The 56528-nt window shown below is 63.3% G+C and carries 50 protein-coding genes, 1 tRNA gene, 1 pseudogene and 1 riboswitch (1 of these 53 running past the window's edge); of the genes and pseudogenes, 26 read left to right on the top strand and 26 right to left on the bottom strand.

Translation table 11 applies throughout. The annotated features are described in order from the left end of the window. On the top strand, positions 1-495 hold the 3' portion of the coding sequence (gene phoU / locus NKH22_RS03860) for a phosphate signaling complex protein PhoU (RefSeq protein WP_352909000.1). It extends 228 nt beyond the left edge of the window; 495 of the gene's 723 nt are visible here — the last part of the coding sequence; its start codon lies beyond the left edge, outside the window; the stop codon is at positions 493-495. A gap of 95 nt (positions 496-590) precedes the next feature. Next, positions 591-1598 (top strand): magnesium and cobalt transport protein CorA, encoded by a 1008-nt coding sequence (locus NKH22_RS03855; RefSeq protein WP_023669626.1) that lies wholly within the window; start codon positions 591-593, stop codon positions 1596-1598. A gap of 104 nt (positions 1599-1702) precedes the next feature. Here NKH22_RS03855 and NKH22_RS03850 read toward each other — a convergent pair whose 3' ends face one another. After that, positions 1703-2221: a GcrA family cell cycle regulator gene (locus tag NKH22_RS03850; protein WP_023669627.1), complete on the bottom strand. Its 519-nt coding sequence runs from the start codon at positions 2219-2221 to the stop codon at positions 1703-1705. Between the two features lie 358 nt (positions 2222-2579). On the opposite strand from NKH22_RS03850, the gene NKH22_RS03845 reads away from it, so the two are divergent. The 3 genes from NKH22_RS03845 to NKH22_RS03835 all read left to right on the top strand — a co-directional run bounded on the left by NKH22_RS03845 (position 2580) and on the right by NKH22_RS03835 (position 5849). Next, positions 2580-3779, top strand: coding sequence for an aspartate aminotransferase family protein (locus NKH22_RS03845; protein WP_352908998.1), 1200 nt, complete (start codon positions 2580-2582; stop codon positions 3777-3779). An 18-nt stretch (positions 3780-3797) separates the two neighbouring features. Continuing rightward, positions 3798-4709, top strand: a complete 912-nt coding sequence (argF, locus tag NKH22_RS03840) for an ornithine carbamoyltransferase (RefSeq protein ID WP_023669629.1) — start codon at positions 3798-3800, stop codon at positions 4707-4709. Positions 4710-4817: 108 nt separating this feature from the next. Then, complete coding sequence (locus NKH22_RS03835) at positions 4818-5849, top strand: Hsp33 family molecular chaperone (protein WP_031195623.1); 1032 nt, start codon at positions 4818-4820, stop codon at positions 5847-5849. A 185-nt stretch (positions 5850-6034) separates the two neighbouring features. On the opposite strand, the gene apaG is transcribed toward NKH22_RS03835, so the two are convergent. Then, positions 6035-6427, bottom strand: coding sequence for a Co2+/Mg2+ efflux facilitator ApaG/CorD (apaG, locus tag NKH22_RS03830; protein WP_023669631.1), 393 nt, complete (start codon positions 6425-6427; stop codon positions 6035-6037). Between the two features lie 221 nt (positions 6428-6648). Between apaG and NKH22_RS03825 the strand changes: the two genes are divergently transcribed. Continuing rightward, positions 6649-7800, top strand: a complete 1152-nt coding sequence (locus NKH22_RS03825; protein ID WP_023669632.1) for a ceramide glucosyltransferase — start codon at positions 6649-6651, stop codon at positions 7798-7800. Between the two features lie 11 nt (positions 7801-7811). Here the strand turns inward: NKH22_RS03825 and NKH22_RS03820 are convergent, their stop codons facing one another. Next, the gene (locus tag NKH22_RS03820; protein ID WP_023669633.1) at positions 7812-9002 is read right to left on the bottom strand and encodes an O-succinylhomoserine sulfhydrylase; all 1191 of its coding nucleotides are present in this window, start codon (positions 9000-9002) and stop codon (positions 7812-7814) included. A gap of 57 nt (positions 9003-9059) precedes the next feature. Continuing rightward, positions 9060-9137, bottom strand: a riboswitch (SAM riboswitch). Between the two features lie 140 nt (positions 9138-9277). On the opposite strand from NKH22_RS03820, the gene NKH22_RS03815 reads away from it, so the two are divergent. Both NKH22_RS03815 and NKH22_RS03810 read left to right on the top strand, forming a co-directional pair. After that, a complete protein-coding gene (locus NKH22_RS03815) occupies positions 9278-10372 on the top strand; it encodes a 2'-deoxycytidine 5'-triphosphate deaminase (RefSeq protein WP_352908997.1) in 1095 nt (364 codons plus the stop codon). A 101-nt stretch (positions 10373-10473) separates the two neighbouring features. Then, a complete protein-coding gene (locus NKH22_RS03810) occupies positions 10474-11244 on the top strand; it encodes an ABC transporter substrate-binding protein (protein WP_023669635.1) in 771 nt (256 codons plus the stop codon). A 43-nt stretch (positions 11245-11287) separates the two neighbouring features. Here NKH22_RS03810 and araD1 read toward each other — a convergent pair whose 3' ends face one another. From araD1 to chvE, 4 genes are all read right to left on the bottom strand, one after another. Beyond that, complete coding sequence (araD1, locus tag NKH22_RS03805) at positions 11288-12283, bottom strand: AraD1 family protein (protein WP_023669636.1); 996 nt, start codon at positions 12281-12283, stop codon at positions 11288-11290. A gap of 201 nt (positions 12284-12484) precedes the next feature. Then, complete coding sequence (mmsB, locus tag NKH22_RS03800; RefSeq protein WP_023669637.1) at positions 12485-13771, bottom strand: multiple monosaccharide ABC transporter permease; 1287 nt, start codon at positions 13769-13771, stop codon at positions 12485-12487. Beyond that, the gene (gene mmsA / locus NKH22_RS03795; protein ID WP_027049369.1) at positions 13768-15300 is read right to left on the bottom strand and encodes a multiple monosaccharide ABC transporter ATP-binding protein; all 1533 of its coding nucleotides are present in this window, start codon (positions 15298-15300) and stop codon (positions 13768-13770) included. The genes mmsB and mmsA overlap by 4 nt, the downstream gene beginning before the upstream one ends. Positions 15301-15452: 152 nt before the next feature. After that, entirely contained in the window at positions 15453-16523 is a 1071-nt protein-coding gene (chvE, locus tag NKH22_RS03790; RefSeq protein WP_023681943.1) for a multiple monosaccharide ABC transporter substrate-binding protein, read from the bottom strand. Positions 16524-16812: 289 nt separating this feature from the next. Between chvE and NKH22_RS03785 the strand changes: the two genes are divergently transcribed. Further along, complete coding sequence (locus NKH22_RS03785) at positions 16813-17820, top strand: LysR family transcriptional regulator (RefSeq protein ID WP_023681942.1); 1008 nt, start codon at positions 16813-16815, stop codon at positions 17818-17820. A gap of 4 nt (positions 17821-17824) precedes the next feature. On the opposite strand, the gene NKH22_RS03780 is transcribed toward NKH22_RS03785, so the two are convergent. Next, positions 17825-17898: transfer RNA gene (locus NKH22_RS03780), tRNA-Gly, on the bottom strand. Positions 17899-18078: 180 nt separating this feature from the next. Between NKH22_RS03780 and NKH22_RS03775 the strand changes: the two genes are divergently transcribed. Continuing rightward, a complete protein-coding gene (locus tag NKH22_RS03775) occupies positions 18079-18342 on the top strand; it encodes a DUF6460 domain-containing protein (protein ID WP_023696688.1) in 264 nt (87 codons plus the stop codon). Between the two features lie 67 nt (positions 18343-18409). Here NKH22_RS03775 and NKH22_RS03770 read toward each other — a convergent pair whose 3' ends face one another. Further along, positions 18410-19312, bottom strand: a complete 903-nt coding sequence (locus NKH22_RS03770) for a histone deacetylase family protein (protein WP_352908996.1) — start codon at positions 19310-19312, stop codon at positions 18410-18412. A 217-nt stretch (positions 19313-19529) separates the two neighbouring features. Here NKH22_RS03770 and NKH22_RS03765 point away from each other — a divergent pair, with 217 nt between their 5' ends. Then, on the top strand, positions 19530-20867 hold the full coding sequence (locus NKH22_RS03765) for an MATE family efflux transporter (protein WP_023715337.1): 1338 nt from the start codon (positions 19530-19532) through the stop codon (positions 20865-20867). Here NKH22_RS03765 and NKH22_RS03760 read toward each other — a convergent pair. Together NKH22_RS03760 and NKH22_RS03755 are read right to left on the bottom strand one after the other, a co-directional pair. Beyond that, complete coding sequence (locus tag NKH22_RS03760) at positions 20864-21934, bottom strand: quinone-dependent dihydroorotate dehydrogenase (RefSeq protein WP_023738222.1); 1071 nt, start codon at positions 21932-21934, stop codon at positions 20864-20866. The genes NKH22_RS03765 and NKH22_RS03760 overlap by 4 nt on opposite strands. Further along, positions 21931-22281 (bottom strand): DUF952 domain-containing protein, encoded by a 351-nt coding sequence (locus NKH22_RS03755; protein WP_023738223.1) that lies wholly within the window; start codon positions 22279-22281, stop codon positions 21931-21933. The genes NKH22_RS03760 and NKH22_RS03755 overlap by 4 nt, the downstream gene beginning before the upstream one ends. A gap of 201 nt (positions 22282-22482) precedes the next feature. Here NKH22_RS03755 and NKH22_RS03750 point away from each other — a divergent pair, with 201 nt between their 5' ends. Then, positions 22483-22911: a hypothetical protein gene (locus NKH22_RS03750; RefSeq protein WP_023821560.1), complete on the top strand. Its 429-nt coding sequence runs from the start codon at positions 22483-22485 to the stop codon at positions 22909-22911. A 118-nt stretch (positions 22912-23029) separates the two neighbouring features. Next, positions 23030-23689: a response regulator transcription factor gene (locus NKH22_RS03745; RefSeq protein WP_023821561.1), complete on the top strand. Its 660-nt coding sequence runs from the start codon at positions 23030-23032 to the stop codon at positions 23687-23689. A gap of 106 nt (positions 23690-23795) precedes the next feature. On the opposite strand, the gene NKH22_RS03740 is transcribed toward NKH22_RS03745, so the two are convergent. Beyond that, the gene (locus NKH22_RS03740) at positions 23796-27299 is read right to left on the bottom strand and encodes a PAS domain-containing hybrid sensor histidine kinase/response regulator (RefSeq protein ID WP_023821562.1); all 3504 of its coding nucleotides are present in this window, start codon (positions 27297-27299) and stop codon (positions 23796-23798) included. 252 nt (positions 27300-27551) lie between these two features. Between NKH22_RS03740 and mscL the strand changes: the two genes are divergently transcribed. Further along, positions 27552-27971, top strand: coding sequence for a large conductance mechanosensitive channel protein MscL (mscL, locus tag NKH22_RS03735; protein WP_023681933.1), 420 nt, complete (start codon positions 27552-27554; stop codon positions 27969-27971). 157 nt (positions 27972-28128) lie between these two features. Beyond that, the gene (locus NKH22_RS03730; protein ID WP_023669650.1) at positions 28129-29295 is read left to right on the top strand and encodes a pyridoxal phosphate-dependent aminotransferase; all 1167 of its coding nucleotides are present in this window, start codon (positions 28129-28131) and stop codon (positions 29293-29295) included. An 18-nt stretch (positions 29296-29313) separates the two neighbouring features. Here NKH22_RS03730 and hemA read toward each other — a convergent pair whose 3' ends face one another. Beyond that, on the bottom strand, positions 29314-30591 hold the full coding sequence (gene hemA, locus NKH22_RS03725) for a 5-aminolevulinate synthase (protein ID WP_023807732.1): 1278 nt from the start codon (positions 30589-30591) through the stop codon (positions 29314-29316). A 279-nt stretch (positions 30592-30870) separates the two neighbouring features. On the opposite strand from hemA, the gene galE reads away from it, so the two are divergent. Continuing rightward, the gene (galE, locus tag NKH22_RS03720) at positions 30871-31866 is read left to right on the top strand and encodes a UDP-glucose 4-epimerase GalE (RefSeq protein WP_023692519.1); all 996 of its coding nucleotides are present in this window, start codon (positions 30871-30873) and stop codon (positions 31864-31866) included. Positions 31867-31964: 98 nt separating this feature from the next. Further along, the gene (locus NKH22_RS03715) at positions 31965-33215 is read left to right on the top strand and encodes a D-amino acid dehydrogenase (RefSeq protein WP_352670105.1); all 1251 of its coding nucleotides are present in this window, start codon (positions 31965-31967) and stop codon (positions 33213-33215) included. A 7-nt stretch (positions 33216-33222) separates the two neighbouring features. On the opposite strand, the gene NKH22_RS03710 is transcribed toward NKH22_RS03715, so the two are convergent. Further along, positions 33223-33432, bottom strand: a complete 210-nt coding sequence (locus NKH22_RS03710) for a hypothetical protein (protein WP_031203497.1) — start codon at positions 33430-33432, stop codon at positions 33223-33225. A 146-nt stretch (positions 33433-33578) separates the two neighbouring features. Here NKH22_RS03710 and NKH22_RS03705 point away from each other — a divergent pair. Together NKH22_RS03705 and NKH22_RS03700 are read left to right on the top strand one after the other, a co-directional pair. Next, positions 33579-34185: pseudogene (locus NKH22_RS03705) on the top strand (alanine racemase); the annotation flags it as partial. A 396-nt stretch (positions 34186-34581) separates the two neighbouring features. Then, on the top strand, positions 34582-35400 hold the full coding sequence (locus NKH22_RS03700; RefSeq protein WP_352909192.1) for an arginase family protein: 819 nt from the start codon (positions 34582-34584) through the stop codon (positions 35398-35400). Here the strand turns inward: NKH22_RS03700 and NKH22_RS03695 are convergent, their stop codons facing one another. From NKH22_RS03695 to NKH22_RS03665, 7 genes are all read right to left on the bottom strand, one after another. Continuing rightward, the gene (locus NKH22_RS03695; protein ID WP_352908994.1) at positions 35401-36777 is read right to left on the bottom strand and encodes an FGGY-family carbohydrate kinase; all 1377 of its coding nucleotides are present in this window, start codon (positions 36775-36777) and stop codon (positions 35401-35403) included. After that, positions 36774-37091: an L-rhamnose mutarotase gene (rhaM, locus tag NKH22_RS03690; RefSeq protein WP_023681927.1), complete on the bottom strand. Its 318-nt coding sequence runs from the start codon at positions 37089-37091 to the stop codon at positions 36774-36776. The genes NKH22_RS03695 and rhaM overlap by 4 nt, the downstream gene beginning before the upstream one ends. Beyond that, complete coding sequence (locus NKH22_RS03685; protein WP_023699530.1) at positions 37091-38086, bottom strand: ABC transporter permease; 996 nt, start codon at positions 38084-38086, stop codon at positions 37091-37093. Before NKH22_RS03685 ends, rhaM begins: the two co-directional genes overlap by 1 nt. Continuing rightward, positions 38083-39060: an ABC transporter permease gene (locus NKH22_RS03680; protein ID WP_023699531.1), complete on the bottom strand. Its 978-nt coding sequence runs from the start codon at positions 39058-39060 to the stop codon at positions 38083-38085. The genes NKH22_RS03685 and NKH22_RS03680 overlap by 4 nt, the downstream gene beginning before the upstream one ends. Further along, positions 39057-40598 (bottom strand): sugar ABC transporter ATP-binding protein, encoded by a 1542-nt coding sequence (locus NKH22_RS03675; RefSeq protein ID WP_023708171.1) that lies wholly within the window; start codon positions 40596-40598, stop codon positions 39057-39059. Before NKH22_RS03675 ends, NKH22_RS03680 begins: the two co-directional genes overlap by 4 nt. Positions 40599-40682: 84 nt before the next feature. Further along, positions 40683-41678: a rhamnose ABC transporter substrate-binding protein gene (gene rhaS / locus NKH22_RS03670; RefSeq protein WP_023669661.1), complete on the bottom strand. Its 996-nt coding sequence runs from the start codon at positions 41676-41678 to the stop codon at positions 40683-40685. Between the two features lie 48 nt (positions 41679-41726). Beyond that, a complete protein-coding gene (locus NKH22_RS03665; protein ID WP_023669662.1) occupies positions 41727-42530 on the bottom strand; it encodes a DeoR/GlpR family DNA-binding transcription regulator in 804 nt (267 codons plus the stop codon). A gap of 183 nt (positions 42531-42713) precedes the next feature. On the opposite strand from NKH22_RS03665, the gene NKH22_RS03660 reads away from it, so the two are divergent. The 3 genes from NKH22_RS03660 (at position 42714) to ggt (ending at position 48095) form a co-directional block, all read left to right on the top strand. Continuing rightward, positions 42714-44816 carry a bifunctional rhamnulose-1-phosphate aldolase/short-chain dehydrogenase gene (locus NKH22_RS03660; RefSeq protein ID WP_023732397.1) on the top strand — a complete coding sequence of 701 codons (2103 nt, stop codon included), beginning with the start codon at positions 42714-42716 and terminating at the stop codon, positions 44814-44816. Between the two features lie 107 nt (positions 44817-44923). Continuing rightward, the gene (gene rhaI, locus NKH22_RS03655; protein WP_023692509.1) at positions 44924-46216 is read left to right on the top strand and encodes an L-rhamnose catabolism isomerase; all 1293 of its coding nucleotides are present in this window, start codon (positions 44924-44926) and stop codon (positions 46214-46216) included. A 139-nt stretch (positions 46217-46355) separates the two neighbouring features. Continuing rightward, positions 46356-48095 (top strand): gamma-glutamyltransferase, encoded by a 1740-nt coding sequence (gene ggt, locus NKH22_RS03650; protein ID WP_352908993.1) that lies wholly within the window; start codon positions 46356-46358, stop codon positions 48093-48095. Between the two features lie 17 nt (positions 48096-48112). Here the strand turns inward: ggt and NKH22_RS03645 are convergent, their stop codons facing one another. The 3 genes from NKH22_RS03645 to NKH22_RS03635 form a co-directional block, all read right to left on the bottom strand. Next, entirely contained in the window at positions 48113-48460 is a 348-nt protein-coding gene (locus NKH22_RS03645) for a hypothetical protein (RefSeq protein WP_032885862.1), read from the bottom strand. A gap of 184 nt (positions 48461-48644) precedes the next feature. Beyond that, positions 48645-49994, bottom strand: a complete 1350-nt coding sequence (locus NKH22_RS03640) for a sigma-54-dependent transcriptional regulator (protein ID WP_023823713.1) — start codon at positions 49992-49994, stop codon at positions 48645-48647. Then, positions 49991-51850 (bottom strand): sensor histidine kinase, encoded by a 1860-nt coding sequence (locus NKH22_RS03635; RefSeq protein WP_352908992.1) that lies wholly within the window; start codon positions 51848-51850, stop codon positions 49991-49993. The genes NKH22_RS03640 and NKH22_RS03635 overlap by 4 nt, the downstream gene beginning before the upstream one ends. Positions 51851-52080: 230 nt before the next feature. Between NKH22_RS03635 and NKH22_RS03630 the strand changes: the two genes are divergently transcribed. Beyond that, positions 52081-53415 (top strand): dicarboxylate/amino acid:cation symporter, encoded by a 1335-nt coding sequence (locus NKH22_RS03630; RefSeq protein WP_502908563.1) that lies wholly within the window; start codon positions 52081-52083, stop codon positions 53413-53415. Between the two features lie 135 nt (positions 53416-53550). Further along, positions 53551-54132 (top strand): histidine phosphatase family protein, encoded by a 582-nt coding sequence (locus NKH22_RS03625; RefSeq protein WP_023711385.1) that lies wholly within the window; start codon positions 53551-53553, stop codon positions 54130-54132. A gap of 22 nt (positions 54133-54154) precedes the next feature. Here the strand turns inward: NKH22_RS03625 and NKH22_RS03620 are convergent, their stop codons facing one another. Then, positions 54155-54907 (bottom strand): pseudouridine synthase, encoded by a 753-nt coding sequence (locus NKH22_RS03620; protein WP_352909191.1) that lies wholly within the window; start codon positions 54905-54907, stop codon positions 54155-54157. Positions 54908-55056: 149 nt separating this feature from the next. Here NKH22_RS03620 and NKH22_RS03615 point away from each other — a divergent pair, with 149 nt between their 5' ends. Beyond that, positions 55057-55218, top strand: a complete 162-nt coding sequence (locus tag NKH22_RS03615; protein WP_352908989.1) for a hypothetical protein — start codon at positions 55057-55059, stop codon at positions 55216-55218. A 27-nt stretch (positions 55219-55245) separates the two neighbouring features. Then, a complete protein-coding gene (locus NKH22_RS03610; RefSeq protein ID WP_352908987.1) occupies positions 55246-55455 on the top strand; it encodes a DUF768 domain-containing protein in 210 nt (69 codons plus the stop codon). A 91-nt stretch (positions 55456-55546) separates the two neighbouring features. Here the strand turns inward: NKH22_RS03610 and NKH22_RS03605 are convergent, their stop codons facing one another. Further along, positions 55547-56005: a hypothetical protein gene (locus NKH22_RS03605; RefSeq protein WP_352908985.1), complete on the bottom strand. Its 459-nt coding sequence runs from the start codon at positions 56003-56005 to the stop codon at positions 55547-55549. Positions 56006-56528 lie beyond the last annotated feature (523 nt).

Here is a 56528-nt window from a genome sequence, read left to right as displayed (position 1 = left end):
CCCATGGCGACGGATCTGCGCGAGCTCGTCGGCGCCATCCGCATTTCGGCCGACCTCGAACGGGTCGGTGACCTCGCCAAGAACGTCGCCAAGCGTGTGGTCAGCGTCATTGACGGCCGCCAGCCGACCAGCCTGTTTCGCGGCCTCGAGGCGCTGGCCGAACTCGCTTTGACCCAGCTCAAGGAAGTGCTCGACGTCTATGCCTCGCGCTCGGTCGAGAAAATAGGCTTCGTTCGCGACCGCGACGACCAGATCGATGCCATGTACACCTCGCTGTTTCGCGAGCTTTTGACCTACATGATGGAAGATCCGCGCAACATCACGCCGTGCACGCATCTGCTGTTTTGCGCCAAGAACATCGAGCGCATCGGCGACCACGCCACCAACATTGCCGAGACGATCTACTACATCGTCACCGGCGAGCAGTTGCCGGCCGAGCGTCCAAAGGGCGACAAGACCGACAAGATTGCCCTTCCGGCGCTGCCGGTGAAGTGATCGCGCGCCCCTCGAACGCTTAATCATATTGCGCTAAACTACCCGGATGTTAGCGTCTCGGTTCCTGGCCAAGGCCAGGCGCTCAGGAGGCTGCGATGGAATATGTCCGAGAGTTCAAGCCGGCGCCGGCATCGTCCGGCATCATCGCGTCGAGCGTCTACACCGCCGGCAAGCGCATCGCCGACATTCCGATCGAGGAAGCCGGTGAATGGGCCAAGAAGTCGGGCCATGTCGTCTGGATCGGGCTGCTCGAACCCGACCGCGAGCTTCTGCTGCGCGTCAAGGCGCAATTCCATTTGCATGAGCTGGCGATTGAAGACGCCGAACATCCGCACCAGCGGCCGAAGATCGAGCAATATGGCGATGCGCTGTTCATCGTTGCCCGCACTGCACAGCTGATCGACGGACGCGTCACCTTCGGCGAGACGCATCTGTTCGTCGGCTCAGGCTATATCGTCAGCGTCAGGCATGGTCCCTCGACCTCATACGCCGCCGTGCGCCAGCACTGGGAAAGCTGTCCGCACTCACTGGCCAAGGGCGAGGATTTCGTCCTCTACGCCATTCTCGACTTCATCGTCGACAACTACATGCCGGTGCTCGAGCAGATCGAGGACGAGGTCGAGGCGATCGAGGACAGGGTGCTGCTGAAGCCGATGACCGGTCCCGACATCGAGCGGCTCTATATGCTGCGCCGCGATCTGTTGCGCCTGCGCAATGCGGCGCTGCCGCTGGTCGAGGTCTGCCGCCGGCTGACCAGCGCCGACCTGCCGCAGATCCATACCGCCATGCATCCGCTGTTTCGCGATGTCACCGATCATATCCGCACCGTGCAGGAAAAGATCGACAGCCTGCGCGAGGTTCTGGCCTTCGCTTTCGAAGCCAGCCTGCTGGTCGGCCAGAGCCAGGAAACCGCGAACACCAAGAAGCTGGCCTCATGGGCCGCGATCCTGGCGGTGCCGACGGCGCTCGCCGGCATTTACGGCATGAATTTCGACGACATGCCGGAGCTGAAGATGCAATACGGCTATCCCGTCGTATTGGTCTCGATCGCGCTGATCTGCTCGTTTTTGTATTGGCGATTTCGGAAGAGTGGGTGGCTGTGATGGTAGGCAGTAGGCAGTAGGCAGTAGGCAGTAGGCAGAATAAGGTAGCGCCTCACGAGCGCTACCCCATTCCCTACTGCCCAGTCCCCAATCCCTATTCCTAACTACCGGCTTCTGCGCCGCTCTGAAGCCGGCTGGAACGCCACCCTTGCGTGGTACTTGCAGTAAGGTCCGGTTTCGGCCGCCTCGTTGCCGCAGAAGTTGAAGTCTTCCGACAGCGGGTCGCCATTCGGCCATTTGCAGGTGCGCTCGGTGAGATCGGTGAGCTGCAGATGCCGCGAGATCGGCACGACGACGTTTTCGACCGGGCGGATGTAGTGGCGCGCCACTGGCTCGGCGTCGAACTGCGCCTGCAGCGCGTTCGCCCCGATCGACGTCGTGACATGGCGCTGCGTGGTTGCGGCGCGCGGCACCGATTTCTGGATCGAAGATCCCTGCGTTGTCTTCTTCTGACGCGCCGGCGTCGCGGTCGAGCGTCCGCGGCCCGACAGCTTCAGCCGGTGCACCTTGCCGATGACCGCGTTGCGGCTGACCCCGCCGAGTTGTGCGGCGATCTGGCTTGCGCTCAAGCCCTCCGACCACAGTTTCCTGAGAAGTTCGACCCGCTCGTCAGTCCAGTTCATGAGACCGCGCTCCTGCTAAGTGTGCGGCAGCCGGAATCCGTTCCCGACCCGGCAATCTTTGCCGGGGCAGACACCACATATATTAGGTGATTAGGTCCGCCGCACGAAATCTAGTTATTTCCCGACTACAATTACCTCATGTGTTGACTCGGTGACAAGAGTCCCAGGTGCAACACGAATCGGTTTTTTAGGTTTTCCCCAACTTGCCCGGTCGCTTATGAGCCGGCGTCTCGTCGGGAGCTGGCCACGCGCCTCTGCACGACGTTTTCGTTGACTTCATGGCCGAAAAACACGATAAGCCGCAAAGGCCGCCGCTTTGGCGGCTTTTTTGATTTTTCCGGTACCGGAGACGCATATAATGAGCGGTTCGGCGCTTTACGAGACCTTTGCCCGCGCCCCTTTGGCCTTCGATCATGGCGAAGGCACCTGGCTGGTTACCGACAAGGGCGAGCGATATCTCGATTTCGCTGGCGGCATCGCGGTCAATTCGTTGGGCCACAGCCATCCGCATCTGGTCTCGGCGCTGACCGAACAGGCGGCCAAGCTCTGGCACGTCTCCAATCTCTACGAGATCCCGGGGCAGACCCGGCTCGGCGAGCGGCTGGCTGACGCCACCTTCGCCGACAAGGTGTTCTTCACCAATTCCGGCGCCGAGGCGCTCGAATGCGCGATCAAGACGGCGCGGCGCTCCCAGTTCGTCAAGGGCCATCCCGAGCGCTTCCGGGTCGTCACCTTCGAAGGCGCCTTCCACGGCCGCACGCTGGCGACCATCGCCGCCGGCGGCCAGTACAAATATCTCGAAGGTTTTGGGCCCAAGGTCGAAGGCTTCGACCAGGTCGGCTTCGACGACATCGACGCCGCCGAGAAGGCGATCACACCAGAGACCGCCGCGATCCTGATCGAACCGGTGCAAGGCGAGGGCGGCATCCGCCCGGTGCCGACGCAATCCTTGAAACGGCTGCGGCAGCTCTGCGACCAGCACGGCCTGCTGCTGATCTTCGATGAGGTCCAGTGCGGTATCGGTCGCACCGGAAAGCTGTTCGCGCATGAATGGACCGGCGTGACGCCCGACATCATGGCGATTGCCAAGGGCATTGGCGGCGGCTTCCCGATGGGCGCGTGCCTCGCCACCGACGACGCTGTCGTCGGCATGACGGCAGGCGTGCATGGCACCACTTTCGGCGGCAATCCGCTGGCCATGGCGGTCGGCAACGCTGTGCTCGACGTCGTGCTGGAAGACGGCTTCCTCGAAGACGTCCAGCGCAAGGCATTGCTGATGAAGCAGGGCCTGGCGGCGGTCGCCGACGAATTTCCCGATGTCATCGAAGGCATCAGGGGCAGCGGCCTGATGCTTGGCCTGAAATGCGCCATGCCCAACACCAAGGTCAACATGGCGCTGCGCGACCAGCATCTGCTGGCGGTGCCGGCCGGCGACAACGTCATTCGTCTGCTGCCGCCGCTGACCGTCACCGACGCCGAGATCGGCGAAGCGCTCGATCGCATCCGCGCCGGCGCCAAGGGCCTGACCGACGCCATCGCCGCGGCCGCCGCGAAGTAATCCCGAGAACCATTCCCGATGAGCCTTCGCCATTTCACCGATCTTTCCGCCGTTTCCGAAGGCGATCTGCGCCTGATGCTGGACGATGCGGTGGTGCGCAAGGCGCGCCTCAAGGCCGGCGAACGGACCAAACCGCTCGAAGGCAAGGTGCTGGCCATGATCTTCGACAAGCCGTCGACGCGCACGCGCGTGTCCTTCGACGTCGGCATGCGACAGCTCGGCGGCGAGACCATCATGCTGACCGGCACCGAAATGCAGCTCGGCCGTTCCGAGACCATTGCCGACACCGCCAAGGTGCTGTCGCGCTATGTCGACGCCATCATGATCCGCACCACGTCGCATGAGCGGCTGCTCGAGCTGACCGAGAATGCCACGATTCCGGTCATCAACGGGCTGACCGACGACACCCATCCCTGTCAGCTGATGGCCGACATCATGACCTTCGAGGAGCATCGCGGTCCGGTTGCCGGCAAGACCATCGCCTGGACCGGCGACGGCAACAACGTGCTGCATTCGCTGCTCGAAGCTTCGGCGCGGTTCCGCTTCAACCTGAACGTCGCAGTGCCGGAAGGCAGCGAGCCGGCGCAAAAGCATATCGACTGGTCGAAGAGCAATGGCGGCAAGCTGCACTTCACCCGCTCGCCCGAGGAAGCCGTCGACCAAGCCGACTGCATCGTCACCGACTGCTGGGTGTCGATGGGCCAGGAACACCGCGCCCGCGGCCACAATGTCTTCTCGCCCTATCAGGTCAATGCGGCGCTGATGGCCAGGGCCAAGCCCGACGCCCTGTTCATGCACTGCCTGCCGGCGCATCGCGGCGAGGAAGTCACCGACGAGGTCATCGACGGTCCGCATTCGGTTGTCTTCGACGAAGCCGAGAACCGGCTCCACGCCCAGAAGGCGGTTTTGGCCTGGTGTCTGGGCGCTTGATCTCCAGGCGCTTGATCTCCAAGCGCTTGATCCGGGGCGGCGCGATGCCTATTTGCGCCCCATCACGCAAATCAAGCGCGTTTGGACGCATGCACCCCTCCGGGCCGCATGGCCGCGCCCTGGAGCTTTGTCATGTTGGAAACGCATCAAGTGACTGAACATCACCCCAAACTCGGCGAGTTCGGCTATGCCGGCGACGATCATGTCGTACCCTTCGAGGTCGGCCCGCTCGACGTGCGCGGCCGCACCGTGCAACTCGGGCCGATGCTCGACGCCATCCTCAACCGTCACGACTATCCCGAGCCGGTCGCCCGCCTGCTCGCGGAAGCCTGTGTGCTGACGGTGCTGCTCGGCACCTCGCTCAAATTCGAAGGCAAGTTCATCCTGCAGACCCGCACCGACGGCCCGGTCGACATGCTGGTCGCGGATTTCTCCACGCCTTCGGCATTGCGCGCCTATGCGCGTTTCGACGCCGACCGGCTGGAGGCCCTGGTGGCCGCAGGCCAGACCTCGCAGCAGACGCTGCTGGGCAGCGGCGTTTTGGCGCTGACCATCGACCAGGGCGCGCACACGCAGCGCTATCAGGGCATCGTCCAGCTCGACGGCGAGACGCTGGAGGACGCCGCGCGCACCTATTTCCGCCAGTCGGAGCAGATCCCGACCGACCTCAGGCTGTCGGTGGCCAAGCTTCTGACGCCAGGTCCCGGCGGCGCTCGTGAGCAGTGGCGCGCCGGCGGCATCCTGGCGCAGTTCCTGCCGCAGTCACCCGAGCGCATGCGCGTGCCCGACATTTCGGGCGGCGACGGCGATCCGCGTGACGTGACGCAGGAGCCGGCCGACAATTCGTGGCGCGAGCTGGTGGCGCTGCTCGGCACCATCGAGCCGACCGAGCTGATCGACCCGACCATCGGCGCCGAGCGGCTGCTCTACAGGCTGTTCCACGAACATGGCGTGCGCGTCTTCGGCGGCGTGCCGGTCGCCGACCAATGTTCCTGCTCAAGGGACAAGATACGCGGCATCCTCGAGGGGTTTTCCGCGCAGGAGATCAAGGACAGCACCGAAGATGGCGGCATCCACGTCGCCTGCGAGTTCTGCTCGAAGCAGTACGACTTCGACCCGGCGGAGTTTGCAACTCAGTAGCATCTCTTCCTTCTCCCCGTTCACGGGGAGAAGGTGCCCGAAGGGCGGATGAGGGCAGCGCGAACTTTGGTGAATGGCCGCGCATAGCCTAGGTCATGTGCGTGGAAGATAACCTCATGACTCTGGCGCTGCCCCTCATTGCCCTGCCGGGCATTTCTCCCCGTATAGTGACGGGGAGAAAACCCCTAATTCACCGTCCGTCGGGTCCCCGGCAGATCCAGCGAAAACGCGGGAATAGCGACGTCGAACGTCTCGCCCTTTTTGTTGCGCATGGTGTAGTGGCCGACCATGAAGCCGGAGGGCGTCGAGAGCGGGCAGCCTGACGTGTATTGATAGCTGTCGCCGGGATTGAGCTCAGGCTGGTCGCCGACCACGCCGGCGCCGCGCACTTCCTCGACCCGGCCGCTGCCGTCGGTGATGTGCCAGTAACGCGCCATAAGCTGCACGAAATCGTCCGACTGGTTGTCGATCGTCACCTGGTAGCCCCAGACATAACGGTTCTCCGCCGGGTCCGAGCGGTCCTCCAGGTAGAACGGTCTGACCTGCACTTCGATGTTGCGCGTGACGGCGCGGTACATGGGCTGCTCCGGTTGCGCAGCAGGGAACATTTGTCGCGCCATGCGGTTTGATACGCGCAGAGCGGCATGTCCTGCCAGCCTCAAAGCGCAGTGCCGACAAACAATGTCATTTAAGTGACACATGACAATGTTGGTGTGCGCAAACCTTGCCGGCGACTCAAGGCCCATCTGTCGACTGACAAAGCAGCCGCGAGCGGCCTTTCCGGAGTGACCAGATCTCGATGGAACCAGCTCTCACAGCCGCCTTCGCTTCCTCCGCTTTGCTTCTTTCCAATCTCGCCAGCATCCTGCTTGCTTCGTCGAAACTGCAAGCGCGTCGCCTTATCCCTCCGCCGTCCGGCGAGCAGCCACCGGTCTCGATCGTCGTGCCGTCGCGCGGCGTGGAGCCGTTCACACAAGAGACGCTGCAGCGAGCCTTCTCGCTCGACTGGCCGCGCTACGAACTGATCTTCTGCGTCGCTCACGCCGACGATCCCGTCGTCAAACTGATAAACAGGGCGATCGTCCTGTTTCCCAACGTGCCGGCCCGGCTGCTGATCGGCGACGACCGCGTCAGCAGCAACCCGAAGCTCAACAACTGCGTCAAGGGCTGGGAAGCGGCGCGCTATCATTGGGTTATTCTGGCGGATTCCAACGTGCTGATGCCAAGGGATTACGTCCAGCACCTGATGGCGGCCTGGCGGACCAATACCGGGCTTATCTGCTCGACGCCGATCGGCTCTCGGCCGGATGGCTTTTGGGCCGAGGTCGAATGCGCGTTCCTCAACACGCTGCAGGCGCGCTGGCAATATGCCGGCGAGGCGCTCGGTCTCGGCTTTGCCCAGGGCAAGAGCATGCTGTGGAACAAGCCGATGCTCGATACCAATGGCGGTATCCGCGCGCTGGCCGCCGAGATCGCCGAGGATGCTGCTGCAACCAAGCTGGTCAACGGACTGGGCCTGCACGTCAATCTCGTTGCCTCGCCTTTCGAGCAACCACTGGGGCAGCGCCGACTTGCCGACATCTGGTCGCGCCAGGCGCGCTGGGCGCGGTTGCGCCGCGTCACCTTCCCACTGTTTTTCGCACCCGAGATCCTGACCGGCGTCGCCGTGCCGTTGGCGTTGGCGCTGGTGGCGGCCGCAAGTGCCGGCATCAGCCTGCCGGCCACGGTGATGGCCGTGCTGACGGCGGCCTACATTCCCGAATGCGCGCTGGCCGCGGCCAAGGGCTGGCATCTGTCGCTGCGCATGGTCCCGGCGATGATGGTCCGCGACATGATGCTTCCCGCCATCTGGGCGCGCGGCTGGCTGAGCGGCGCCGTCGACTGGCGCGGCAACACCATGACCATCGGCACCAAGACGGCCGAACTGGAAGAGGTTTCGTCGGGAGCGTGACGCCTCGCGGCCTATCCGGCTGCCTTCAGCGCCTGCGCAACGTCCTCCAGCAGATCGTCCGTATCCTCAAGACCGACCGACAGCCTGAGCGTTCCCGGCCCGATGCCAAGCTCGGCGCGAGCTTCGTCGCTGAGGTTCTTGTGCGTGGTGGTCGCCGGATGGGTGATCAGGCTCTTGGCGTCGCCGAGATTGTTGGAGATCAGCACGATGTCGAGCGCGTTCTGCAAGGCGAAGGCCGCCTGCTTGCCGCCCTTGACGTCGAGGCAGATCAGCGTCGATCCGCCCGTCATCTGCTTCTTGACGATGTCGGCCTGCGGGTGGTCGGCGCGGCCGGGATAGATGACGCGGGCGATTTCCGGCCGTCCTGCCAGGAAATCCGCGATCTTGGCCGCGCTTTCCGTCTGCTGGCGCACCCGAACCGGCAGCGTCTCCAGGCCCTTGAGCAGCGTCCAGGCGTTGAACGGCGACAGGCTCGGGCCGGTGTGGCGGAAATAGTCGTGCAAATTCTCGTCGATCCATTTCTTGTCCGACAGGATGATGCCGCCGAGACAGCGTCCCTGGCCGTCAATGTGCTTGGTCGCGGAGTAGACGACGATATGGGCGCCGAGCTGCAAGGGCTTCTGCTGCAAGGGCGTGGCAAAGACATTGTCGACGATCAGCCTGGCGCCGATCGAGGTGGCGAGCGCCGCCACCGCTGCGATGTCGACCACTTCCAGCGTCGGATTGGTCGGGCTTTCCAAGAAGAACAGTTTCGTGTTCGGCCGCACCGCCTTTTCCCAGTTGGCGATGTCGGTGCCGTCGACCAGCGTTGCCTCGATGCCGTATTTCGGCGCCAGCGTCTCCACCACCCAGCGGCAGGAGCCGAACAGCGCGCGCGCCGCAACGATATGGTCGCCGGCCTTGGCGCTGCACAGGAGCGCTGCCGTCACCGCCGCCATGCCGGACGCCGTGGCGCGCGCATCTTCGGCACCCTCCAGCGCGCACATGCGCTTTTCGAACATGTCGACGGTAGGGTTGGCATAGCGCGAATAGATGAAGCCCGGCTCCTCGCCCTTGAAACGGGCCTCGGCAGCCTGCGCCGTCTCGTAGACATAGCCTTGGGTGAGGTACATCGCTTCGGACGTCTCGCCGAACTGGGAACGCAGCGTTCCCCCGTGCACGAGTGCGGTCTGAGGTTTCCAGTTACGCTTCTTGGTGCTCATCGCTTTTGTTCCAGACACAAAAAAACCGGCCGCGAAAGTCGCAACCGGTCCATATGGCCTTGCGGCCCGACGGTCCTTTAGCGACTTGTTTAACGTGGCTGCAAGCCGACCGGCCAAATCACCACGGGATAACGACCCTTTAGACCTCACCTGCGCTTGCGTCAATTGCCGGCTTCATTAAGAGGTTTGTACCAGGCAGGTTCCGCAATAATATCCAGCGGTTTTGCGGCAAGAACCTGCCACAAAGAGACCGACCTTGGAGCGGAGCCAGCCTTTTGCGGCAGACAGGCATTCTTCCCGATCAGGACATTTCCGTGCTGTTTCAGTCCGGCGCGCTGAAGTCGCCGCGCGCGCTCGATGTCGACCAGGTGCAGCCGGCGAGCCTCGATCTCAGGCTCGGCGACAAGGCTTTTCGCGTGCGCGCCTCCTTCCTGCCGGGTCCCGATCATCTGGTGGCCGACAAGCTTCACCGGCTGAAATTGCATGAGTTCAGTCTCGCCGAGGGCGCGGTGCTGGAAACCGGCTGCGTCTACATCGTGCCGCTGCTCGAAAGCCTGGCGCTGCCCGCAAACGTGTCGGCCTCGGCCAACCCGAAGAGCTCGACCGGCCGGCTCGACATCTTCACCCGGGTGATGACCGATCGCGGCCATGAGTTCGACAAGATCGCCCCCGGCTATCACGGGCCGCTTTATCTCGAAGTCAGTCCACGCACCTTCCCGATCGTCGTACGCGCCGGATCGCGACTGTCGCAGATCCGCTTTCGCACCGGCAACGCGCTGTTGTCGGAGGCAGAACTGAACGAATTGCACCGCGCCGAGATGCTGGTGGCGACCGAGCCGCCCAACATTTCCGGCGGCGGCATTGCGCTGTCGATCGATCTTGACGGCGACCAGAACGGCCTGGTCGGCTATCGCGGCAAGCATCACACCGGCTTGGTCGATGTCGACAAGCGCGCCGCCCAGGATGCCGTCGATTTCTGGGAGCCGCTCTATAAGAGCGGCGCCGGCGAACTGGTGCTCGACCCGGACGAGTTCTACATCCTGGTCAGCCGCGAAGCCGTGCACGTGCCGCCGCTCTACGCCGCCGAGATGACGCCCTTCGATCCGCTGGTTGGCGAATTCCGTGTTCACTATGCCGGCTTCTTCGATCCGGGCTTCGGCCATTCGGCCTCAGGCGGCACCGGCAGCCGGGCGGTGCTCGAAGTGCGCAGCCACGAAGTGCCGTTCATCCTCGACCACGGCCAGATCGTCGGCCGGCTGGTCTACGAACACATGCTGAAGCGGCCGCAGGCGCTTTACGGCACCGATCTCGGCTCGAATTACCAGGCGCAAGGCCTCAAGCTCTCCAAGCATTTCCGCCCCGCCGGCTGAACCTTCGATCACCGTCAGGCAAAATACTTGCCTGCGCTGCCTCACCATGCTTGGCTGCCTTTCGGTGGCCGGCAAGAGAACGGCGCGCAAGGGGAACCAAAATGCAGATTTCAAGATGGATCATATCGGCAGCGGGCGCTGCCATGCTGGTGATATCGGCCGGCTCGCTGGCTGAGGCGCAGGAGAAATTGAAGATCGGCACCGAGGGCGCTTATCCGCCCTTCAACACCATCACCGCGGACGGCAAGATCGAGGGCTTCGACATCGACATTGCCAATGCGCTGTGTGCGCAGATGAAGGTCGAGTGCGAGATCGTCACCCAGGACTGGGACGGCATCATCCCGGCGCTGCAGGCGAAAAAGTTCGACGCCATCATCGCCTCGATGAGCATCACCGAGGAGCGCAAGAAACAGGTCGCCTTCACCAACAAATACTACACGACGCCGCTGGCGCTGGTGGCGCCCAAGGACAGCGACCTCACTTCCACCGAACCGGCAGCCCTTGCCGGCAAGACGGTGGGCGCGCAGGCCTCGACCACCCAGGCCGACTATGCGCAGGACGCCTATGGCAAGGCCGGCGCCGAGGCGAAACTCTACCCCACCCAGGAAGAGGCGATCACCGACCTGCAGAACGGCCGTCTCGACGCCGTCATCTCCGACAAGTTCGTGCTGATGGACTGGCTGAAGAAGGCGAGCGAAGGCTGCTGCAAGCTTGTCGGCGACGTCAAGGGCACCGAGACGCAAGCCGGCATCGCTGTCCGCCTGGAAGACACGGCGCTGCGCGACAAGCTGAATGCGGCGATAGACGCCATCGTCGCCGACGGCACTTACAAGAAGATCCAGGCCAAGTATTTCGACTTCGATATTTATTGACGGTGGGCGCTGCCAATCTCCCCCCTCAAGGGGAGATTACGTCTCAAAGCGCCTTCACCGCCACCTTCACCGGCTGCTCGATCTCCAGCGGGTTGCGCAGCGGCAGGCCGAAATCCCCGGCCTCGATCTCGAACACGTCGCCGGCCTGAGTCTTGATGCCGTCGGCAAAGGACAGCGTCGCCGTGCCGAACATGTGCACATGCACGTCGCCCGGCTGGCGGAAGGCCGAATATTTGAAGTGATGATGTTCGAGATTGGCGATTGTGTGCGACATGTTCGCTTCGCCCGACAGGAACGGCTTTTCCCACAGCAAATTGCTGTCGCGATAGATTCGCGATGAGCCCCTGACGTCGGCCGGCAGGTCGCCGATCAGGATTTCCGGCCCGAACGAGGCGTTGCGCAGTTTGGAATGTGCCAGGAACAGATAGTTCACCCGCTCGGTAACATGATCGGAAAACTCGTTCGACAGCGTGAAGCCGACGCGGAACGGCGCGCCGTCGTCGCCGATGACATAGATGCCGGCGATTTCCGGCTCCTCGCCGGCGTCCTGCGCGAAGGCCGGCGACATCAGTGCGGCGCCCGGCGCCACCGCCATGGTGCCGTTGCCCTTGTAGAACCATTCCGGCTGCACGCCGGTCTGGCCCTTGGCCGGCTTGCCGCCTTCGAGCCCCATGCGGAACATCTTCATGGAATCGGTAAGCTGCTCCTCGCCGCCATCGCTGAGCTTCTTGTGCATGGAATCGCGCGTCGCCGCCGAGCCGAGATGGGTCAGGCCGGTGCCGGTCAGATGCAGATGCGCAGGATCGGGATGGTTGATCGGCGACACCAGCCGGCCCTTCTTGTAGACGGCGTCGAGGTCTATCGCTTCACCGAACCCCTTGCGCTCGATCAGCGCGGCGAGGCCCGTTCCGGTGCGCGCGGCTTCCATGGCCAGCGAATAGACGCTGCGGGCGCCGTTGATGATCCTGGTCTTGCCGCCGCCATTGCGGGCGACGACGCGGATGGTCTCGGCGTCGTCGAGGATCTGGGAGATTAGCATGATGAAATCCTCTCTCATGTGCCTTGGCCGGGTTGCCCCTTGGCAAACCTTGACCTGCGCGGCTCGGACCTCGCCGCGCCACGGGTTGAACTCTTCGTCCGGATTGCGCTCGCGAGCTCCATCCCTCGGGGGACTTCTTATGCCGACAACTTGCCGGCTGCGCCGCGACCGTATGCCTCCTGCTTGCCTCGCTGAAGCTTGTCAGGCCTTGTTCTTGTTGTAGACGTCGAAGATCACGGCGCCGAGCAGCACCAGGCCTTTGACCACCTGCTGCCAGTCGACATTGACGCCCATGATCGACATGCCGTTGTTCATCACGCCCATGATGAAGCCGCCGACGACCGCCCCGATAACCTGGCCGACGCCGCCCATCGCCGAGGCGCCGCCGATGAACACTGCGGCGATGACATCGAGCTCCGAGCCGAGACCCGCCGCCGGCACCGCCTGGCCGAGACGAGCCGCGATGATCAGGCCGCCAAGCGCCGACAGCACGCCCATATTGATGAACACCATCAGCGTCAGCCGCTCGGTGTTGATGCCCGACAGCTGCGCCGCCTTGGGATTGCCGCCCATGGCGTAGATGCGCCTCCCGATGGTCATGCGCTTGGTGACGAAGACGAACAGCGTGATCAGCACGCCCATGACCAGCAGCACCACGGGCAGGCCGCGGTAGCTGGCAAACTCATAGACCAGGAACAGCGCCAGCGCGCTGGCGACCAGCGTCTTGACGACGAACAGGGTGAAGGGCTCGGCCTCATAACCATGGCGTTCTCGTTTGCGCCGGGTGCGGACCCCGAAATAGGCATAGGCGAGCACGGCGATCAGCCCCAGCACGACCGTCGTCATGTGCAGGGTCACGCCGCTGCCCATGATGGTCTTGCCGGCTGCGTTCACGACCGGCGGGACGAGCGTCAGTGGGCCGATCACATCCGGGATGAAGCCGGAGCTGAGCATCTTGAAGTCGTCGGGAAGCGGACCCACCGACGAGCCGCCGCCAAGCAACGCCTGGCAAATGCCGCGGAAGATCAGCATGCCGGCCAGCGTGACAATGAAGCTCGGTATCCGGTGATAGGCGATCCAATACCCTTGCGCGGCGCCGATCAGGCCACCCGCGACCAGGCAGACGATCGAAACCACCAGCGGATTGCTCAGCGGTCCGAGCTGCCAGATGACCATCATGTTTGCCGCCAGCGCGCCGATGAAACCGGCGACCGATCCGACGCTGAGGTCGATATAGCCCGATACGATCACCAGCAGCATGCCGAGCGCCATCACGATGATGAAGGAGTTCTGCTGCACCAGATTGCTGAGATTGACCGGCTTGAACAACGTCCCCGACGTGGTGAACTGGAAGAACAGCATGATGACGATCAGGGCTATGATCAGTCCGTATTCGCGTAAATTCGTCGCCAGCGCCGAGACGGCGATGCGCGGGCGCTGTTCGTCGGCGACGTTGCCCTGCGGGGCGGGGGCGCTTTCGGTGCTCATGCTGCTTTTCCTTCTCCCCGGACGATGGCGCGCATTATCTTTTCCTGGCTTGCTTCCGCCGCCGGCATTTCGCCCACCATGCGCCCTTCGTTCATGACGTAGATGCGGTCGGTAATCCCCAGCAATTCCGGCATTTCCGACGAGATGACCACGATCGCCTTACCCTCCGAGGCAAGGCGCGCGATGATCGTGTAGATTTCATATTTGGCGCCGACATCGATGCCGCGTGTCGGCTCGTCGAGGATCAGCACGTCAGGGTCGGCAAACAACCATTTCGACAGCACCACCTTCTGCTGGTTGCCGCCGGAAAGATTGCCGGTCATCTGATAGACGCTTGACGCACGGATATTGGTCTTCTTGCGATAGTCGTTGGCGACCGCAAGCTCGCGCATGTCGTCGATCACGCTGTGGCGCGACACGCCGTCGAGATTGGCCAGCGTAATGTTATGCTTGATATGGTCGATAAGGTTGAGGCCGTAGGTTTTGCGGTCCTCGGTGACATAGGCGATGCCGTGTTGGACCGCCTTGCTTACCGAGGAGACATCGACCGGCTTGCCCTTGAGCAGCACTTCGCCGGTGATGCGGCGGCCATAGGAGCGGCCGAACAGGCTCATGGCGAATTCGGTGCGGCCGGCGCCCATCAGCCCGGCGATGCCGACCACCTCGCCCTTGCGCACATTGATGTCGATGCCCTTGATCACCTGTCGCTCGGCATGGAGCGGGTGATAGACCGACCAGTTCTTCACCTCGAACACGACTTCGCCGATCTTGGGCTCGCGCGGCGGATAGCGGTCGTCTAGCGAACGGCCGACCATCGAGGTGATGATGCGGTCTTCGGAGATATCCTTCTTGGCCAGCGTCTCGATGGTGCGCCCGTCACGGATGACGGTTACCTTGTCGGCGACCCGGTTGATCTCGTTGAGCTTGTGCGAGATCAGGATCGAGGTCATGCCTTGGCGCTTGAATTCGAGCAGAAGATCGAGCAGCGCCTGGCTGTCTTTCTCGCTGAGCGACGCGGTCGGCTCGTCGAGGATCAAAAGCTTGACGTCCTTGCTCAGCGCCTTGGCGATCTCGACCAGCTGCTGCTTGCCGACGCCGATATTGGTGATCAGTGTCTTGGGGTCCTCCTTGAGGCCCACCTTCTTCAACAGGGCAGCGGTGCGCGCCTCGTTGGCATCCCAGTCGATGACGCCGTATCGGGCGTTTTCGTTGCCGAGGAAGATATTTTCGGTGATCGACAGCATCGGCACCAGCGCTAGCTCCTGGTGGATGATGACGATGCCCTTGTGTTCGCTGTCATGGATACCTTTGAACTGGCATTCCTGACCCTGAAAAATGATCTGGCCGTCATAGGTGCCGGCGGGATAGACGCCCGACAGGACCTTCATCAGCGTCGACTTGCCGGCGCCGTTCTCGCCAACCACGGCGTGGATCTCGCCTTCTTCGACGCTGAGGTTGACGTTCGACAGCGCCTTCACGCCGGGGAACGTCTTGGTGATGTCGCGCATCTCCAAAATCGTCGTCATCAGGGCAAGCTCCTCCTGTTGCATGTCGCTCCAAAGTGCTTGCGGTTTGAGACAACGACATGCACGCAAACTAAGTCCGGTAGAAACAATACCGGGGTCGCTTGTGAACGGACAGGGGTCCTGCGTCGCGCAGGACCCCTGTCTTTATAAACGGATTACTTCAGTTCGTCGGCCTTGATGTAGCCGGAGTCGACGACCAGTGCCTGGTAGTTCGACTTGTCGACCTCATGCGGCGTCAAAAGGATCGAGGGGACGACCTTGACGTCGTTGTTGTAGGTCTTTTCATCGAGGCCGTCCGGCTTGCCGCCCGAGAGCACCTTGTCGACGAGTTCGACGGTGGCCTTGGCCAGTTCGCGGGTGTCCTTGAACACGGTCGAGTATTGCTCGCCCGTGATGATCAGCTTGACCGAAGCAGTCTCGGCGTCCTGGCCGGTCACGATCGGCCACGGCTGGGCGTCGGTGCCGTAACCCACGGCGCGCAGCGAAGCGGTGATGCCGCGCGACAGGCCGTCATAGGGCGAAAGAACGCCATCGACGCGGCTGCCGTCCGAGTAGTTGGCCGACAGCAGGTTGTCCATGCGCGCCTGGGCGGTGGCGGCGAGCCAGCGCAGCGTGCCGACCTTGTCCATGCCGGTCTGGCCGGACTTGATCTTGATCGAGCCGTCATCGATCAGCGGCTGCAGCACCGAGATTGCGCCGTTGTAGAAGAAGAAGGCGTTGTTGTCGTCCGGCGAGCCGCCGAACAGTTCGACGTTCCACGGCTTGGTGTTCGGGAAGCGCTCCTTGAGGCCCTTGACCAGCGAGTTCGCCTGGATCACGCCGACGCCGAAATTGTCGAAGGTGGTGTAGTAATCGACATTGGCGGTCTTCTTGATCAGGCGGTCATAGGCGACGACGACGACGCCGGCGTCAGCGGCCTTCTGCAGCGCGTCCGACAGGGTCGTGCCGTCGATCGAAGCGATGATCAGCGCCTTCGGGCCCTTGGTGATTTCGTTTTCCAGCTGGCTGAGCTGGTTGGGGATGTCGTCCTGAGCGTACTGCAGGTCGACCGTGTAGCCGAGAGCTTCGAGCTGGGACTTGACGGCATCGCCGTCATTGATCCAGCGCTGCGAGGTCTTGGTCGGCATCAGCACGCCGACAAGACCCTTGTCGGCTGCATGCGCCGAGTAGGTCATGGCAGCGATGCCAAGGGCCGCGACGGCGGCCAGTGTCTTGATGATTTTCACGTAAAACTCTCCCTGGTTGATGGACGCGACACCTCGGGGCTTCGCGGGCCGCGCAGTCGGGCGGATGCGCCAAAGCGCCGCCGCCGTCATAATCGATCTCCGGTATCCTCCCAATCGGCCCTCAGATTTAAATCGATACGATTTTGCTCGTCATCGACCGTCAAGTCTTGAGGACGCGCGAAAGTGTGACCCTTTGCCATAACTGTCAAATGCGATCTTCGGTGGTTGCTATACCAAAACCGGTATATGACTAAACCGGGCTGGAACAGTGGCGGAAGCGGGAAAAGGCATGGCGGCTTTACGAGGTCCTCAGGGAATTTCAAGCGGTTACGATGAATTGCCGGGCGATGGCGAGACACTTCTGCGTAGCGGCTTGAGCCTGCGTCACATGCGCATGATCGCAGCACTCGACGATCACGGTCGGGTGAGTGCTGCCGCCCAGGTGATGAACATCTCGCAGCCGGCGGCCTCGCGCATGATTTCCGAGATGGAAGCGGTGCTCGAGGTGAAGCTCTGCGAAAGGCTGCCGCGCGGCATCACGCTCACCCCTTACGGCAAGGCGCTGGCCCGGCGCGCGCGCTCGATCCTGCTCGAAATGCGCGAGGCCGACCGCGAAATATCGGAGCTCAAGGCCGGCAAGGGCGGCTCGGTGTTCCTTGGCGCGGTGACGGCGCCGGCGATCGAACTGGCGGTCCCGGCGATCCGCGAGATACGCCGCCTCTATCCGCGCATCGAGATTACCATGCAGGTCGAGACGTCGAATGTGCTGGCGCGCGAACTGATCGCCACGCGCCATGATTTCATCATCGCCCGTGTCCCCGAAGACCTCAATCCGCGCCTGTTCGAATCGCGCGTCATCGGCGTCGAGAAGGCCTGCCTGATCGTGCGCCGAGGCCACCCGCTGAGCAACGGCCATCCTCTAAACAATGGGAAGGCGGTGAGGCTGGAGGACACCGCCGCCTTCGACTGGGTGTTCCAGTCGGGCGGGTCGCCGCTGCGCCAGGCGATGGAGAGCAATTTCCTGAACCGCAACATCGCCCTGCCGGACCGCATCCTCAACACCTCGTCGCTGCTGCTCACACTGGTCATGGTGGCGCAGTCCGACGCCATCGCCCCGGTGTCGATCCAGGTGGCAAAATTCATCCAGAACCCCGACGGTCTCGCCGGCGCGATCGATGTCGTCCAGACCGAGTTCGACATCGAGGTCCGCCCCTACAGCCTGATCACGGTGAAGAACCGCGTGCTGTCGCCGGCAGCCAAGATGCTGCACGATTTTATCTTGCGGGAAGTGGGATAGGAACTGGAGCGGGTAGAGGGAATCGAACCCTCGCGTTCAGCTTGGGAAGCTGACAAGCTACCATTACATCATACCCGCGTCGGCCTCTCGATATCATGATGGGCGTGCTTCGGGCAATCGCCCTTGGACAGCTGTTCGGAAACGGCTGTTGGAAACCCGACCGATTGCGCCGTCCGCCCGCCTTGATGCGGGCGCAGCAAGTGCGTATTCGTGGGTTTGTACCCCGAATCCGGGCAAACCAATCTGGAGGCAGGCCCCTTGTCCACAGTGACGCGCTTTCTCGGTGACTCGCCCGTCAGGGTGATCGTCAAGCTGCTGGTCGTGTCGTTCCTGGTCGGCCTGGTCATGAATGCGTTCGGCTGGACGCCGATGGACGTCTTCTACCGCATCCAGGGTTTCTTCATCGATCTTTGGAACCTCGGCTTCAACGCGGTCTATCGCTTCTTGGGCTATATCCTGCTCGGCGCCGCGATCGTCGTGCCGGTGTTCATCCTGCTCAGGCTCGCGAACTACCGGAAGTGAAGCGGACCACGATCCCGAAAAGTGGAAACCGGTTTTCGGAAAAGATTGTGCTCAAACCAAAGGCCACTCAGGCAAAGTCCGACGCCACCTCGAACAGGATGGCGTGGCGCGCCGCGAGCGCTGCGACATCGGTCGAATAGCCGCCGCCGATGACACCGCAGACCGGGATGCCCAGCGCGCGGAAATGACCGATCACCATGGCGTCGCGGGCACGCACGCCGTCATCGCTGAGCGATAGCCGGCCGAGCCGGTCCTCGGCATGCACGTCGACACCGGCATTGTAGAAGACGATGTCCCAGTGCGCCTTGGCCGAGAGCTCCGGCAGGAGGACACCCAGCCGTTCGAGATAGGCGCCATCGCCGGTGCCGTCCGGCAGGGCAACGTCGAGATCGGAGGCAATCTTGCGCACCGGATAATTGCGTCCGCCATGCATGGAGAAGGTGAAGGCGCGTGGTTCGTCTCTCAGTATATCCGCCGTGCCGTCGCCCTGATGCACATCGAGATCGACGATCAGGATGTTTTTCACCGCGTCTTCGGCTAGCAGCACCAGCGAAGCGACGGCAACATCGTTGAAGGTGCAGAAGCCCGCGCCTTGCGCGCGCCGCGCATGGTGGCTGCCGCCGGCGCTGTTGCAGGCAATGCCATTGATAAGCGCCAGTCGCGCCGCCAGCACCGTGCCGCCGGCGGCGAGTTGCGCCCTGAGCGAAACGCGCAGTCCCACGGGAAAGCCGATCTCGCGCTCGATCTTTTCAGGCACTGAACACGTGATGACCTCGTCGACATAATCAGCCGCATGGGCGAGCTTCAGCCAGGAGGCCGGCGCCGGCTCGGGCAGCGACAGCGCCCCGGCATGGATCAGACCCCTGATATGCAAGGCCTGCATCAGCAGCGGATATTTGCTCATCGGAAAGCGATGATTGACGGCGAAGCCGGCATCGTAGTCGGGATGATGGACGATCTGCAGGGGCATGGCTAAAGCAATTCCAGGAAAAGTGTGCAGCGGTTTTCCCGGGAGAAGCGCGTAGCGCTTCCCTTTGGGAATTGCTTAAAACCAGTACTGGGATCCGGCGGGCTCGCGCCAGAAGAACATTTCGGTTGGCCGTCACGGCAAGAGTGATTGCGAGGTGGCGGGAAAATGGGGCACATCGGCTGTTCGATCAAGCCGCAACCAGCAAGGCAGCAATCCCCTGGACACGGGTGCAACCCCAGCCGACGCGAGACCCTTCGCCGTCACCAACCGTTCGGTGCTCGCCATCGCCGTGCCGATGACGCTCGCCTATCTGACGACGCCGCTGCTCGGCATCGTCGACACGGCGGTGGTCGGGCAGTTCGGCGATGCCGCCCTGCTCGGCGGCCTGGCGGCCGGGGCCCTGGTCTTCGACGTGGTCTTCAGCACCTTCAATTTCCTGCGCTCCGGCACCACCGGCCTCGTCGCCCAGGCGTTTGGGCGCGGCGACGAAACCGAGGAGCAGGCGGTGTTCTGGCGCGCCGTGCTGATCGCGGTCGCCGCCGGCATCGTGCTTGTCGCCCTTGCGCCGCTGATCGCCATCGCCGGCCAGAAATTCATCGGCGGCGAAGCGCGCGTCGGCGAGGCGATGGGCGTCTATATCCACATCAGAATGCTCGCCGCCCCCTTCACGCTGATCAACTACGCCATCCTCGGCTATGTCCTTGGACGCGGCGAGGGCGGGCTTGGGCTGATGCTGCAGGCGGTGCTCAACGGCATCAACATCGTGCTTTGCATCCTGCTCGGCCTGAAGCTTGGCTGGGGCGTCGCCGGCGTGGCCTGGGCGACCGTCACCGGCGAATGTCTGGCCATGCTGCTGGGTCTCGCCATCGTTGTCTGGCGGTTCCGGGCCGCACCCCGCCTGCCGCGGCATCGCCTGCTCGACATGCCCGCTTTCCTGCGCATGCTGTCGCTCAACCGCGATATCATGATCCGCTCGTTCTCGCTGCTCGCCGCTTTCGCGCTGTTCACCCGCCAGGGCGCGCAGTTCGGCACGCTGACGCTGGCCGCCAATGCCGTGCTGATGAACTTCTTTCTCGTCGCCGGCTATTTCCTCGACGGTTTTGCCACAGCCGCCGAGCAGTTGGCGGGACGCGCGATCGGCGCACGCGCCGAGACGGCGTTCCGCCGGGCGGTGCGTCTGACCTTGTTCTGGGGGTTCGGCCTCGCCGGAACCGCGACGCTGATCTTCTGGCTCGGCGGCGCCGGCCTGATTTCTTTGATCACCACGTCGCAGGACGTTCGTGCTGCTGCCGACATCTATCTGCCGTGGGCGGCACTGACACCGTTGAGCGGCGTGCTGGCCTTCCAGATGGACGGCGTCTTCATCGGCGCCACGTGGTCGCGCGACATGCGCAACATGATGCTGGTGTCGTTCCTGGCCTTCAGCGCCGCATTGTTCAGCTTGGCGCCGTCTCTCGGCAATCGCGGCCTGTGGGCGGCGCTGCACGTTTTCCTGCTGGTGCGCGGCTTCAGTCTGCTGGCCATCCTGCGGCTCAGGCTGCGCACGGCTTTTTAGAGCGCCTTGGCAGCCCACTGATCGAGCCGGCTGTCGCGCAGTTCGCGCAAAGACGTCAGCCTTTCCTTTTCTGCAAAGCGCACCATGCCTGAAAGAATGCGGCCTGGCAGCGCGGGGCCGGCATAGATCATGCCGGTGTAGAGTTGCACCAGATCGGCGCCGGCGCGGATTTTTTCCAGAGCCGTCTCGGCAGAATCGACACCGCCGACGCCGATGATGGCGCACTCCGGCCCGAGCAGTTTGCGCATCTTGGCCAGCACGATCGTCGAGCGTTCGAACAGCGGCTTGCCGGAGAGCCCTCCGGTCTCGCTGGTGGTGCTACGCAATCCGGTCCGCGCCAGCGTCGTGTTGGAGACGATGACCCCGTCGATCTGCTTTTCGCTGACCTCGGCGGCGATGTCCTCCAGCTCGGCCTCGACCAGATCAGGTGCGATCTTGAGGAAGATTGGTGGCTGGGCCGATGCCGAGGCACGCGCCGATACGACGCGAGCCAGAAGTTCGCCGAGCTGTTCGCGCGCCTGCATGGTGCGCAGGCCGGGCGTGTTGGGCGACGAGATGTTGACGGTGAGATAGCTGGCGTATTTCGCAAAGCGGGAAACGCCCAACTCATAGTCACGGACACGATCGGCGCTGTCCTTGTTGGCGCCGATGTTGACGCCGACAATGCCGCCGCGTCCCTGGCGCGCGGCAAGGCGTTTTTCCGCCGCCTCGTGGCCCTCGTTGTTGAAGCCCAGGCGGTTGATCACCGCGTCATCCTGGGTCAGCCGGAAGATGCGCGGCTTCGGATTGCCCGCTTGCGGCAGCGGCGTCACGGTACCGACTTCGGCAAAGCCGAAACCGAGCCCAAGCAGCGCGTCCGGTACCTCGGCGTTCTTGTCGTAGCCGGCGGCCATGCCGAGCGGATTGGGAAAGGCGATGCCACAGAGGCTGACCTTCAACCTATCGTCTCGCACCACCCGTGCGCCGACCGGCAGACCGCATCGCAGCGCCGCGATCGACATGCCATGCGCCGTTTCAGGGTCGAAGGTGAACAGCAGTTTCTGGCCGATGCGGTCGAACACGCTCATTCGGCCTCCAGCGCCGGGAATTGATGCGTGCCGTCGGCGCCCAGCGGCAATGGCCGCACCCACAGGACTGTCTTCAGGTCGAGCTCGCCGTAAAGATGCGGAAACAGCGCGCCGCCCCGCGAGACCTCGTACTTCAGCGCGTCACCGAGCAGCGCCCCGTCGATGGCGATCAGCAGCAAATCCATCTGGCCGGCGAAATGCTTCGCTGCCGTCTCCCTGGCCTGATCAGCGGTGGAGAAATGGATGAAGCCGTCGGCGATGTCGATCGGAGCCCCGGTGAAACGGCCGTTTTTCTCGGCCGCGCGCCAAAGCGCTTCGGGCGCGATCTTGTAGATGATCTGAGACATTGTTGCGCTATAAAGCAATTCCAGGAAAAGTGTGAAGCGGTTTTCCGCCCGGAATTGCGTTAAAACAAGGAGATAGAGCGGAGCGCCGTGGAACGGCGACCCGCTCTGGTCCGGATGGCTCATGCGGGGAAGGGCAACTCGTCCGCATTTACGGCGCAAAGCTGTGATAGGTTGCGCATACTGGCTCGTGGAGGATGGAACATGCGTCTGCAGCACATACTGATCCCCGCCGCACTGGTCTCGCTGGTTGCGGCATCGGCCTGGTCCGAAGAGACCGACCGCTACCGGCTGGAAAAATCCGCCAACGGTTATGTCCGCATGGACACCCGGACCGGCGCCATGTCGATCTGCGAGGAGCGCTCCGGCCAGCTCGTCTGCAAGATGGCCGCCGACGAACGCGCCGCCTTCCAGGACGAAGTCGAGCGTTTGCAGGCCTCGATGAAGGCCATGGACGAACGCGTCGCCAAGCTCGAGAACTCGCTGTCCGCCCGCCTCGAATCGAAGCTGCCGAGCGAGGAGGATTTCGACAAGACGATGAGCTATATGGAGCGCATGCTGCGCGGCTTCATGGGCATCGTCAAGGAAATGGACAAGGATGACGGCGCCAATCTCAATTCGCAAAAGACCTGAACTGCCCGGCGGGGAATGCCCCGTCCGGCCATTGCCGCATGAAGACAAAGCGCTTCGCCGCATAATCGTCCGGTCCCCGTAAAAGCCGATAATCAATAAGGGATTTGGGGAGGAACATTTGCCGTCGGGTTACACCTTCGTCATCGCCGACGACCATCCGCTTTTCCGCGGCGCGCTGAAAGAGGCGCTTGCCGGCGTTGGTGATGTCGCCGCCATTCACGAGGCCGGCGATTTCGAAAGCGCCAAGGTCCTGGTCGTGGCCAATGAGGATGTCGACCTGGTGCTGCTCGACCTGTCGATGCCGGGCGCCAGCGGCCTGTCCGGTCTGATCGCGCTGCGCGGCATCCACCCGGCGGTGCCGCTGGTGGTGGTGTCGGCCCACGACGACCCGGTGACCATCCGGCGCGCGCTCGAGCTTGGCGCGTCCGGCTTCATCTCCAAATCGGCCAGTATGGAAGAGATCCGCGGCGCCGTGCAGACGGTCCTGGCCGGCGACATCGCCGCGCCCGTCGGCATCGACCTCGGCATCGAGCGCGACCCGGAAATATCGGACCTGATCAAGCGGCTGCAGGCGCTGACGCCGCAGCAGACGCGTGTCCTCGGCATGCTTGCCGAAGGCCTGCTCAACAAGCAGATCGCCTACGAGCTCAGCGTCTCCGAAGCGACTGTCAAGGCGCATGTCTCGGCCATCCTGCAAAAGCTCGGCGTCGACAGCCGCACCCAGGCGGTGATCCAGCTGTCCAAGATCGGCAGCGATCCGTTGCAGCCAGCAGGTTAAAGCGCGTCGCGCTGAAACGGATTCATGCGACCCGCTTTAGCTCTTTGTTTGATTCATGTCGTGGTCCCAGAACCGCGGCACACTTCTGGGCGACATGCATTGAACCCTACTCGGCCGCCGAGGCCAGCGGCCTGACCCTGGCCATCATCGAGCGCAGCACGGCCGGCTTCAACGGCTTGTTGATCACAGGCACGTCCAGCGCAGCGGCGGCAGTGCGGACCTCGGTGGAACGGTCGGCGGTGACCAGCACGGCTGGCAGGTCACGGCCGTGGACGTCACGCAGCCGCGCGATCATGTCGAGGCCTGTTCTGCCATCGAGATGATAGTCGGCAAGCACGATGTCGGGACGATCGGCCTTGGCGAAATCCTCCGAACCCGAAAACGTGCCGATGCTGCAGCCCCAGCCCTCGAGCAGAAGCCGCATGCCGTCGAGGATGCGGGCGTCGTTGTCGATGCACATGACGCGCAGGCCGGCCAGCGAATTCGCGGTGCGGGCAGGCGCCTTCGGCTCGACCTCGCGCCGCGGCGCCTCAACCGCCGCAACCGGCAGGATAACGGAAAAGCGCGTACCCTTGCCCGGGTTGGAAAAGATCTGGATCTCGAGCCGCAGCACCCGCGCGATGCGGTCGACGATGGACAGGCCAAGGCCGAGACCTTCGGCCTCGCGCACGCCTTCGTCCAGCCGGGTGAACTCGTTGAAGACCGTGTTCAGCTTGTCGCCGGCAATACCGATGCCAGTGTCGATCACCTGGATTTCGGCGAGTTCGCCGCGCCGTCGCACGCCGACCAGGATGCGGCCATGGGGGGTGTATTTGATGGCGTTGGAGACCAGATTCTGGATCAGCCGGCGCAGCAGGTTGCGGTCCGTCAACACGCTGAGCGACGAGGCTATGATCGTCAGATCGAGTTTCTTTTCGGCGGCGAGCGGCTGAAAATCATTGCCGATCTGGCGCAGCAGCCCGTCCAGGCGGAAGGCGCTGTCGTCCGGCTTCATCGCGCCGGCGTCGAGGCGGGAAATGTCGAGCACGGCGCCCAGGATCGTCTCGACCGATTCGAGCGAGGATTCGATGTTGATAGCAGCCTCCCCGGCCGGGCCCTTGCCGGCCTTTTCGATCAGCGACGAGCAGTAGAGACGGGCGGCGTTCAGCGGCTGCAGGATGTCGTGGCCGGCGGCGGCGAGGAAGCGCGTCTTGCCCAGATTGGCCTCCTCGGCCAGCATCTGCGCCTGCGCCAACTCCTCATTGACCCGGGTCAACTCCTCGTTGACCCTAGTCAGTTCGATGGTACGCGTCTTGACCCGCTGCTCCAGCGATTCATTGGCCCGCTTCAGCGCCAAATCCTGTTCGACGCGTCCTGATATGTCGGCATAGGTGGCAACGATGCCACCGTCCGGCATCGGGTTGGAACGCAGTTCGAGGATTCGGCCACTGGTCGTCAACTCCATCTGCCATGGGCTGACGAAGCTGGTCAGCCGGTTGAGCATCGCCACGCGCTGGTCGGCCGGGATATCGCCGCGCTCGGCGAGGTGGCGCAGGATGCGGTCGAGCGAGACGCCGACCTGGCCCATCTCGTCGGGCAGGTCGAACAGCGCGCGATATTGTCTGTTCCAGCAGATCAGACGAAAATCGCGGTCGAATACGGTGATGCCCTGCTCCATCTGGTCGAGCGCGATCTGCAGCAGGTCGCGATTGTGCTGCAGCGCTTCGGTGGCGTCGTCGAGCAGGCGAAAGGCGTCCTTGGACTCGCGGTCGTTGCGGCGAAACAGCAGCGACAGGATCAGCCGCGCCGAAGACGAGCCGACCGCGCTCGCCAGCAGCTGCTCGGAAAAGCGGATGACATCCATGCTGGCCTGCTCATTGCCGTGCAGCGAGACGCCATTGCTTTTCTCGAAGGATTGGAAGGAGCGCTCGGTGCGCTCGACGCCGAGGTAGCGCGAGATGGTGTCCTTCAGCACGTTGACGGTGATGGCGGTGCGGAAGCGGCGCAGGCTGGGCATCGGGCCGGATTCGCGCGGCACGAAGATCGACGCCTGGATTCGCTCCAGCGGCACTGACGCACGCGACAGCGAGCCGAGCACGAAGAACAGCGTGTTGACCGACAGGCTCCAGAGCACGCCGTGGTTCAACGGTTCGGCGACGGTGCCGAACAGAGCCTGCGGCCGCAGCGCCTCGAAACCGAACAACCCCTGCACGACGATGTCCGCGTCGGCTGCCGAGAGCGACGGCAAAAGCAGCGTATAGCCCCAGACGAGGATGCCGGCGACCATGCCAAGGGCCGCGCCGCGGCCATTGGCGCCGCGCCAGATCAGCCCGCCGATCAGCGCCGGCGCGAATTGGGCGATTGCCGCGAACGACATCAGGCCGATCGACGACAGCCGCGCCGAGTTGGTGCTTTCGCGGTAGTAGAGGAAGGCGATGAACAACAGGATGAAGATGGCGCCGCGCCGCACGTTGAGGATCAGCGTCGACCAATCCTCATTCTCAGAGGTCGTGGTCTTGAGCAGGCGGCGCACGAACAGCGGGATGACGAGGTCGTTGGAGATCATGATCGACAGCGCCACGCTTTCGACGATCACCATGGCGGTCGCCGCCGACAGCCCACCGATGAAGGCGGCCATGGCGAGGAAGTCATGGCCGCCGAACAAGGGCAGCGCCAGCACATAGAGGTCACTGGTGGTTTTGGCGCCGACCAGCGCCAGGCCGGCGAAGGCGATCGGCAGCACGAACAGGTTTATCGCCACGAGATAGAGCGGAAACACCCAGGTCGCGGTGCGCAGTTCGGCCTCGCCGCGGTTCTCGACGATGGTGACGTAGAACTGGCGCGGCAGCATGATGATGGCAAAGCCGCTCAGGCAAGTCAGCACCAGCCAGGTGGCGAGCGAGGTGTTGTAGCCCATGGCTTGCCGCACCTGGCTGTTTTCGGCCAGCTTGTCGATCATGTCGCCCGGGCCACCGAAGATCAGGAAGGTGACCATCAGGCCGATCGCCAGGAAGGCGGCGAGCTTGACCACGGTTTCGACCGCCACCGCCAGCACCAGCCCGTCCTGGTGCTCGGTGGCGTCGGCATGGCGGGTGCCGAACAGCACCGCAAACAGCGCCAAGAGCATGGCCACCACCAGCGAGATGTCGCTGACGAAGGGATCGAAGGAGGGCGGCGATCCCGTATAATGCTCGACCATCAGGCCGACCGAACCGGAGATCGCCTTCAATTGCAGTGCGATATAGGGCACCGCGCCGATGGTGGCGATCAGCGTGGCGATCGCCGAGACGGCAAAGCTCTTGCCGTAGCGCGCGCCGAGGAAGTCGGCGATCGAGGTGATCTTCTCGCTCTTGGCCAGCCGCACGATGCGATTGAGCAGCGGAAAGCCGAACACGAACACCAGCACCGGCCCGGTGTAGATGCCCAAAAATTCGAGGCCGCGCTCGGACGACAGGCCGACCGAGCCGAAGAAGGTCCAGGAGGTGCAGTAGATGGCGAGGCTGAGCGCATAGATGAAGGGCCGGGCGCGGCCGGGTCCCAGCGCCGTTGAACGCCGGTCGCCGAGGCTGGCGATGACGAACAGCAGCGTTACATAGGCGACCGCAATGATGACGATGAACCAGCCCTGCACGGCCCGAAAATCCTCCTCGGCCAGCTTTCACCCCGGCCTGCCCAGAGGCAATCACAGCTCTAAGGTCAAGTCCATCGCGGCTTTCCGGCGCATGGCCGCGACGCCGCCCTGTCGAACCGTGACCCAAGGTAAGGAGAAAGCGGTGTTCTCCAGCTTTTGCTTCTGTTGCAACCGCAGGTTTTTGTTATGGTGCGCACGGGCCGACGCCGGAGGGACGGCGGCAGCGCGGTCCGTCATGACAAGGAGGGTCGAATGCTGAAAGAATTCCAGGAATTCATTTCCAAAGGAAATGTGATGGACCTTGCGGTCGGCGTCATCATCGGCGCGGCCTTCAGCAAGATCGTCGATTCTCTTGTCAATGACATCATCATGCCTTTCATCGGCGCACTTGGTGGCGTCGACTTTTCCAACTACTTCATAGGCCTCTCATCAACAGTGCATTCGACCAATCTTGCCGACGCGCGTAAGGAAGGCGCGGTGTTCGCCTACGGCAATTTTATCACCGTGGCGCTGAATTTCGTCATCCTGGCTTTCATCATCTTCCTTATGGTCAAGGCCGTGAACAACATGCGCAAGCGGCTCGAGCGCGAGAAGCCGGCCGCACCTGCGGCTCCGCCGCCGGCTGACGTCGCACTGCTCACCGAAATTCGCGATCTCCTCGCCAGGAAATAGACAAGGCCAGATTTCTGGACCAAAACCCCGGTCGTTCGCGGCCGGGGTTTTCTGTTGCCGCATCTGCTAAGAGCATCCGCCAATGCATGTCGCCCATAAGTGCGCAGCGGTTCTGGATAATGACATGCATCAAAGCGGACATCAAAACGGACCTGTCATGACCCTGATCGATAGCTTGCGCGCCGAAGCGGTGGCCGCCCCCGAAAGCGGCATTGTCGCCGTCGTCAATTACGGCCGTACGCGCGAGGGCATGATCCCGCTCTGGGCCGGTGAAGGCGATTTGCCGACGCCTGCCTTCATTTCGGAAGCCGCCGCCAAGGGGCTCGCCAATGGCGAGACCTTCTATACCTGGCAGAAAGGCATTCCGGAGCTGAGGCAAGCGCTTTCTCGCTACTATGCCAGGCATTTCGGCAAGAGCTTCGCCGAAGAGGAATTCATCGCCACCGGTTCCGGCATGCATGCCATTCAGTTGGCATTAGCCGCGGTCGCCGGCAGCGGCGACGAGGTGGTCTATCTCTCCCCGGCCTGGCCGAATTTCGCCGCCGCCGCCGGTATTTCCGGCGCTACCCCGGTTGCGGTCACGCTCGACCAGTCGGGCAATGGCTGGTCCTGCGATGTCGACAAGATTGCGGCTGCGGTGACGCCGCGCACCAAGGCGCTGTTCGTCAACACGCCATCGAACCCCACCGGCTGGACGGCCGATAAGGAAACGCTGCAGGCGATCCTGAATCTCGCCCGCCAAAAGGGTCTGTGGATCATCGCCGACGAGATCTATTCGCTGTTCCACTACGGCCACGGCCGTGCGCCGTCCTTCCTCGACATTTCGACCGCGGAAGACCGCATCCTGTTCGTCAACTCCTTTTCCAAGAACTGGGCGATGACCGGCTGGCGCGTCGGCTGGATCAAGACCCATCCCGAGCTGCAGCAGGTGTTCGAGAACCTGATCCAGTATTCGACCTCAGGCGTCGCCCAGTTCATGCAGCGCGGCGCCGTCGCGGCGCTGGACCACGGTGATGCCTTCATCGTCGAGCAGGTGGAGCGCGCCAGGAAAGCGCGCGACCTGGTCTGCGATATTCTCGGCGCAACCGGCAAAGCGCGCTTCACCGTGCCGCAAGGCGCGTTCTATTTGTTTTTCACGGTCGACGGCATCACCGATCCGCGCCGGGCTGCTTTCGACATCGTCGACAAGGCCAATGTCGGCCTGGCGCCGGGCACCGCCTTCGGCCCTGGCGGAGAGGCGTTTTTGCGCCTGTGCTTCCACCGCCGCCTCGACCAACTCGAGGAAGCGGCACACCGGCTGGCGGGATGGATGAGGACGGTTTGAGGTGAATGGGCGGCGGCTTCAGCCGCCCGACTTCGGCACAAGCAGCGGCACAATCCGGTCGCTCTTGGCGACACTGGGCCGTCCGGCGGAGCCGTAGGGAATGCCCAGCGCATCCCATGTCTCGACCAGCGCGTCCTGCAGTCCCGCAATCAGCGCATCGGTATGGAACGGCGTCGGCGTGATGCGCAGCCGCTCGGTGCCGCGCGGCACGGTCGGATAGTTGATCGGCTGGATGTAGATGCCGTGCACGCCGAGCAGACGGTCGCTGGCCATCTTGCAGAGTTCGGGGTCACCGACCAGCACCGGCACGATGTGTGTCGGCGATTCCATCACCGGCAGGCCGGCTGCAGACAGAACCTCCTTGGTCCGCAACGCCTGGCGCTGTTGCGCATAGCGCTCGGCTTGCGACCGCTTGAGGTGGCGGATGGACGTGGTGGCGGCGGCGGCGATGGCCGGCGGCAGCGCCGTGGTGAAGATGAAGCCCGGAGCATAGGAGCGCACCGCGTCGATGACGGCGCTGTTGCCGGCGATATAGCCGCCCAGCGTGCCGAACGCCTTGGCCAGCGTGCCTTCGATGATGTCGATGCGGTCGGCCAGCCCCTCGCGCTCGGTGATGCCGCCGCCGCGCGGTCCGTACATGCCGACGGCATGGACCTCGTCAATATAGGTCATGGCGTTGTAGCGTTCGGCCAGTTCGACGATCTGCTTGATCGGCGCGATGTCGCCGTCCATCGAATAGACGCTCTCGAACACGATCAGCTTGGCGCGTTCGCGGCCCGCCACCTGCAGCAGGCTTTCGAGATGCGCGACGTCGTTGTGGCGGAAAATCTTCTTTTCGGCGCCCGAGCGCCGTACGCCTTCGATCATCGAGGCATGGTTGAGCTCGTCCGAAATGATCAGGCAATTGGGCAAAAGCCGCGCAATGGTCGAGATCGAGGCCTCGTTGGAGACGAAGCCGGAGGTGAAGACGAGCGCGGCTTCCTTGTCGTGCAGGTCGGCCAGTTCCAGCTCGAGTTCGACCAACGGGTTCGAGGTGCCGGAAATGTTGCGGGTGCCGCCGGCGCCCGAACCCATCTTGCCGGCCGCGTTCTGGAAAGCGGCGATGACATCGGGGTTCTGGCCCATGCCGAGATAGTCGTTGGAGCACCAGACGGTGATTTCCTCGGCGCGGCCGTTGGAACGCCAGATGGCGCGCGGAAACTTGCCGACAATGCGCTCGAGATCGGCGAAAACCCGGTAGCGCCGCTCGGCGTGGAGCTGGTCGATCGCTTCCTCGAAGAACCGCTGATAGTTCATGTCGCCTTCCCAGTTTTGCGCGGGATCATAATCGTTGGCCCATTCGTCGTCCACCGGGCCGTTTTGGTCAAAATGCCACGCCCCAAGCCTGTTCCTAACGATGCCAGATCGTGGCCTATTCCCTTGATGTGGATCAATTTTGTTTCCGTACGATGCCACAGGCCGGTGAGACTGTTACGGATTTAACATTCAGGCGTTTCTAATGGCCTTGCCGCAGGCTTTCCAGTAAGGCGGTGATTGAGACAGTTTCCGATAAATCATGAGTAAAAGAGGACACGGATGACGGTTTTGGTAACGGGCGGCGCCGGTTATATCGGCAGCCACATGGTCTGGGAACTGCTGGATGCCGGCGAGAGCGTCGTCGTTCTCGACCGCCTTTCCACCGGCTTCGAATGGGCGGTAGCGCCGGAAGCCAAGCTTGTCGTCGGCGATGTCGCCGATAGGGAATTGGTCGGCCAGATCATCCGGGATAACGAGGTCGACGCGATCATCCACTTCGCCGGTTCCATCGTGGTGCCGGAGTCGGTTGCCGACCCGCTCGCTTATTACGAGAATAACACCTCCAAGACCCGCACGCTGATCGAAACCGCGGTGCGCGAGGGCGTGCCGCATTTCATCTTCTCCTCGACCGCCGCCGTCTATGGCGGCGCCGGCCTGGAGCCGGTGCGCGAGGATGCCCGCCTGGCGCCGGAATCGCCCTACGGCCTGTCCAAGCTGATGAGCGAATGGATGCTGCGCGACGCAGCGCTTGCGCATCCCTTGCGCTACACGGCGCTGCGCTACTTCAACGTCGCCGGCGCCGATCCCAGGGGCCGGGCGGGGCAGTCGACGCCTGGCGCCACGCATCTGATCAAGGTCGCCTGCGAGACCGCGCTCGGCAAACGCCCCTTCATGCAGGTGTTCGGCACCGATTATCCGACGCCGGACGGCACCTGCATGCGCGATTATATCCATGTCAGCGACCTGGCTGCGGCGCACCGGCTGGCGCTGCAGCGCCTGCGCGCCGGCGGCGGCAGCCTCGTCGCCAATTGCGGCTACAGCCACGGCTATTCGGTGCTCGAGGTCATCGACAGCGTGCGGCGCGCCTTCGGCCGGGATTTCGAGGTCAAGATGGGCGACCGGCGCCCCGGCGACGCCGCCGCCGTGGTTGCCAATTCGGACCTTGCACGCGCCGAACTCGGCTGGACCCCGCAACGCGACGACCTTGACCAGATCGTCGCCGATGCGCTCGCCTGGGAGCGCATCCTCACCGGCAAGAACTCCGCGCGAGGCTGAGCCGGGCACTTCCGAGGGCTCGCAAGGCGCGCGGCGAAGCGCTATTGAAGGCATTGGCGATGCGGCGTGGAGGCGCTGCGCCGCGAAGAGGGGGTGGCATGAAGATAACGGTGCTTGGAGCCGGTGTTGTCGGTACCGCGGCCGCGTATTATCTGGCCGCCGACGGCCATGAGGTCACCGTTATCGAGCGCCATCCGGCGCCGGCGCGCGGCACCAGCCAGTCCAATGCCGGTCTGGTGTCGCCGGGCGACGCCACCGCCTGGGCCTCCCCGGCGGCGCTGAAGACCTTCCTGCGCGCGCTCTGGAACCATGATCTCGGCATCAAGGTCAGGCTGCGCTTCGATCCCTATTTCCTCGCCTGGAGCCTGCGCTTCCTGCGCCAGTGCACGGTGGCGCGCCTGCGCGCCAACAGCCAGGTCAAACTGCGCCTGGCGCTCTATTCGCGCGACTGCATCAACGCGCTCTCCGACGCCACCGGCATCCACTATGACGAGCGCAAGAAGGGCATTCTTTATTTCTTCCGCTCGCAGCACAGTCTCGACACCGGCACCGACAACTACCAGTTTCTGGCGAAGCATGGCCTGCCGATCGAGATCGTCGGCCGCGACCGGCTGGTCGAACTTGAGCCCGGGCTCGCCGGAGTGAAGGAAAAGATCGCCGGCGGCGTTTATTCGCCAATCGACCAGACCGGCGATTCCAGGATATTCGTCGATGGGCTGGCCGCCTATGCCGCCGAAAAGCTCGGCGTCAGATTCCTGTTCGACACCACGGTCGAGGGGCTCGACATAGAAGGCGATCGGGTGCGTGCGGTCATGACGTCGGCCGGCCCGGTGACGGGCGACGCCGTCGTCATCGCCATGGGCCCCGAGAGCGGCCTGATCGGCCGCCGCTACGGTATCGACCTGCCCGTCTATCCGGTTAAAGGCTATAGCGCGACCATCCCGCTGGAGGACGAGAGCAAGGGACCGACCATGGGCGGCGCCGACGAGGACCGGCTGGTTGGTTACTCCAGGCTCGGAAACCGCCTGCGCATGTCCTCGACAGCCGAGTTCACCGGCTTCGACCGCAGCTTCAAGCCCAGCGACTTCAAGTCTATGCTGAGCACCGGCAAAGACCTTTTCCCTGGCGCTTTCGACGAGAAGAAGGCGCTGTTGTGGGCAGGTCTGCGGCCGATGATGCCCAACTCGGTGCCGGTCATCGGCAAGGCGAAATACAAGAACCTTTACCTCGACACCGGCCACGGCCATGTCGGCTGGACCATGGCCTGCGGCTCGGGCAAGTTCCTGGCCGACCTCGTCGCCGGCCGCAAGCCGGAGATCGACCCGCAAGGGCTGGTCTACGGGAACTGAGGGAGCTCTAGTCGTCGTGTTGGCATCGAGTCCATTCGCCGTGCACCCATTCGGCAAGCCATCCGCGCTCAAGCTGGCCAATCTGTGCCAAGTTTTCCTGCCTGGAGGTCAAATGGCCGAGACCGATAACTTCGAAATCTCCACAGTCCGCGGGATGATCATGTTCGCCGCAGGTCAGTTGCCACTCACCATCGAAATGATGAACGACCAGCGTCACCGGCCTCTCCGATCGAAAGACGTGCCCACATACAATTGCTCTGGTTTCCAACATTGAGGCCGTCACTGCGCAAAGTTTGACAAATATCGTACGACGATCTGGAAGATGCATCTGGCTGACAGATTCTACAAACCCTGAGTGACGAAATGTCGGGACCGCAAGTCGCTATCGACCTTGGCCGCATCGAGCGCAACGCCCGCACCATCGTCGAGCGCTGCGCGCTGTCCGGCATCAAGGTGTTCGGAGTTACGAAGGGCACATGCGGCATGCCGCAAGTGGCGCGGGCCATGCTGCGCGGCGGTGTTGCCGGCATCGCGGAATCGCGCTTCGAAAACATCCGCCGGCTGCGCGACAGCGGCATCAATGCGCCGGTCATGCTGCTGCGCAGCCCGCCCATGGCGCGCGTAGAGGAGGTCGTGCGCACACATCAGCCTGCAGTCGGAACTGACCACCATCCGCGAGATATCGCGCATTGCCGAGCGCATGGGCCGCGTCCACGACATCATGCTGATGATCGATCTCGGCGATCTCCGCGAAGGCATCTGGCCAAGCGACCTGATCCCCACCGTCGAGCAGATCCTGGAATTCAAGGGCGTGCGCATCGCCGGCATCGGCACCAATCTCGGCTGCTTCGGCGCCATAATGCCGACGCCGGAGAACCTTGGCCAACTCGTCGCCCATGCCTACAAAACCGAGCGCCTGTCCGGCAAAAGCCTCGACTTCATTTCCGGCGGCGCCTCGTCATCGCTGACGCTGCTGCTCGAAGGCAAGCTGCCGCCCGGCATCAACAATCTGCGCGTGGGCGAGGCGATCCTGCAAGGCGGTGTCGAAACCTTTCGCGACGTGCCGTGGCCCGAACTCGAACCCGATGCCTGCCGGCTGACCAGCGACATCATCGAGGTCAAACTCAAGCCTTCGCGGCCGATCGGCACATCCGGCTACGACGCCTTCGGCAACCAGCCGGTCTTCGCCGACGAGGGCGACCGGCTGCGCGCCATCGCCAATATAGGCCGCGAGGACGTGCTGGTCGAAGGGCTGACGCCGATCGCCAAGGGGGTGAGGGTGCTCGGCGCTTCCAGCGACCATCTGCTGCTCGATGTGCAGGATGCCGATCCGCGGCCTACCGTCGGCGACCGTGTCGCCTTCCGCATGAATTATGGCGCCATGCTTCTGGCGATGACCTCGGAATATGTCGAGAAGGCGCCGATGCACGACGTCGCGGATTTCTCCGGCCGCAAGATGGTGTCGATCTCGGCCGAACCGGAAGCCGGCGGGATTATCGCCCGCGAGGGAACCGGCGCGCGGCTGGAGGCAATGAATTTCGACGTGGTCGAACTCGCCGACGTCGAGCGGCCGCCCTCGGGCTTGATCCGGCTCGCTGCCGGCGCCGATCGCCGTATCGCCCACAAGGCGCTGACCGCAACGGCGCGCGCGACGCATTCCTTCGGCCTGATCTGGATCGATTCCATCGCCGCCCTGATGCCCGAGTACGAGGAGGCCAAAGACATGCCTGAAGTCTCGGTGCTGGCCCGCGCGCTCGGTCTCGATCACAAGCCCTGCGCACTGCAGCCGCAGCTGTCGCCGGAAAATGTCGTCATCGTCGGCCTGCGCCATGCCGATCCGGCGGAGGCAAGGGTGCTCAAGGATTCGCGTGTCTCGGCCTTCACCATGACCGACATCGACGCCATGGGCATGCGCGACCTCATGCATGAGGCGATCCGCATCGCGACGTCGGGCACGCAGGGCTTTCACGTCAGCTATTCGCCGACGGCGACCGAATTTACCGGCTGGGCTGCGGGCTCGGGCGGGCTGACGGTGCGCGAGACGCATCAGGCAATGGAGGCGATCTCGCTGTCCGGCGGTCTGCTGTCGATGGATGTTTCCGGGCTGACCGCCGGTCTGGAGCCGCGGATCGGCGCCGACGCCATCAACTTCGTCATGTCGGCCTTTGGCAAGCGGATTTTGTGATCAGCCTTGCGCCTCGACTGCCGCGCGCCACGCGGTGACATAGGCCGCCCAGACCGGGTCGGTCTGCGGTTCAGTTCTCTCGCCCTTGCCGTGTGGAACGGACTGATCCGTTGCCAGCAGCGCCGCGCCGATGCTGGTGCCGGTGGCGGCCTCGGAGGCGATGACGATTCGCGCGGTCGCTGCCGCCAGCATGCCGACAAAGAGGCGGTTGCGGGCAAACGGTCCTTCCACGGTGGTCGGGCCGTCGGCGCCGATCAGCTCAAGGCAGGTCGCCGTCATCAGCGCCAGATAGAAGGAGATGGCGGCGAACCGCTCGCCTTTGCTGATGCCCTCGGCACCAAGCCATGCCGCGGCATGGTGCGGGAACGGTCCTGATCCCTGCTGGGTAGAAGGCAAAAGCAGCATCTTTTTTGTCAGAACGGCCAGCACCTCGCTGCCGCTGCAGTCCTGCGGCTTGTCCTTGGTCAGCTGGGAAAACTCACGGCCACCCATGAAACGCGCCGAGGGCACGGGGTCGCCCAGCGCGCTGACATTGACCAGCGTGTCGCGCGCAGCATCGAGCGCAATCTCTCTGCCGCCGACCGCCATCGATACCACCCAGGTGCCGGTCGAGACGACCGAGAAGGGCGGCTCGTCGGACAGAAGATGCGGCAATAGGGAGGCGTTGGAATCGTGCAGGCCACAGAATACCGGGGTCTGCGGATCGAGCCCGGTGCGCGCGGCAAGCGCCGGCAGGATCGGGCCGAGCTGGTCCCTGGCCGGCCGCACCGATGCCATCAGCCTGCGCCAATCCAGCCTGTCGACCATCGAGGAAAAGTCCGCCTCCCAAGGGCTCCACAGATCGGTGTGGCAGCCGAGCGAGGTCACCTCGTTGGCGGCAACGCCGGTCAGGCGCAGCGCCCAGTATTGCGGATACATCAGCATCGCGGCGGCCTTGGCGAATTCGGTGGGGAAACGCTTCTCAAGCCAGAAGAATTGCGCGCCGAGATTGAGACCGACCGGCAGGCGCGGTGTACCGGTTTCGGCGAAGGGCGGACGAACAGCATCATACTCCGCCGCCAACCTGTCGGGGCCATCGAACTCATAGTCTAGGACAGGCAGCACCAGCTCGCCCGAGGCGTCGACCAGCACGCCGGTCGCACCATGCGTGGTGATCGAAATCGCGTCGATACGCTGTTCGCGGTCGAGGCTGGCAAGGCTGTTGAGGATAAACGTCCACAGCGCCTCGACATCGTGATGCGGATAGGGCGCTTGTCGCAGCGGCGCGTTCGCCATGCGGCGCAACCCCACCTCGCTCAGCGTGACGAGATCGACCAGCGCCACCTTGGCGTTGGTCTTGCCGATGTCGATGACGGCGATGTGGCGCAGCGCACTCATGCCATATGGAACATTGTTTCCAGGGGGATGGCCACCGGTTGGTTGTCCGGCCTGGTCTCCATGATGTCGGCCATGTGCGCCCACCAGCGCTGCATCACCGGATGCTTCGGCAGGTCGGCCATGCCATGGTCGTCCCGCCGCCACAGCACGCCGAACAGGATGTTGGTGTCTTCATCGAGATGGATCGAATAATCGGCGACGCCGGCCTCTCTCAGCAGCGCCACCAGCGACGGCCAGATCTCATCGTGGCGCTTTTTGTACTCGGCTTTCATGCCGGGTTTGAGCTGCATCTTGAAGGCGTATTTCTCAGGCATCAGCTGTTACCACGCAGCTGTCGCCAGACGATCGGCAGCGCGATGACGAAGATCAAGAGCAGGCCGATGAAGATCGACATGACGATGCCGGGCACGTTGAGCAGGCCGAGGCCGAAGGTCACCAGCCCCATGATAAAGGCGGCGAGCACGACGCCAACAATGCTGCCGGAGCCGCCCAGAATGCTGACGCCGCCCAGCACCACCATGGTGATGACCTCAAGCTCGTAGCCCTGCGCGATGGACGGCCGCGTCGAGCCGAGCCGCGAGGTGATCAGCACCGAGGCGATGCCCGCCATCAGTCCGGTCATGCAAAACAGGATGAATTTGATGCGGCCGACGCGAACGCCGGAAAACTGTGCCGCGACCGGATTGTTGCCGATGGCAAAGACACGGCGGCCGAAGCTGGTGCGATGCAGCAGGAACCAGTAGGCGACGGCCGCGAGGAGGAAGAGCACCAGTTCGAACGACACCACCCACCAGACGTAACCCTGGCCCAAGAAAGCAAAACTCTCGGGATAGCCTTTGTAGGCCTGATCGCCCAGGATGATGAAGGCGATGCCGCGAAACAGGCTCATCGTGCCGATGGTGACGACGATGGAGGGCAGGCCGAGCCTTGTCACCAGGAGCCCGTTGAAGGCGCCGCAACCGAGCCCGACGACGATGCCGATAGCCACCAGCACCGGCGTGTCGGCGCCGGCCTGCACAGCCATGCCCATCATGGTCGAGGCGAGCGCTATGATGGCGGCGACCGACAGGTCGATCTCGCCCGAAATGATCAGCAGCGCCATCGCGAAGGCGATCAGGCCTTTCTCGGTGAAATTGAAAGTCAGATCCGACAGGGAGTAGGCGTCGAGGAAATAGGGCGAGGCGAAACTGTTGATGGCGAAGATGGCGACCGCCACGACGACCAGCAGCGCCTCCCAGGAAAAGATCGCCGAGGAGAGCGGCTTGTCGAGCCGGTCGGGAATGTGGCGCGGGGCGGGGGTGTCGGTCATGCCGCTTCCGCTTTCCTCAGGATAATCCGCCCCTGCTGACGTTCGCCACGCGCGTTGAGCACGACGGCCAGGATGATGGCGCTGCCTGAAATCGCCATCTGCCAGAAGGGCGAGATGTTGATGACGGGCAGCGCGTTGGAAATGATGCCGAGGAACAGCGCCCCTAACACCGCGCCCCCGACCGAGCCGATGCCGCCGGCAATCGAAATGCCGCCGATGACGCAGGCGGCGATGATGTTGAGTTCATAGCCGTTGGCGACCTCGACCGAGGCGATGACATAACGAGAAATCCAGAGATAACCGGCGAGCCCGCCGATCATGCCGGAAATGCAGAAGACGATGAATTTGGTTCGGCCGACATCGATGCCGGCATAGACCGACGCCGTCGGGTTGACGCCGATGGCATAGATCGAACGGCCAAGCGCGGTTCGCGTCATCACCACGAAGAACAGCGCGATGACCAGTATGGCGATCCAGGACAGAACCGGAATGCCCAGGAAAGCTGCGCGCTGGAAGCCGATGAACTCAGGGCTCATCTTGTCGGCATTGACCCATGCGCCGCCGGACAGGACGAAGGTGGCGCCGCGATAGATGGTGAGCGTGCCCAATGTCACCACGATCGAAGGGATGTTCAGCCGCCACACCAGCAGGCCGTTGATGGCGCCGAGCACCAGTCCGACGGCCAGCGCAATGACGATCAGCAGCGGGATCGGGATCGCCGGATGCGCGGCGTTCAGCATCGCCACCACCATGCCGGTGAAGCACAGGTTGGAGGCCATCGACAGGTCGATCGAGCGGGTCAGGATGACGACCATCTGTCCCAGCGCCAGGATCATCAGGATCGAGGTGTCGTTGAACACCTGGGCGAGATTGCCGGGGTCGGCAAAGGCCGGGAAGCGCGTCGAGATCAGAGCAATCAAAGCGACGATCGCCGCTGCCAGCCAGATCTCGCGGAATTTCAGGAGAGCCTTCATGCCGCGATCCCCGCTGCCGTCCGGACCAGCGTTTCGGCGTCCAGCCCCTTATTATCGTAGACCGCCGCAACCAGCCCTTCGCGCATGACGACGACGCGGTCGGACATGCCCAGAATCTCCGGCAGTTCCGACGACACCATGATCACCGACAGGCCCTGCGCGACGAGCTCGGCCATGAAGCCGTGGACGGCGGCCTTGGAGCCGATGTCGATGCCCTTGGTCGGCTCATCCAGGATGATCACCTTGGGCGCCGTCGCCAGCCATTTGGCGATGACGATCTTCTGTTGGTTGCCGCCCGACAGCGTGCCGACATCCTGGCTGAGCGAGGAGGCCCTGAGGTCAAGCCGCTCGGTGTAGGAGCGGGCGAGCGCGAATTCTTCCGACAATCGCAGCAGGCCGGATTTGGAGGTGCGCTTCAGCGAAGGCAGCGAGACATTCTGGAAGATCGGCAGGCCGATCACCACGCCCTGCTTGCCGCGCTCTTCCGGCACATAGACGATGCCGGCTTCGATGGAATCCGCCGCCGATTTCGGCGTGATCGTCTTGCCTTCCAGCGTGATCGTTCCACCCGATATGCGGGTGATGCCCGATATCGCCTGCATCACCTCTGACCGCCCGGCGCCGACAAGGCCGTAGAAACCGAGGATCTCGCCCTTGTGCAGTTCGAAGCCGATGTCGTTGAATTCGGTCGGGTGCGAAAGGCCAGCGACCGACAGCACCGGCGCGCCGATCTCGGCCTTGCGTTGCGGAAAGATGTGATCGACCGAGCGGCCGACCATCATGCGCACGATCTGGCTCTGGCCGGTATCCTTGATAAGGCCCTCGCCAACCATCTCGCCGTCGCGGAACACGGTGTAGCGATCGGCGATCCGATAGATCTCGTCGAACTTGTGGCTGATGAACAGGATCGCCTTGCCTTCCTCCTTGAGGAATTCGATCAGCAGGAAAAGCTCCTCGATCTCCTTCATCGAAAGGGCTGCGGTCGGCTCATCCATGATGACGATCTGCGCATCGATCGACATCGCGCGAGCAACCGCTACCAGATGCTTGTTGGCGATGCCGAGGTCTTTCAGCCGCGCATCGGCGTTGATATGGCCGGCATGCATGGTGTCGAGCACTTCGCGCGCGTGTTTTCGCATGGTGCGCCAGTCGATGGTGCCTAGCCGCGTGCGCGGCGCATGGCCGAGAAAAATGTTTTCGGCGACGCTCAGATCGTCGAACAGCACGGTTTCCTGATGAATGGCGGTGACGCCGTGGCCGAAGGCGGCATGCGCGCTGGGCAGGGTGACGGCCTGGCCGTCAATGCTGATCGTGCCGGCGTCGGGCTGGTAGATGCCGGTCATGATCTTGACCAGCGTCGACTTGCCGGCACCGTTTTCACCGATCAGCGCCGTAACCTGGCCGGGGTAAAGCGACAGGCTGACATTGTGCAGCGCGCGCACGCCGGGAAAGCTTTTGGAGACGCCGGACAGCGTCAGGCGCGGGGCAGGACCCGTGGGCTCCTCCTTCGCAATGCCGTGCTGGGCTGTCGTGTCCATATCCGTATCAAGCCCTGAAACAAGGTCCGTTTAAAGTCGCGGCGGGATTTTGGTCCCGCCGCGCTTGGTCCGAGACGTCCGAGATCAATAGATCTTGGAGAACTTTTCGATGTTGGACTTGTCGAACTGGAAGGGCGGAGCCATCGCAGCCGAGTTGCTGTCATCGAGCGTGACCTTGCCGACGCGGCCGATCGACAGCGTTGCGCCCGGCTTTGCCTCTTCCTTCTTCACCGCCAGATCATGAGCGAGGTAGACGGCGGAATAGCCGAGGTCGATCGGATTCCAGAGGGCAACCGCCTGGCTGGAACCGTTGTCGATGAACTTCTTGAACTCCGACGGCAGCGCCAGACCCGTGACATTGACCTTGCCGATCAGGTTCGCGTCGGTGACGACCTGGGCAGCGGCAACGACGCCGACGGTGGTCGGCGCGATGATCGCCTTGAGGTTCGGATAGGATTTCAGCAGGCCCTTGGCTTCGTCGGTGCTCTTGGCCGAATCGTCATCGCCGTAGACGGTGGCGACGAGTTTGATCTTGGGGAATTTCTCCGGCAGGATCTTCTTGGCCGCGTCGATCCAGGCGTTCTGGTTGGTCGCGGTCGACGAAGCCGACAGAATGGCGACTTCGCCGCCTTCCGGCAGATAGTCGGCGGCCAGCTTGATGATGGTCTCGCCGATCAGGCCGGTGTCGGACGGGTTGAGATGCAGCTGGCGGCCTTCCTTGGCGACGCCCGAATCCCACGAGATGACGGTGATGCCGCGCTCCATGGCCTTCTTCAGCACCGGCACCAGCGCGTCGGCGTCATTGGCCGAAATCGCAATGGCGTTGACCTTCTGCGCGATCAGCGAATTGACCACTTCGATCTGCGCTTCGGCGGTCGCCTTGGTCGGGCCGGTGTAGATGATGTCGACATCGCCGAGTTCCTTGGCCGCCTCTTCGGCGCCCTTGTTGGCGGCGTCGAAGAAGCCGTTGCCGAGCGACTTCACCACCAGCGCGATCTTGACGTTCTCGGCATAGGCGGCATTCACGAACATGGCGGCCGAGAACGCGGCCGTCACCATCAATTTCTTCAGAAAGCTCATCGTATTTCCTCCCTTGAGCGTTGCATTCCATCGTCGCTGCGGTTGGCCTCAGGCCTGCAGCGAGGATTCTTCCTTTGCCGACTTGCGGGCGACGATCAGCGTCACACCCGCGGCCTCCAGCATGTTGGCTTCGCGATCCTCGATGCCGTCATCGGTGATGACGGTGGCGATGCGCTTGAGCCCGCACAGGATCAGGCTCGAGCGCTGGCGGAATTTCGATGAGTCGACCAGCACCACCAGTTCGTCGGCCTGGTCGATCAGTTTCTGCTCCGCCTGGATCAGCAGCGGGTCGCCTTCCATCAGGCCAAGCGGCCCGAGCCCTTGAGCGCCCATGAACATGCGGCGCGCGTAGAAATTACGCGTCACGTCATTGTCGAAGGGCGAGAGGATGATGTTCTGCTCGCGGTAGATGGTGCCGCCCGACAGCATGACGGTGTTCTTCGAATGCTTGAGCAGGTGCTCGGCGATGGGGAACGAATTGGTGAAGATCGGCATGCGGCGTCCGGTCAGGAAATGCACCATCTGGAAGGTGGTGGTGCCGCCATTGATGATGATCGGTTCGCCGTCCTTGCACAGCTCCACCGCTTCGCGCGCAATCGCGCGCTTCTGCGAAGCGTTAAGCGTTTCGTTGACGGAAAAGGGCCGGCCGGCGAGGCCGATGAACTGCGGTGGCGAGATCGCCTCGGCGCCGCCACGCACGCGACGCAGGCGCTTTTGCACATGAAGAGCCGCGATATCGCGCCGGATCGTCGCCTCGGAGGAGTCCGTCAGGTCGACCATCTCCTGCACCGTCACCACAGGCTTTTCCTGGACGGCGGACAGAATGATCCTGTGGCGCTCTTTTTCGTGCATGGTTCCTCCCTGCATGGTCATGAGGCACTAAAAAACCACCAGTGTCAATCATTTCCGCTCATATAATTTCATTGTGCAGTGCAATATGATCGATCTTGATCGTTTATGATTGACAACCGAGATGCTTGCGTAGACATTTCCGGCAAAATGGACCGCGCCTTTTGCGTCCCAGGGAGGATAATCATGCTCGACAAGCGCTCCGGCTCGCGCCTTGCCAACCTTTGGGACGATGCTAAAGCCAAGGGGCTGAGCGAGCCTGAGCTTCTGGTCTATCGCTCCAACACGCTCGGCTCCGACAAGCGTGTCACCAATTATGGCGGCGGCAACACCTCGTCCAAGATCCGGCAGAAGGACCCGCTCTCTGGCGCCGAAGTCGAAGTGCTATGGGTCAAGGGCTCGGGCGGCGACAGCGCCTCGATCAAGCTGGACGGTTTCGCCACGCTTTACATGGACAAACTGCAGGCGCTGAAAGGCCTTTATCGCGGCGTCGCGCATGAGGACGACATGGTGGGCTATCTTCCCCACTGCACCTTCAATCTCAACCCGCGCGCGGCCTCGATCGACACGCCGCTGCACGCCTATGTGCCGAAGCCGTTCGTCGATCACATGCATCCCGATGCCATTATCGCGATTGCCGCGGCCAAGGATTCCAAGGCGTTGACCAAGGAGATATTCGGTGACGCCATCGGCTGGCTGCCGTGGAAGCGGCCGGGCTTCGAACTTGGCCTCTGGCTGGAGAAATTCTGCGTCGAACACCCCGAGGCCAAGGGCGTCATCCTCGAAAGCCACGGCTTGTTCACCTGGGGCGACACACCCAAGGAGTGCTATGAGACGACGATCTCGGTCATCAACCAGGCGATCGAATGGTTCGAGCGCCGCTCCGAGGGTCTCGCCATCTTCGGCGGCGAAGTCGTCAAATCGCTAGACGCCGCTGAGCGCCGCGCCATCGCGGCGAGACTGATGCCGAGGATCCGCGGCCTGATTTCGGAGAAGAGCCACAAGCTCGGCCATTTCGACGATTCCGCCGCTGTGCTCGAATTCGTCAACTCCAGGGATTTGCGCCCGCTGGCGGCACTCGGTACCTCATGCCCGGATCATTTCCTGCGCACAAAAATCCGCCCGCTGGTTATCGAGTTCGACCCAGCGAAGCCCGACGTCGAAGCCGTGATTGCGCGCCTCGCCGACGATATTGCTGAGTACCGTGTCGGCTACCAGGCCTATTACGACAGCTGCAAGCATCCGGACTCGCCCCCGATCCGTGACCCCAACGCCGTGGTCTACCTGATGCCCGGCGTCGGCATGTTCACCTTCGCCGGCGACAAGGCCACCGCCCGCATCTCTGGCGAATTCTACGTCAACGCCATCAATGTCATGCGCGGGGCCTCGACCGTTTCGTCCTATGTCGGCCTGCCGGCGCAGGAGGCCTTCGACATCGAATACTGGCTGCTCGAGGATTTGAAGCTGCAGCGCATGCCGAAGCCGAAGTCGCTCGCCGGCCAAATCGCGCTGGTCACCGGCGGCGCCGGCGGCATCGGCCGCGCCACCGCCAATCGCCTGCTGCGCGAAGGCGCCTGCGTCGTGCTGGCCGATATCGACGAGACCGCACTTGCCAACGCCAACGACGAACTGGCGAAAGCCTATGGCAAGGACTTCGTCCGGCCGGTGCTGATCAACGTCACCGCGGAGGAGCAGGTGATTTCCGGCTTCGCCCAGACAGCCGTCGAGTTCGGCGGCATTGATATTCTCGTCTCCAACGCAGGCCTCGCCTCCTCGGCCCCGATCGAGGAGACGACGCTGGCGCTGTGGAACAAGAACATGGACATATTGTCGACCGGCTATTTCCTGGTCTCGCGCGAAGCCTTCCGGCTGTTCCGGGCCCAGAAGATCGGCGGCAATGTCGTCTTCGTCGCCTCCAAGAACGGTCTTGCCGCGTCACCCAATGCCGCCGCCTATTGCACCGCCAAGGCGGCCGAAATCCATCTCGCCCGCTGCCTGGCGCTGGAAGGCGCGGAAGCCCAGATCCGGGTCAACGTCGTCAATCCGGACGCCGTGCTGCGCGGTTCGAAGATCTGGACCGGCGAGTGGAAGGAACAGCGCGCCGCCGCCTACAAGATGTCGACCGACGATCTGGAAGAACACTACCGCTCGCGCTCGATGCTGAAGCGCTCGGTGTTTCCCGAAGACATCGCCGAAGCGATCTATTTCCTGGCGTCCGACATGTCGGCCAAATCCACCGGCAACATCATCAACGTCGACGCCGGCAACGCGCAGAGCTTTACGCGCTGAGTTAAGGGCGGAGCGCTTCTCTTCTCCCCGTCACTATACGGGGAGAAGGTGGCCCGAAGGGCCGGATGAAGGGCAGCGCTGACTGAACGCATTGGGAGGAATAGCACTTGTCCGAAACCATCATCGCCGCCGATCTCGTCTCCAGCCACAACGCCCAGCGCAAACCCGACCTCGAGCGCGACTACGCGTCGCTCGGCGAACGCCTCGACCGCCGCGGCATCGCCATCGATGCCATCCGCGACAAGGTCGAGAAATTCGCCGTCGCCATTCCGTCCTGGGGCGTCGGCACAGGCGGCACGCGGTTTGCCCGCTTTCCCGGCGCCGGCGAGCCGCGCGACATTTTCGACAAGATCGAGGACTGCGCCGTCATCAGCCAACTGACGCAGGCGACGCCGACCGTCTCGCTGCATATACCGTGGGACAAGACCGATCCGAACCGGCTGAAGCAGGCGGCCTCGCGCTTCGGCCTCGGCTTCGACGCCATGAATTCCAACACCTTCTCGGATGCCAGGGACCAAAAACTGTCCTACAAGTTCGGGTCGCTGTCGCATGCCGATGCCGGCACGCGCCGGCAGGCAGTCGAGCACAATCTGGAATGCATCGAGATCGGCAAGACGCTTGGTTCCAAAGCGCTGACGGTGTGGATAGGCGACGGCTCGAATTTCCCCGGCCAGGTCAATTTCGCCAAAGTCTTCGAGCGCTATCTCGACGCGATGAAGGAGATCTATGCCGGACTGCCCGCCGACTGGAAGCTGTTCACCGAACACAAAATGTACGAGCCGGCCTTCTATTCGACGGTCGTGCAGGACTGGGGCACTAACTACCTCATATCCAAGGAGCTGGGCAACAAGGCCTACTGCCTGGTCGACCTGGGCCACCATGCGCCCAATGTCAACATCGAGATGATCGTGTCGCGGCTGATCCAGTTCAAGAAACTCGGCGGCTTCCATTTCAACGATTCGAAGTATGGCGACGACGATCTCGATGCCGGCTCGATCGATCCCTATCGGCTGTTCCTGGTCTTCAACGAACTGGTTGATGCCGAGCTTTCCGGCGCCGAGGGTTTCGATCCCGCTCACATGCTCGACCAGAGCCACAACGTCACCGACCCGATCGAAAGCCTGATGCTGTCGGCAGTCGAGGTGCAGCGCGCCTATGCGCAGGCGCTGCTGGTCGACCGCAAGGCGCTCGAGGGTTTCCAAGACGGCAATGATGCGCTGATGGCGACGCAGACGCTAAAAGCTGCCTACCGCACCGATGTCGAGCCGATCCTTGCCATGGCGCGGCTGAACACAGGCGGCGCCATTGATCCAGTCGCCGCATATCGCGCGGCGGGCTACCGGGCGAAGGTCGCGGCGGAACGGCCGGCGGTTGTGGGCGGGTCAGGCGGGATTGTTTGAGATTGGCTAATCTCCACCACGGGGGGAGATTAGCTTGCCTCTGCCGGCAGGCGAACACCAATATGTGTTAGCTCATATTGATGATGGACTCGGCCGCTCCATGTAGCTCTTCTAGGCACACCGCACTTGGAGCACCGCCATGCCCTTGACCCGCCGGACGCTGATTGGCGTCACCCTTTCGCTCGCAATTGCGCTCGCGCCATCCGGCGCGCTCCATGCCGCATCGCCTCAACCTGCGAAGGGCGAGCACGGCATGGTCGTCACCGCCCAGCATCTGGCGTCGGAAGCCGGCGTCGAGGTGCTGAAGAAGGGCGGCAATGCCGTCGATGCGGCGGTCGCCGTCGGCTATGCGCTCGCCGTCGTCTACCCTAATGCCGGCAATATCGGCGGTGGCGGGTTCATGACCATCCGCTTCAAGGACGGCAAATCGACCTTCCTCGATTTCCGCGAGCGCGCGCCGCTGGCGGCAACCAAGACCATGTATCTCGACAAGGACGGCAATCCGGTGAAGGGCGCCAGCCTTGATGGCTACCTCGCGGTCGGCGTACCGGGTTCCGTGGCAGGGTTCGAGATGGCTCGTGAAAAATATGGCACGCTGCCACGCCAGGATTTGATGGCGCCGGCAATTGCCTATGCCAAGGATGGCTTCATCCTCGACCAGGGCGACGCTGCTTCATTCGCAAGCAATGCCGCACGGCTGGCGAAGGACCCTGCCGCCGCCGCCATCTTCCTGAAGCCGGACGGCAAACCCTATGGCGCCGGCGAGCGTCTCCTCCAGCCCGATCTTGCAGCCTCGCTCGCCGCCATCTCCGAAAAAGGCGCCGACGCCTTCTACAAAGGCTCCATCGCCGGCGCCATCGTCAAGGCGAGCGGCGCCAGGGGCGGCATTCTGGCCAAGGCAGACTTCGAGCAATATAAGGTACGCGAGCTGCAACCGGTGAGCTGCACCTATCGCGGTTACGAGATCGTCTCTTCGCCCCCGCCAAGCTCGGGCGGCGTCATCATCTGCGAAATCCTCAACGTGCTGGAGGGCTACCCGCTGTCCTATCTTGGCGCCGGCTCGGCCGAGACGGTGCACGTCATGGTCGAGGCGATGCGCTACGCCTATGTGGACCGCAACTCGGCGCTCGGCGATCCCGATTTCGTCGACAATCCGGTCTCGAAACTGCTCGACAAGGGTTACGCCAAGGAGATCCGCGACAAGATCGACCCGTTCCGCGCCGGCGTCTCGCAGGATTTGATGCCGAAGGGCTTCGGCGAGTCGAAGGAAACGACGCACTATTCAATCATCGACGATGACGGCAATGCGGTCGCGGTCACCTATACGCTGAACGGTTCGTTCGGCGCCGGCGTGGTCGCCGACGGCACCGGCATCCTGCTCAACAACGAGATGGATGATTTCACCCAGAAGCCCGGCGTGCCCAACCTCTACGGTCTCGTCCAGGGAGAGGCGAATGCCATCCAGCCGAAGAAGACGCCGCTGTCTTCGATGAGCCCGACCATCGTCGCCAAGGACGGCAAGCCGTTCATGGTTATCGGCAGCCCCGGCGGCTCGCGCATCATCACCATCACGCTGGAAGCCATCGTCAACGTCATCGACCACGGCATGAACATCCAGGAGGCGATCGACGCATCGCGCATCCACCATCAATGGCTGCCCGACACGATCTATGTCGAACCGTTCGGCCTGTCGCCCGACACTGAAAAACTGCTGGCCGGCATGGGCTACCACCTCGATCTCGCGGATTCTACCTGGGGTCAGGCGGCCGGCATTCTTGTCGGCGGCAAGAGCCTGGCGGAAATCGAGAAGGGCGGCGGCGCCCGCTACAACGGCGCCATCGACAGCCGCGCCGCATCCGGCGAGGCGATTGGCTACTGATCAAAACAAGAGATTGATCAGAGGACGAGCGTAAGCGTCGACCCGACGAGCATCAGCGCCGCGATCACGACGAACGCCGCGTAGATGCGGGGACGGTCGAGGAGCAGCGCATTGCCCGATATCCAGGCCGCGGTTGCGCCGCCAAGCGCAAACAGGAAGCCGTTCCGGTGACCAAAGGTCATGGAAGCGGCCATCAGCCCGCCAATGATCAGCGCGCCGAAGACGATGATCACGGCAACGGCGTATTTCTCGAAGTCGTTGCCGCCGCCCATGGCCGGGCCGATCGCGTTCAAATTCGTCAGATCGTCCGGATCGAACGGGTTGGTCGATCCATATTCATCTTGACCGACAGGTTCTCGCATCATTCATTCTCCGCTGACCGGCAACAAATCATCAACATCTGCCGAGCGCAACCGGATCGCGCCGTGCCGAAGGCCGCCGATGCGGTCTTCAACACTTTCTGATGCCGACTTGCCACGGTTTTTTTGCGCCGGTTCACAAAATCTACCCTGCTTTCGGGTCCACACGCCTGAATACCTGGAAAATGAATTACCTGGAAAAATCGCTGCGCACGATGCGGTGCCGCTGCAGCTTGTCGTAGAAGGTCTTGCGCGGAATGCCGAGCGCTTCAATCGTGCGCCGGACATCGCCGTCATTGCGGCCAAGCGCCTCGCGGATGACATTGGCTTCATAGCGTTCCAGCCGTTCCGGCAGTGAGCTGGCGTCATCCGGCTCCGCCGGGGCGGAAGGTGGCGCTTGCGCCGCTTCCTCGAGTCCCAGCACGAAACGCTCGGCGAAATGCGCGAGTTCACGCACATTGCCCGGCCAGTCGTGCTGGCTCAGATGGCGGTGCACTGAGGCAGGCACGGCTGGCATTTGCCGGCGGAAGCGGCCGGCTGCACGCTCGGCGAAGTAGAAGAACAGCAGGGCGACGTCGTCGCGGCGTTCGCGCAGCGGCGGGATCGAGATCGTCACCACATTGAGCCGGTAGTAGAGATCCTCGCGGAAGGCGCCGCGCCGGCTGGCGTCGCCGAGATCGACCTTGGCGGCGGCGACGACGCGCAGGTCGACCGGCCGGATTTCATTGGTGCCGAGCGGCGTCACCTCGCGCATTTCCAGCACCCGCAGCATCTGCACCTGGGTCGAGGCCGGCATGCTTTCGATCTCGTCGAGGAACAGCGTGCCGCCGCTCGAATGCTCGATCCGGCCGATGCGCTTCTTCTGTGCGCCGGTGAAGGCGCCGGCCTCATGGCCGAACAGCTCGCTTTCGATGACCGTGTCCGGCAGCGCGCCGCAATTCAGCGCCACGAAATTGCCCCTGGCGCGGCGGCTCCAGCGATGCAGCAGGCTCGCCACCACCTCCTTGCCGGAGCCGGTCTCGCCGGTCACCAGAACGTCGACATCGGTATCGGCGATTTGCCGCAGCGTCCGGCGCAATCGCTCCATCGCCAGCGTCTGCCCGATCAGCGGCAGGCCGTCCTGCGCCTGTTCGGCGCTTTCGCGCAAGGCGCGGTTCTCCATCACCAGCCGGCGCTTTTCCGCCGCCCGTGCCACACTTTGCGCCAGCCGGTCGGCGGCGAAAGGCTTGGTGATGAAGTCGTAGGCGCCATCCTTGATCGCCTTGACCGCAACCGCGATGTCGCCATGCCCGGTGACCAGGATGACCGGAATGTCGGCATCAAGCTGCAAGACGCGGTCGAAGAGCTGCAGGCCGTCAATGCCGGGCATGCGGATGTCGGACACCACCACGCCGGGAAAATTGGCGTCGAGCCCGGCCAGCGCCTCGGCCGCCACCGCAAAGGCCGAGACGGAAAAACCAGCGAGTTCCAGCGTCTGCCGCGTGGCCCTCAGCAATTCGCTGTCGTCGTCGATCAATACGACCGGTGCGGTGTCCATCATGCTGCCCTGGCGAGGTGAATGGTAAAGCGCGTGCCGGCCTGGTCGCTCGCCACCTCGATGCGTCCGCCATAGTCGGCGACGATGTCCTGCGAGATGACGAGGCCGAGCCCGAGGCCTTTTTCCTTCGAGGTGTTGAACGGCGTGAACAATGACTTGAGGATGGCAGGCGAAATGCCCGGCCCATTGTCGGCGACGGCAAGCGCCACGCCGTCGGCCGTCTCCTGGGCCGAAACCTCCACCCTGGCGCCGTCGCGACCGTCCAGCGCTTCCAGCGCATTCTGGAACAGGTTGATCAGCACCTGTTCGAGCCGCAGACGGTTGCCCATCACCTTGAGCGTTACCGGCGGCAGTGTGATATCGAGCGCGTCCAGCCGGCCGGCAAAGCGGCTTCTGAGCAGCACCACGGCGCCCTCGATGACGCCGCGCAGTTCGACCGGTTCGGCTGCCGTGCGCCCCTTGCGGGCAAAGACCTTCAACTCTTCGGTGATGCCGCCGATGCGCTCGGTCAGCGCGGCAATCGCGCCAAGGTTCTCCTCGGCCGAGGCGGTCTGCTTGCGCTCCAGGAACACACGCGCATTGTCGGCATAGGCGCGGATCGTTGCCACCGGCTGGTTGATCTCATGCGCGACGCCGGCGGCAACCTGGCCGAGGGTAGCAAGACGGTTGGCCTGCACCAGTTCCTGCTGCATGACCTGAAGCTTGGCTTCGGTGCTGCGGTGATCGGTGATCTCGGCCTGCAGCCGGTCGCGAGCCAGACTGAGGTCATGCGTACGCTCGACGACGCGGCGCTCGAGCTCGATGCGCGCTGCCTGTTCGGCGGCGATGCGCATCTGCGCCGACTGACGGCGCCACAGGAGATAGCCGGCCAGCGCCAGCAACGGCACCACGACGCCCAGCGCCAGCAGCCGCATCTCACGCACCGCAGCCGCGATCGGCGCTTCGACCGGCACGAGATAATCGAGCCGCCATGGCGTCGATTGGACCAGTGTCGAAAGCCTGAGATATTCGGCATCGCTGCCGCCCGGTGTTATCGCATGCACCATCGACACGTCAGGGCTCAATGCCTCGGGGCGTGTGATCGGCAAGGGGATCAGCGGCGCGTTGCCGAATTGCTGGCTGCTCCGGATGGCGGCAGCCACCGGGCCGGTCAGCGGCGCGGTGGTCATGAAGCGCCAGGACGGCACGCTGGTGATCAGCACGACGCCGTGGTCGTCGCTGACATAGGCCGGCCGGTTGGCCTCATGCCAGTCGGCTTCAAGCTGGTCGAATTCCATCTTGACGACGACGACGCCGAGCGGTGCCGCCGCATTGCCGACGCGACGCGAAATATAGAGGCCCGGGCGCTTGCTGATGTTGCCCAGCGCAAAATATTCGGCCGTTCCCGATTGCATGGCGCCGGAGAAATAGGCGCGGAAACCATAGTCGTTGCCGACGAAGCTGGTTGTTTCGCGCCAGTTGCTGGAGGCGATCGCAAACCCGTCGACGCCGGTGACGTAAAGCACCGAAGCCTTGGTGCCTGAGACCAGCCCTTCGAGCTTGCGGTTGAGCACGTCGATCGTGACAGCGCCCTTGTTCTGCAGGGCGTCATGCACCTGCTGGTCCTCGGACAAGAGCAGCGGCAGCGCCCGCGGGCTTTCCAGCACGGCGCGCAGCAACGCAACCTTCAGATTGGCATCGGTGCGGCCTTGCGCCGCCAGTGCCGCGACCTCGGCGCGGCGCGCGTAGAGGCCGGCGCCGGTGAGCGCCGTGGCAACGATCACCAGCGCGATCGCCGCAAACAGCAGCCAGGCGCGACGCGCGCGTTTGCCGAGTTGCTCGGGCGTCGGCGACAGGACCGCGGCAGGGCGTTGCAGCATTCCCTATTTGTGCATGATTTCGCACAAAGCACAATTCAGTCATGCGGATGTCCGCACTTGCGTTGAGCGGCAGCAGCCTCGATCGGACGAATACCCAACAAAATCAATGGCTGCGGTATGCCGCACAGTCTGGCACGGCAGTTGCAGTGACCAATACAGCAGTCGCAAGGCTGCGGAAAACAACTGCCCCGGGAGGTCGAGCTTTCGATCGGGGCGCCATGGAGGACGTCATGCAGCCAGCATTCGCTGCCGCCGAACCGCGCGGCAAGCTACCCTTTTACCGTCATCTCTACGTGCAGGTCCTGACGGCGATCGCCGCCGGCGTGCTGCTCGGTCATTTCTATCCCGAACTCGGTGCTTCGCTGAAGCCGCTCGGAGACGCCTTCATCAAGCTGGTCAAGATGGTGATCGCGCCGGTCATCTTCCTGACGGTGACGACCGGCATTGCCGGCGTTTCCGACCTGAAAAAAGTCGGCCGCGTCGCCGGCAAGGCGATGATCTACTTCCTGGTCTTTTCGACGCTGGCGCTGGTCGTCGGTCTGGTCGTCTCCAACGTCGTCCAACCGGGCGCCGGCATGCACATCAATGCGGCGACGCTCGATCCCTCGAAGGTCGCCGCCTTCACCGAGAAGGCGCATGACACGACCATCGTCGGCTTCCTGCTCAACATCATCCCCGACACCATCACCGGCGCCTTCGCGCAAGGCGACATCCTGCAGGTGCTGTTCTTCTCGGTGCTGTTCGGCATCTCCCTCGCTCTGGTCGGCGAGCGCGGCCGCCCGGTCGTCGATTTCCTGCAGGCGCTGACCTCGCCTATCTTCCGCTTGGTCGCCATCCTGATGAAGGCCGCCCCCATCGGCGCCTTCGGCGCCATGGCCTTCACCGTCGGTAAATACGGCATCGGCGCGATTGCCAACCTCGCCTTTCTGATCGGCACCTTCTACCTGACGTCGCTGCTCTTCGTGCTGGTCGTGCTCGGCGCTGTCGCTTGGTACAACGGCTTCTCGATCCTCGCCTTGATCCGCTACATCAAGGAAGAGCTGCTGCTGGTGCTCGGCACCTCGTCCTCGGAAGCCGCTCTTCCCGGCCTGATGGCCAAGATGGAGCGCGCCGGCTGCAACCGCTCGGTGGTCGGCCTGGTCATCCCGACCGGCTACTCCTTCAACCTCGACGGCACCAACATCTACATGACGCTGGCGGCGCTGTTCATCGCCCAGGCGACCGATACGCCGCTCACCTATGGCGACCAGATCCTGCTGCTGCTGGTTGCCATGCTGAGCTCCAAGGGTGCCGCCGGCATCACCGGCGCCGGCTTTATCACGCTGGCCGCCACGCTCTCTGTCGTGCCTACGGTACCCGTTGCCGGCATGGCGCTGATCCTAGGGGTCGACCGCTTCATGTCGGAATGCCGGGCGCTGACCAACTTCGTCGGCAATGCAGTGGCGACGATTGTTGTGGCGCGCTGGGAAGGCGAACTCGACCAGACCAAGTTCGCCGCCGCCATGGCCGGCACATTGTCCGAGGAAGCCGACCTGGCGCTGTCGGGCGATCTGCAGCCCGCCTGACCGCTCCGGGCACTGACGTTTGAGCACAAGGCCGCAGCCGATTCGGTTGCGGCCTTTCCTTTTCCGCCTGCACGTGGCTGGCGCTGGCCGGGCCCTCCCGGGTAGGGTGCGGACGTAAAACCGAAAGGCCGGCGCATGAGCAATCCGTACCCCGAAATCTACCTCGTCCGTCACGGCGAGACGGAGTGGAGCGCTTCGGGAAAACACACCGGCCGCACCGACATACCGTTGACGGCAAAGGGCGAGGCGGCAGCTCGCGGCGTGGCGGACCGGCTCAAGGATCTGTCCTTCCAGGCGGTGTGGTCGAGCCCGTCGCAGCGAGCCTTCAGCACCTGCACGCTTGCCGGCTTCGGCGCTGCTGCCGTCAAGAAGGACGACCTGCAGGAATGGGACTATGGCGCCTATGAGGGCGTTAAGACCAAGGAGATTCTTGTGCAGCGCCCCGGCTGGCAATTGTTCCGTGACGGCTGTCCCGACGGCGAGTCGGTAGCGGATGTTGGTGCCAGGGCCGACAGGATCATCGCCGGGCTGCGGGCAATCGAGGGCAATGTGCTGGTGTTTTCAAGCTCGCATTTCCTGCGCGTGCTGGCCGCGCGCTGGCTCGGTCTGCCACCCGAAGGCGGTGCGCACTTCGTGCTTGATACCGCGAGCCTCAGCATCCTCGGCTATGAGCACGATCTGAGCGAGCCGGTGATACGCAGGTGGAACCAGAAGTAGTGTTTCTCAGCAAGCCTGCCTCTTAACGCGCGAGCACCGCCAATTCCTCCGATGTCAGATGCCGCGCCTTGCCCTTGGCGAGCTCGCCGAGCTGCAAACCGCCGATCGCCACCCGAACCAGCCTCAGCACCTCGATGTCGAATGCCCCGAGCAGGCGGCGGATCTGGCGGTTGCGGCCCTCGTCGAGCACGATTTCCAGCCAGGCAGTGCGGCCGCCGCTGCGCAGCAGTTCGATCGAACTTGCGGTCAGCAGTTCGCCGTCGACGATCGCTCCGTCGCGAAAGCGCGCCAGCATCGCTTCGTCGGGCGCGGTGCCGATCTGGACATGATAGGTCTTGGCGACATGCGAGGCCGGATCGAGCAGGCGGTTGGCCCAGCGCGTGTCGTTGGTCATCAGCAACAGGCCTTCGCTGGCCTTGTCGAGGCGGCCGACCGGCGACACGAAAGGCAACTCCAGTTCCACCAGGCAGTCATAGACGGTGCCACGATCCTGCGGGTCATCGCGCGTGGTGACCTGTCCGCGCGGCTTATTGATCATCAGGTAGACTTTTGCCTCGCCGACGATCTGCTCGCCGTCGACAGCGATGCGGTCGCGGCCGAGATCGACACGCAGCGACGGATCGCGCACCACCTTGCCGCCAACCTGCACGCGCCCTTCGGCGATCAGCAGCTCGGCCTGCTTGCGCGAACACAGGCCGAGTTTGGAAAGCGCCCGGTTCAGGCTGACGCCTGCGCTCGGGGCCTGGTGTTGGGCGATGTCTGGTGACCGTGCCATGTCCTGCTTGCCATCCCAATGATCGGCATCGACAAATGCCACGCCCCGCATTGGCTTCGCAACCTGCCGCGGCACCAACATCACCAGTTCGCGGGAGCGCGGCTGCTCTCAAATACGATGTGTCAGGGCGTCGGGCTCAACAGCCCGCCATGGAACGCTGCCCCGCGACGGACGTTGTTGCCGACGAGCGATTTGTCGCGAAAGGCACCGCCATGAAGAGAATCTACGAAAAACCGACGCTCGTGAAGCGAGGCAGGCTCACCAGCCTGACGGCTCAGATCGTCGCTTCTGGGGTCATTCTGGGTGAATGATCCCCAGATAACAGAAGGGATAAATCGATGAGCGAGCGCGCCGTTGATTTCCTGCAGGGCTGGATCCACGAGCACCTGCCGGGCGAACTGCCTGCCGACAAGGCAACGGCTCGAACCCTGACCACGCGAGCTGCCCTGGATGCTCGGCATTTAGGCCTTGAGGTCAGCGAGATCGAAGAGGAGTTCGGTTCGTTGGAACGGGTGATTCTCGAGGCACTCGATCAGCCCGATATCTGAGCCCCCGATATGAGCCCATCGCAGGCGAATATCGGGCCATCCCCATCCTGGCGGTGGGCTTTTCGGTGATGGCATCCGTGGGTGCGCAGCCCTATGCGGCCCGCACCGATGACGCGGCCCGTGCCGGCGGCAGTTCGAACACAGTGGCGCCGTTCTCCCGGCCGCGTTCGACATAACCGATGACGCGGAACCATTTGCCGACGTCCGCCCGCTGCAGCCAGCTGCGCGAGTGGATGGGAAGGTTGCCGGCCAGCGCCTGAATGTGGCGGATGTGGCGCCTGCAGAAGCGGACCGTCGCGGCGCTGAAGAAACCCTCCTGCGCGGCAAACAGCGTGTCGGCGGCGTCGCTGTTCTCGTACCAGGCGACGATCGCCACCGTCTTGTCGCCCTCGACCAGCGCGTGCGCTCGGCCTTCCTTCAAATTCATCATCAGATTGTCGTAGGCGACCTTGCTGTCCTTGCCGGCGGCCACATACTCGTCCGACATCCGCGTGGACAAATCCCGGAAAACACTTTCGAGGTCGCCGATCGTAGCTGCGCGTGCTCGCATTTCTCCTCCTGCAGCCCCGGCAGGCAGTTTGCCCCAGGGAGAGGGGATCACCAAGCAAATCAAATCCGTCATTTGGCCGATGCGCGCAAAGTGATTTCATTGGGCGGCAAATGTTGGACGCCGCCATCTCCTATCGCGGCAAGCCTGTCATTCGCGTTGCGCCGGTTTTCGTATTTGCTTGACATTGGGCTGATGGAGGCGCGGGTTGCGCCGGGCGTTTGGCCTTGGGGCATATTTCAATGAAAAAAGTATACGAAAAGCCGGTCCTGCACCGGAAGGGCAAACTTGCGGCGCATGTTGCTTCGCCTACGTCAGGTGGCGGCGGAACCATTGACGTTCCGCCATCCACTGACGAGACTTGATATAGAGCTCCACTGAGCGCGAGACTTGCTAATCAACAGAAAGCCCGCTGGCTCAGGCCGGCGGGCTTCTTTCGGCTTGTGTGCGTCAAGTTCTGCAAAATGGGGCGGCCATGATGCTGGTCATGCGGCTTGGCGCAGAGCGAGCTTCTTGTGCTCGCGCA

This window comes from Mesorhizobium sp. M1252, assembly GCF_040318265.1.
Taxonomy (GTDB): Bacteria; Pseudomonadota; Alphaproteobacteria; order Rhizobiales; family Rhizobiaceae; genus Mesorhizobium.
The sequence above is the reverse complement of the archived record's forward strand: the minus strand, read 5'-3'. Positions and strand labels throughout refer to the sequence as shown.

What these genes read in the sequence shown, in the direction of transcription:
- hemA (WP_023807732.1), bottom strand. Translation starts at nt 30,591, where the DNA reads ATGAACTATCAGCGGTTCTTCGAGGAAGCGATCGACCAGCTCCACGCC.
- argF (WP_023669629.1), top strand. Translation starts at nt 3,798, where the DNA reads ATGAGCCTTCGCCATTTCACCGATCTTTCCGCCGTTTCCGAAGGCGAT.
- NKH22_RS03645 (WP_032885862.1), bottom strand. Translation starts at nt 48,460, where the DNA reads ATGATGCGAGAACCTGTCGGTCAAGATGAATATGGATCGACCAACCCG.
- NKH22_RS03635 (WP_352908992.1), bottom strand. Translation starts at nt 51,850, where the DNA reads ATGCTGCAACGCCCTGCCGCGGTCCTGTCGCCGACGCCCGAGCAACTC.
- NKH22_RS03625 (WP_023711385.1), top strand. Translation starts at nt 53,551, where the DNA reads ATGAGCAATCCGTACCCCGAAATCTACCTCGTCCGTCACGGCGAGACG.
- NKH22_RS03835 (WP_031195623.1), top strand. Translation starts at nt 4,818, where the DNA reads ATGGCCGCGCCCTGGAGCTTTGTCATGTTGGAAACGCATCAAGTGACT.
- NKH22_RS03695 (WP_352908994.1), bottom strand. Translation starts at nt 36,777, where the DNA reads ATGAGTGCGCTGCGCCACATCGCCGTCATCGACATCGGCAAGACCAAC.
- NKH22_RS03620 (WP_352909191.1), bottom strand. Translation starts at nt 54,907, where the DNA reads ATGGCACGGTCACCAGACATCGCCCAACACCAGGCCCCGAGCGCAGGC.
- NKH22_RS03610 (WP_352908987.1), top strand. Translation starts at nt 55,246, where the DNA reads ATGAGCGAGCGCGCCGTTGATTTCCTGCAGGGCTGGATCCACGAGCAC.
- NKH22_RS03850 (WP_023669627.1), bottom strand. Translation starts at nt 2,221, where the DNA reads ATGAACTGGACTGACGAGCGGGTCGAACTTCTCAGGAAACTGTGGTCG.
- NKH22_RS03675 (WP_023708171.1), bottom strand. Translation starts at nt 40,598, where the DNA reads ATGGACACGACAGCCCAGCACGGCATTGCGAAGGAGGAGCCCACGGGT.
- NKH22_RS03685 (WP_023699530.1), bottom strand. Translation starts at nt 38,086, where the DNA reads ATGACCGACACCCCCGCCCCGCGCCACATTCCCGACCGGCTCGACAAG.
- NKH22_RS03760 (WP_023738222.1), bottom strand. Translation starts at nt 21,934, where the DNA reads ATGAGCGTGTTCGACCGCATCGGCCAGAAACTGCTGTTCACCTTCGAC.
- mscL (WP_023681933.1), top strand. Translation starts at nt 27,552, where the DNA reads ATGCTGAAAGAATTCCAGGAATTCATTTCCAAAGGAAATGTGATGGAC.
- mmsB (WP_023669637.1), bottom strand. Translation starts at nt 13,771, where the DNA reads ATGAGCACCGAAAGCGCCCCCGCCCCGCAGGGCAACGTCGCCGACGAA.
- NKH22_RS03770 (WP_352908996.1), bottom strand. Translation starts at nt 19,312, where the DNA reads ATGCCCCTGCAGATCGTCCATCATCCCGACTACGATGCCGGCTTCGCC.
- NKH22_RS03825 (WP_023669632.1), top strand. Translation starts at nt 6,649, where the DNA reads ATGGAACCAGCTCTCACAGCCGCCTTCGCTTCCTCCGCTTTGCTTCTT.
- araD1 (WP_023669636.1), bottom strand. Translation starts at nt 12,283, where the DNA reads ATGCTAATCTCCCAGATCCTCGACGACGCCGAGACCATCCGCGTCGTC.
- galE (WP_023692519.1), top strand. Translation starts at nt 30,871, where the DNA reads ATGACGGTTTTGGTAACGGGCGGCGCCGGTTATATCGGCAGCCACATG.
- rhaS (WP_023669661.1), bottom strand. Translation starts at nt 41,678, where the DNA reads ATGAGCTTTCTGAAGAAATTGATGGTGACGGCCGCGTTCTCGGCCGCC.
- NKH22_RS03660 (WP_023732397.1), top strand. Translation starts at nt 42,714, where the DNA reads ATGCTCGACAAGCGCTCCGGCTCGCGCCTTGCCAACCTTTGGGACGAT.
- NKH22_RS03810 (WP_023669635.1), top strand. Translation starts at nt 10,474, where the DNA reads ATGCAGATTTCAAGATGGATCATATCGGCAGCGGGCGCTGCCATGCTG.
- NKH22_RS03700 (WP_352909192.1), top strand. Translation starts at nt 34,582, where the DNA reads ATGAATTATGGCGCCATGCTTCTGGCGATGACCTCGGAATATGTCGAG.
- ggt (WP_352908993.1), top strand. Translation starts at nt 46,356, where the DNA reads ATGCCCTTGACCCGCCGGACGCTGATTGGCGTCACCCTTTCGCTCGCA.
- apaG (WP_023669631.1), bottom strand. Translation starts at nt 6,427, where the DNA reads ATGTACCGCGCCGTCACGCGCAACATCGAAGTGCAGGTCAGACCGTTC.
- NKH22_RS03680 (WP_023699531.1), bottom strand. Translation starts at nt 39,060, where the DNA reads ATGAAGGCTCTCCTGAAATTCCGCGAGATCTGGCTGGCAGCGGCGATC.
- NKH22_RS03730 (WP_023669650.1), top strand. Translation starts at nt 28,129, where the DNA reads ATGACCCTGATCGATAGCTTGCGCGCCGAAGCGGTGGCCGCCCCCGAA.
- rhaM (WP_023681927.1), bottom strand. Translation starts at nt 37,091, where the DNA reads ATGCCTGAGAAATACGCCTTCAAGATGCAGCTCAAACCCGGCATGAAA.
- NKH22_RS03665 (WP_023669662.1), bottom strand. Translation starts at nt 42,530, where the DNA reads ATGCACGAAAAAGAGCGCCACAGGATCATTCTGTCCGCCGTCCAGGAA.
- NKH22_RS03855 (WP_023669626.1), top strand. Translation starts at nt 591, where the DNA reads ATGGAATATGTCCGAGAGTTCAAGCCGGCGCCGGCATCGTCCGGCATC.
- NKH22_RS03755 (WP_023738223.1), bottom strand. Translation starts at nt 22,281, where the DNA reads ATGTCTCAGATCATCTACAAGATCGCGCCCGAAGCGCTTTGGCGCGCG.
- NKH22_RS03630 (WP_502908563.1), top strand. Translation starts at nt 52,081, where the DNA reads ATGCAGCCAGCATTCGCTGCCGCCGAACCGCGCGGCAAGCTACCCTTT.
- NKH22_RS03820 (WP_023669633.1), bottom strand. Translation starts at nt 9,002, where the DNA reads ATGAGCACCAAGAAGCGTAACTGGAAACCTCAGACCGCACTCGTGCAC.
- NKH22_RS03845 (WP_352908998.1), top strand. Translation starts at nt 2,580, where the DNA reads ATGAGCGGTTCGGCGCTTTACGAGACCTTTGCCCGCGCCCCTTTGGCC.
- NKH22_RS03615 (WP_352908989.1), top strand. Translation starts at nt 55,057, where the DNA reads ATGGAACGCTGCCCCGCGACGGACGTTGTTGCCGACGAGCGATTTGTC.
- NKH22_RS03785 (WP_023681942.1), top strand. Translation starts at nt 16,813, where the DNA reads ATGGCGGCTTTACGAGGTCCTCAGGGAATTTCAAGCGGTTACGATGAA.
- NKH22_RS03605 (WP_352908985.1), bottom strand. Translation starts at nt 56,005, where the DNA reads ATGCGAGCACGCGCAGCTACGATCGGCGACCTCGAAAGTGTTTTCCGG.
- NKH22_RS03750 (WP_023821560.1), top strand. Translation starts at nt 22,483, where the DNA reads ATGCGTCTGCAGCACATACTGATCCCCGCCGCACTGGTCTCGCTGGTT.
- NKH22_RS03640 (WP_023823713.1), bottom strand. Translation starts at nt 49,994, where the DNA reads ATGATGGACACCGCACCGGTCGTATTGATCGACGACGACAGCGAATTG.
- NKH22_RS03715 (WP_352670105.1), top strand. Translation starts at nt 31,965, where the DNA reads ATGAAGATAACGGTGCTTGGAGCCGGTGTTGTCGGTACCGCGGCCGCG.